The organism is Paenibacillus sp. TCA20 (assembly GCF_000732325.1).
Lineage (GTDB): Bacteria > Bacillota > Bacilli > Paenibacillales > Paenibacillaceae > Paenibacillus > Paenibacillus urinalis.
Map to the genome: position 1 here is coordinate 115,344 of NZ_BBIW01000011.1, position 57,671 is coordinate 173,014.

The 57,671-nt window shown below is 46.5% G+C and carries 54 protein-coding genes (2 of these 54 cut by a window edge); 9 read left to right on the plus strand and 45 right to left on the minus strand.

Annotated elements, in window-relative coordinates; translation table 11 throughout:
* The 8 genes from ptsG to TCA2_RS19455 form a co-directional block, all read right to left on the minus strand.
* Positions 1–128 carry the 5' portion of a glucose-specific PTS transporter subunit IIBC gene (gene ptsG, locus TCA2_RS19420; RefSeq protein ID WP_047913274.1) on the minus strand. Its footprint begins 1,924 nt before the window's first position, so only the first 128 of its 2,052 coding nucleotides appear in the window; the start codon lies at positions 126–128; the stop codon falls past the left edge of the window.
* Positions 129–455: 327 nt separating this feature from the next.
* Entirely contained in the window at positions 456–1,352 is an 897-nt protein-coding gene (gene glcT / locus TCA2_RS19425; RefSeq protein ID WP_047913275.1) for a glucose PTS transporter transcription antiterminator GlcT, read from the minus strand.
* A 76-nt stretch (positions 1,353–1,428) separates the two neighbouring features.
* Positions 1,429–2,958 carry a flotillin family protein gene (locus TCA2_RS19430; RefSeq protein WP_047913350.1) on the minus strand — a complete coding sequence of 510 codons (1,530 nt, stop codon included), beginning with the start codon at positions 2,956–2,958 and terminating at the stop codon, positions 1,429–1,431.
* Between the two features lie 45 nt (positions 2,959–3,003).
* Entirely contained in the window at positions 3,004–3,525 is a 522-nt protein-coding gene (locus TCA2_RS19435) for an NfeD family protein (RefSeq protein WP_047913276.1), read from the minus strand.
* A gap of 679 nt (positions 3,526–4,204) precedes the next feature.
* The gene (locus tag TCA2_RS19440; RefSeq protein ID WP_047913277.1) at positions 4,205–5,368 is read right to left on the minus strand and encodes an iron-containing alcohol dehydrogenase; all 1,164 of its coding nucleotides are present in this window, start codon (positions 5,366–5,368) and stop codon (positions 4,205–4,207) included.
* Between the two features lie 166 nt (positions 5,369–5,534).
* Positions 5,535–7,139 carry a UDP-glucose--hexose-1-phosphate uridylyltransferase gene (locus TCA2_RS19445; protein ID WP_047913351.1) on the minus strand — a complete coding sequence of 535 codons (1,605 nt, stop codon included), beginning with the start codon at positions 7,137–7,139 and terminating at the stop codon, positions 5,535–5,537.
* Between the two features lie 13 nt (positions 7,140–7,152).
* A complete protein-coding gene (gene galE / locus TCA2_RS19450) occupies positions 7,153–8,154 on the minus strand; it encodes a UDP-glucose 4-epimerase GalE (protein WP_047913278.1) in 1,002 nt (333 codons plus the stop codon).
* A gap of 4 nt (positions 8,155–8,158) precedes the next feature.
* The gene (locus TCA2_RS19455; RefSeq protein ID WP_047913279.1) at positions 8,159–9,337 is read right to left on the minus strand and encodes a galactokinase; all 1,179 of its coding nucleotides are present in this window, start codon (positions 9,335–9,337) and stop codon (positions 8,159–8,161) included.
* 253 nt (positions 9,338–9,590) lie between these two features.
* Between TCA2_RS19455 and TCA2_RS19460 the strand changes: the two genes are divergently transcribed.
* Positions 9,591–10,460, plus strand: a complete 870-nt coding sequence (locus TCA2_RS19460) for an AraC family transcriptional regulator (protein WP_047913280.1) — start codon at positions 9,591–9,593, stop codon at positions 10,458–10,460.
* Between the two features lie 129 nt (positions 10,461–10,589).
* Here TCA2_RS19460 and mgrA read toward each other — a convergent pair whose 3' ends face one another.
* From mgrA to TCA2_RS19485, 5 genes are all read right to left on the minus strand, one after another.
* The gene (gene mgrA, locus TCA2_RS19465; RefSeq protein ID WP_047913281.1) at positions 10,590–11,588 is read right to left on the minus strand and encodes an L-glyceraldehyde 3-phosphate reductase; all 999 of its coding nucleotides are present in this window, start codon (positions 11,586–11,588) and stop codon (positions 10,590–10,592) included.
* 181 nt (positions 11,589–11,769) lie between these two features.
* Complete coding sequence (locus TCA2_RS19470; protein ID WP_047913282.1) at positions 11,770–12,510, minus strand: NAD-dependent protein deacylase; 741 nt, start codon at positions 12,508–12,510, stop codon at positions 11,770–11,772.
* Positions 12,503–13,288: an HAD family hydrolase gene (locus tag TCA2_RS19475; RefSeq protein ID WP_238546456.1), complete on the minus strand. Its 786-nt coding sequence runs from the start codon at positions 13,286–13,288 to the stop codon at positions 12,503–12,505. Before TCA2_RS19475 ends, TCA2_RS19470 begins: the two co-directional genes overlap by 8 nt.
* A gap of 65 nt (positions 13,289–13,353) precedes the next feature.
* Positions 13,354–14,022: a bifunctional 2-keto-4-hydroxyglutarate aldolase/2-keto-3-deoxy-6-phosphogluconate aldolase gene (locus TCA2_RS19480; RefSeq protein ID WP_047913283.1), complete on the minus strand. Its 669-nt coding sequence runs from the start codon at positions 14,020–14,022 to the stop codon at positions 13,354–13,356.
* 54 nt (positions 14,023–14,076) lie between these two features.
* Positions 14,077–15,045, minus strand: a complete 969-nt coding sequence (locus tag TCA2_RS19485) for a sugar kinase (protein WP_047913284.1) — start codon at positions 15,043–15,045, stop codon at positions 14,077–14,079.
* A 278-nt stretch (positions 15,046–15,323) separates the two neighbouring features.
* On the opposite strand from TCA2_RS19485, the gene TCA2_RS19490 reads away from it, so the two are divergent.
* Entirely contained in the window at positions 15,324–15,578 is a 255-nt protein-coding gene (locus TCA2_RS19490) for a KGG domain-containing protein (RefSeq protein WP_047913285.1), read from the plus strand.
* A gap of 199 nt (positions 15,579–15,777) precedes the next feature.
* Entirely contained in the window at positions 15,778–17,466 is a 1,689-nt protein-coding gene (ilvD, locus tag TCA2_RS19495) for a dihydroxy-acid dehydratase (protein WP_047913286.1), read from the plus strand.
* 81 nt (positions 17,467–17,547) lie between these two features.
* On the opposite strand, the gene TCA2_RS19500 is transcribed toward ilvD, so the two are convergent.
* Positions 17,548–18,987 (minus strand): polysaccharide deacetylase family protein, encoded by a 1,440-nt coding sequence (locus TCA2_RS19500; protein WP_047913287.1) that lies wholly within the window; start codon positions 18,985–18,987, stop codon positions 17,548–17,550.
* Between the two features lie 186 nt (positions 18,988–19,173).
* Here TCA2_RS19500 and ytvI point away from each other — a divergent pair, with 186 nt between their 5' ends.
* The gene (gene ytvI / locus TCA2_RS19505) at positions 19,174–20,301 is read left to right on the plus strand and encodes a sporulation integral membrane protein YtvI (protein WP_047913288.1); all 1,128 of its coding nucleotides are present in this window, start codon (positions 19,174–19,176) and stop codon (positions 20,299–20,301) included.
* An 89-nt stretch (positions 20,302–20,390) separates the two neighbouring features.
* Here the strand turns inward: ytvI and TCA2_RS19510 are convergent, their stop codons facing one another.
* From TCA2_RS19510 to cymR, 15 genes are all read right to left on the minus strand, one after another.
* Positions 20,391–22,208, minus strand: coding sequence for a penicillin-binding protein 2 (locus TCA2_RS19510; RefSeq protein ID WP_047913289.1), 1,818 nt, complete (start codon positions 22,206–22,208; stop codon positions 20,391–20,393).
* A gap of 187 nt (positions 22,209–22,395) precedes the next feature.
* The gene (locus TCA2_RS19515) at positions 22,396–24,537 is read right to left on the minus strand and encodes a methyl-accepting chemotaxis protein (protein ID WP_047913290.1); all 2,142 of its coding nucleotides are present in this window, start codon (positions 24,535–24,537) and stop codon (positions 22,396–22,398) included.
* A 186-nt stretch (positions 24,538–24,723) separates the two neighbouring features.
* Complete coding sequence (locus TCA2_RS19520; RefSeq protein ID WP_047913291.1) at positions 24,724–26,052, minus strand: U32 family peptidase; 1,329 nt, start codon at positions 26,050–26,052, stop codon at positions 24,724–24,726.
* A 21-nt stretch (positions 26,053–26,073) separates the two neighbouring features.
* A complete protein-coding gene (locus tag TCA2_RS19525; RefSeq protein ID WP_047913292.1) occupies positions 26,074–27,003 on the minus strand; it encodes a peptidase U32 family protein in 930 nt (309 codons plus the stop codon).
* 13 nt (positions 27,004–27,016) lie between these two features.
* Positions 27,017–28,069 carry an endolytic transglycosylase MltG gene (gene mltG, locus TCA2_RS19530; protein ID WP_274520942.1) on the minus strand — a complete coding sequence of 351 codons (1,053 nt, stop codon included), beginning with the start codon at positions 28,067–28,069 and terminating at the stop codon, positions 27,017–27,019.
* A gap of 122 nt (positions 28,070–28,191) precedes the next feature.
* On the minus strand, positions 28,192–28,506 hold the full coding sequence (locus TCA2_RS19535) for a DUF1292 domain-containing protein (protein WP_047913293.1): 315 nt from the start codon (positions 28,504–28,506) through the stop codon (positions 28,192–28,194).
* Positions 28,507–28,815: a DUF1292 domain-containing protein gene (locus TCA2_RS19540; RefSeq protein WP_047913294.1), complete on the minus strand. Its 309-nt coding sequence runs from the start codon at positions 28,813–28,815 to the stop codon at positions 28,507–28,509.
* A 15-nt stretch (positions 28,816–28,830) separates the two neighbouring features.
* Entirely contained in the window at positions 28,831–29,247 is a 417-nt protein-coding gene (gene ruvX, locus TCA2_RS19545; protein WP_047913295.1) for a Holliday junction resolvase RuvX, read from the minus strand.
* Between the two features lie 15 nt (positions 29,248–29,262).
* Positions 29,263–29,523 (minus strand): IreB family regulatory phosphoprotein, encoded by a 261-nt coding sequence (locus TCA2_RS19550; protein WP_047913296.1) that lies wholly within the window; start codon positions 29,521–29,523, stop codon positions 29,263–29,265.
* Positions 29,524–29,668: 145 nt separating this feature from the next.
* Positions 29,669–32,290, minus strand: coding sequence for an alanine--tRNA ligase (alaS, locus tag TCA2_RS19555; protein WP_047913297.1), 2,622 nt, complete (start codon positions 32,288–32,290; stop codon positions 29,669–29,671).
* 629 nt (positions 32,291–32,919) lie between these two features.
* Entirely contained in the window at positions 32,920–33,990 is a 1,071-nt protein-coding gene (locus TCA2_RS19560) for an AI-2E family transporter (RefSeq protein WP_047913298.1), read from the minus strand.
* A 256-nt stretch (positions 33,991–34,246) separates the two neighbouring features.
* Positions 34,247–34,456, minus strand: coding sequence for a hypothetical protein (locus TCA2_RS19565; RefSeq protein ID WP_047913299.1), 210 nt, complete (start codon positions 34,454–34,456; stop codon positions 34,247–34,249).
* Positions 34,457–34,547: 91 nt separating this feature from the next.
* The gene (locus TCA2_RS19570; protein WP_047913300.1) at positions 34,548–35,054 is read right to left on the minus strand and encodes a PRC-barrel domain-containing protein; all 507 of its coding nucleotides are present in this window, start codon (positions 35,052–35,054) and stop codon (positions 34,548–34,550) included.
* 122 nt (positions 35,055–35,176) lie between these two features.
* The gene (locus TCA2_RS19575) at positions 35,177–36,325 is read right to left on the minus strand and encodes a cysteine desulfurase family protein (RefSeq protein WP_047913301.1); all 1,149 of its coding nucleotides are present in this window, start codon (positions 36,323–36,325) and stop codon (positions 35,177–35,179) included.
* 16 nt (positions 36,326–36,341) lie between these two features.
* Positions 36,342–36,761 carry a cysteine metabolism transcriptional regulator CymR gene (gene cymR / locus TCA2_RS19580; protein WP_047913302.1) on the minus strand — a complete coding sequence of 140 codons (420 nt, stop codon included), beginning with the start codon at positions 36,759–36,761 and terminating at the stop codon, positions 36,342–36,344.
* A gap of 333 nt (positions 36,762–37,094) precedes the next feature.
* On the opposite strand from cymR, the gene mnmA reads away from it, so the two are divergent.
* Entirely contained in the window at positions 37,095–38,231 is a 1,137-nt protein-coding gene (gene mnmA, locus TCA2_RS19585; protein WP_047913303.1) for a tRNA 2-thiouridine(34) synthase MnmA, read from the plus strand.
* A 98-nt stretch (positions 38,232–38,329) separates the two neighbouring features.
* On the opposite strand, the gene crcB (TCA2_RS19590) is transcribed toward mnmA, so the two are convergent.
* The 4 genes from crcB (TCA2_RS19590) to TCA2_RS19605 are packed head-to-tail and all read right to left on the minus strand — an operon-like array spanning position 38,330 to position 40,645.
* Positions 38,330–38,710 (minus strand): fluoride efflux transporter CrcB, encoded by a 381-nt coding sequence (gene crcB, locus TCA2_RS19590; RefSeq protein ID WP_047913304.1) that lies wholly within the window; start codon positions 38,708–38,710, stop codon positions 38,330–38,332.
* On the minus strand, positions 38,707–39,111 hold the full coding sequence (gene crcB, locus TCA2_RS19595) for a fluoride efflux transporter CrcB (RefSeq protein WP_047913305.1): 405 nt from the start codon (positions 39,109–39,111) through the stop codon (positions 38,707–38,709). The genes crcB (TCA2_RS19590) and crcB (TCA2_RS19595) overlap by 4 nt, the downstream gene beginning before the upstream one ends.
* Positions 39,108–40,427: a replication-associated recombination protein A gene (locus TCA2_RS19600; RefSeq protein WP_047913306.1), complete on the minus strand. Its 1,320-nt coding sequence runs from the start codon at positions 40,425–40,427 to the stop codon at positions 39,108–39,110. The genes crcB (TCA2_RS19595) and TCA2_RS19600 overlap by 4 nt, the downstream gene beginning before the upstream one ends.
* Before the next feature lie 32 nt (positions 40,428–40,459).
* The gene (locus TCA2_RS19605; protein ID WP_047913307.1) at positions 40,460–40,645 is read right to left on the minus strand and encodes a hypothetical protein; all 186 of its coding nucleotides are present in this window, start codon (positions 40,643–40,645) and stop codon (positions 40,460–40,462) included.
* Between the two features lie 143 nt (positions 40,646–40,788).
* On the opposite strand from TCA2_RS19605, the gene TCA2_RS19610 reads away from it, so the two are divergent.
* The 3 genes from TCA2_RS19610 to TCA2_RS19620 are packed head-to-tail and all read left to right on the plus strand — an operon-like array spanning position 40,789 to position 42,192.
* Complete coding sequence (locus TCA2_RS19610) at positions 40,789–41,280, plus strand: hypothetical protein (RefSeq protein WP_047913308.1); 492 nt, start codon at positions 40,789–40,791, stop codon at positions 41,278–41,280.
* The gene (locus TCA2_RS19615; protein ID WP_047913309.1) at positions 41,264–41,722 is read left to right on the plus strand and encodes a hypothetical protein; all 459 of its coding nucleotides are present in this window, start codon (positions 41,264–41,266) and stop codon (positions 41,720–41,722) included. The genes TCA2_RS19610 and TCA2_RS19615 overlap by 17 nt, the downstream gene beginning before the upstream one ends.
* A gap of 32 nt (positions 41,723–41,754) precedes the next feature.
* Positions 41,755–42,192, plus strand: a complete 438-nt coding sequence (locus TCA2_RS19620; RefSeq protein WP_047913310.1) for a hypothetical protein — start codon at positions 41,755–41,757, stop codon at positions 42,190–42,192.
* Positions 42,193–42,248: 56 nt separating this feature from the next.
* On the opposite strand, the gene TCA2_RS19625 is transcribed toward TCA2_RS19620, so the two are convergent.
* From TCA2_RS19625 to TCA2_RS19670, 10 genes are all read right to left on the minus strand, one after another.
* The gene (locus tag TCA2_RS19625) at positions 42,249–44,414 is read right to left on the minus strand and encodes a 3'-5' exonuclease (protein ID WP_047913311.1); all 2,166 of its coding nucleotides are present in this window, start codon (positions 44,412–44,414) and stop codon (positions 42,249–42,251) included.
* Positions 44,415–44,557: 143 nt separating this feature from the next.
* Entirely contained in the window at positions 44,558–45,859 is a 1,302-nt protein-coding gene (locus TCA2_RS19630; RefSeq protein ID WP_047913312.1) for an NCS2 family permease, read from the minus strand.
* 182 nt (positions 45,860–46,041) lie between these two features.
* Positions 46,042–46,788, minus strand: coding sequence for a ThiF family adenylyltransferase (locus TCA2_RS19635; protein WP_047913313.1), 747 nt, complete (start codon positions 46,786–46,788; stop codon positions 46,042–46,044).
* Positions 46,789–46,810: 22 nt separating this feature from the next.
* Positions 46,811–48,589 carry an aspartate--tRNA ligase gene (aspS, locus tag TCA2_RS19640; protein ID WP_047913314.1) on the minus strand — a complete coding sequence of 593 codons (1,779 nt, stop codon included), beginning with the start codon at positions 48,587–48,589 and terminating at the stop codon, positions 46,811–46,813.
* A gap of 494 nt (positions 48,590–49,083) precedes the next feature.
* Positions 49,084–50,328: a histidine--tRNA ligase gene (gene hisS / locus TCA2_RS19650; protein WP_047913316.1), complete on the minus strand. Its 1,245-nt coding sequence runs from the start codon at positions 50,326–50,328 to the stop codon at positions 49,084–49,086.
* Positions 50,329–51,068: 740 nt separating this feature from the next.
* On the minus strand, positions 51,069–51,506 hold the full coding sequence (locus tag TCA2_RS19655) for a hypothetical protein (RefSeq protein WP_047913317.1): 438 nt from the start codon (positions 51,504–51,506) through the stop codon (positions 51,069–51,071).
* A 70-nt stretch (positions 51,507–51,576) separates the two neighbouring features.
* Positions 51,577–52,083: a type 1 glutamine amidotransferase domain-containing protein gene (locus TCA2_RS19660; RefSeq protein ID WP_047913318.1), complete on the minus strand. Its 507-nt coding sequence runs from the start codon at positions 52,081–52,083 to the stop codon at positions 51,577–51,579.
* A gap of 167 nt (positions 52,084–52,250) precedes the next feature.
* Positions 52,251–52,418 carry a hypothetical protein gene (locus TCA2_RS27325; protein ID WP_179085549.1) on the minus strand — a complete coding sequence of 56 codons (168 nt, stop codon included), beginning with the start codon at positions 52,416–52,418 and terminating at the stop codon, positions 52,251–52,253.
* A gap of 92 nt (positions 52,419–52,510) precedes the next feature.
* Complete coding sequence (gene dtd, locus TCA2_RS19665) at positions 52,511–52,954, minus strand: D-aminoacyl-tRNA deacylase (RefSeq protein WP_047913319.1); 444 nt, start codon at positions 52,952–52,954, stop codon at positions 52,511–52,513.
* 15 nt (positions 52,955–52,969) lie between these two features.
* Positions 52,970–55,147: a bifunctional (p)ppGpp synthetase/guanosine-3',5'-bis(diphosphate) 3'-pyrophosphohydrolase gene (locus TCA2_RS19670; protein WP_047913320.1), complete on the minus strand. Its 2,178-nt coding sequence runs from the start codon at positions 55,145–55,147 to the stop codon at positions 52,970–52,972.
* A gap of 320 nt (positions 55,148–55,467) precedes the next feature.
* Here TCA2_RS19670 and uraA point away from each other — a divergent pair, with 320 nt between their 5' ends.
* On the plus strand, positions 55,468–56,754 hold the full coding sequence (uraA, locus tag TCA2_RS19675) for a uracil permease (RefSeq protein WP_047913321.1): 1,287 nt from the start codon (positions 55,468–55,470) through the stop codon (positions 56,752–56,754).
* A 112-nt stretch (positions 56,755–56,866) separates the two neighbouring features.
* On the opposite strand, the gene TCA2_RS19680 is transcribed toward uraA, so the two are convergent.
* Both TCA2_RS19680 and recJ read right to left on the minus strand, forming a co-directional pair.
* A complete protein-coding gene (locus TCA2_RS19680; protein WP_047913322.1) occupies positions 56,867–57,379 on the minus strand; it encodes an adenine phosphoribosyltransferase in 513 nt (170 codons plus the stop codon).
* A gap of 29 nt (positions 57,380–57,408) precedes the next feature.
* Positions 57,409–57,671 carry the final stretch of a single-stranded-DNA-specific exonuclease RecJ gene (gene recJ / locus TCA2_RS19685; protein WP_047913323.1) on the minus strand. The gene runs 2,143 nt beyond the window's last position, so the window shows 263 of its 2,406 coding nt (coding positions 2,144–2,406); its start codon lies beyond the right edge, outside the window; it ends in the stop codon at positions 57,409–57,411.

Genomic DNA, 57,671 nt, shown 5'->3' on the forward strand with positions numbered 1-57,671 from the left:
TGCAGGAAGTCCGGGTTGACCAGAAGGTTCCCGATCCCGAGCAGAAGTCCTGCCGCCGGCAAGATCGCAACCGGAAGCATGACTGCTTTACCGACACGCTGCAACACGCCGAAAAGCTTTTTGAACATGTGTTTCACTCCTTCAAGGATATATGTGTTAGTTGATTTCGAGGAACGCAAAAAAGGCATGAGCGTATAGAGCATGTGTACAACAACCTGTGGGTTATAATGCCCAATAGTGGTCATTGCCAATCATACTTTAATCAACTCATGCCTGATCGAATCAGTAACACGTCAAAAATATTAAGCTGTTAATTGCTACGGTCAACATCATAGCACCAGAAAAAAAAGATTGCAAGCCTTTTCAATCAAAAAATTATTTTAATTTTGAAATAATTTAATAACCACAAGATGTAGATGCAAACTACAATAAGACTCAACATATTGAATAGAAATTTATTCGTTACGCTCCTTTTTTTGGGAAAGACGCTGTAAATGCATCGTCAAATAACTCACCTCGGCGGAGTACACAGGAAGATTAATTCTTCTCTCCATAATCTTCGTCAGCTTCCAAGCAAGCGAATACATCTCCGGATATTCTTGATTAAGCAGTGAATCCAATTTGTAAATCTCGGCTACTTCTTCACCGCGTCGAACCCTTTCGATTGCAAATCTAAGATGGGTCACAAGCCTGGAATAATCCAGAGAATCACGAGGGATACGGTAATCGAGCTGCTCCTCAACCAGAGCCACCAGGTCTGCTATGAGCTTGGAATGCTCTTGCACCTGTGAAATATTCTGATTCGTCATGGCACTATAAATGTGAAGGGCTACAAATCCAATCTCTTCTTTGCCAAGATCCACTCCCAGACGCTTCTCGATCAGCTCGATGGCATACTCCGCAAATTCATACTCCATGGGATACATATCTTTTGTCTCGTACAAAAAAGGATTATGCAATACGATGCCTTGCTCTTTGCGCTTCATAGCAAAGGCAATATGATCGGTCAAGGCAATATGAATATGCTCGTTGAGAGGAACGTTGCTCTTGCTCGTTATATTTAAAATAATATCGTTAATCGTTTCTATTAACTTCTCACTAACACGAGGAACCAGCTGCTTGTATTGCTCCTGCTCCTCCTGCCTAGTTAATATAAACATTTTTTCTACTGCCTGCAGAGGAATTTGATCACCTGATTTGCGATTGAATCCAATCCCTTTGCTGATGATGACTACTTCTTCGTGTTCAGGGTGGGTCGCGATAATCACATTGTTATTCAACACTTTAGCTACCTTCAGGTTCACTTTTGCACCTCTTTTAGCCCCATAATTCGTAATTTTGGCGTGTCGCATCTAAATAAGATACACCACGCTTAAGTTAACAAATTATGAGGCTAAGGTCAATATTTAACCGTTGGAAGTACTAGGCCTAGATAGTTTCTTTGGTAGCAACCACTTCAGCTGGAATCTTCAAATGGTCTATTGCTGCTGGCTCCGAAGGAGCGGTTGGAATTGCCTCTTTGGTAAATCCTTGGATGAGCTGCTCAACATCGATACCTGACACGCTCTTCAGCATTTCAGGAGCTGTTGACATGAGCTCGGTCACGTAATTGCTGACTCTTGCAGCCCCTTCTCCTTTGCCTGTATCAACAACGGTAAGCTTGTCGATGGAGGAGATTGGCTGTGCGATACGCTCAGCAAGCTCAGGCAGCATTTTTACAATGATATCGAGCACAGCCGCTTCGCCGAACTTCTGGAAAGCCTCTGCCAGTTTTTCCTTCGCTTCCGCTTCGGCAAAACCCTTCAGACGGATCACCTCTGCATCTGCTGTACCTTTTGCACGCTCGGCATCCGCGACAGCCTGACCCTCAAGACGCTTCTGCTCAGCTGTAGCCTTTGCTTGTGTTTCAATGGAGTATTGCACAGCATCTGCTTCGCGCATTCTTTTGGCCTTGTCGGCTTCTGCCGCCTGCTCTACCGCATAACGATCTGCCTCGGCCTTCTTCTTCACTTCTGCATCATATTGCTTCTCACGCACCGTAATTTCCTTTTCCTGAAGATCAATTTCACGCTCTTTACGTACGAGCTCTACCTTCATTTGCTCCTCGACCATCGTCTGTCTCGCACGGGCTTCTTGAATGTGGTAAGCCTGATCCGCTTCTGCTTTTGCCGTATCTTGATCTTTCTTAAAGGACGCGACCTTCAACTCTTTTTCTTTGGCTGCTTCTGCGATATTTGTATCCCGGAGTAGTTCCGCTTTCTGCCCTTGTTCTTCTGCATTCGCTTTTTGGATTCTCGCATCTCGTACGGCTTCCGCCTCCGCAATCTCTGCATCCCGTTTCACCATGGCAATTCGGGGCTTACCGAGCGCATCAAGATATCCGTGCTTGTCGCGAACATCTTTAATTGTAAAAGATACGATGGTCAAGCCCATCTTCTTCAAATCTCTTGCCGCCACGCCCTGAACCTCTTGAGCAAATCGATCCCGGTTACGGTACACTTCTTCTACCGTCATTGAGCCGAGAATCGCACGCAGATGACCTTCGAGCACTTCCTGAGCTTCGCTTTTCAAAGCTTCAATTGGTTTACCAATAAATTGTTCTGCCGCTGTAGCCACATCTTCAATCGAACTGCCGACCTTGATGATGGCTACTCCATCTGCAATAACCGGTACTCCCTGCTCGGTATATACTTCAGGTGTTGTTACATCGAGCTTATGGGATAATAGTGATATGAACTCCGACTGCTGGAATACCGGCCATATAAAAGTACCTCCGCCGCGAACAATCTTTATTTCCCGTCCTGATTCATCACTAGATATATTCTTCCTTCCAAGAAAGGAGCCGGTAACAATCATTGCTTCGTCTGGACCTACGGTCTTGTATCTCGCCCAGAAGGCGATACCGAGGATTAAAATTACAATCACTACAATTGCGGGAATAAGTAAAGATTCTTGCATGAAATCTGGCATTCTCATCTCTCCTCTAAGTTTAATATATCTTTGCTACAAACTGTCTAACTCCGCTACACGCAGTACGCCATCCGCAACCTCCACAACTACGACCCTGGTACCTGCCGTAATCGGTTTGGCTTCAAAGCTGGAAGCGGTATGAAGGGTATTTCCACTTACGAGCTTAATCATCACTTCACCATAACCCTTCTCTGGAACGGGAACAGTGATCTCGCCAATCTTTCCAGCAAGCTCTCGCATGGAAAAACCGGTCGACACTTCGCTGTTTCGTGCAGGCCTTATGTAAGCAAAAAACACAGTCAACGCCCCAAGTACGCCGAACAACAGGGATAGCAGCACATGACCGGCTGTGTCTAGCTCGGTATACTTCATCAGCAGAATACCCGCTCCCCCAAAGGTGGTGATCGCACTCGCGATGACTGTGGAATTCAAAAATTCAACACCTGCCAGCTCAAATGAACCTTCCAGCAAACCATCAAACAAATCTCCGAATAAGACGCTAACAAGTGCAAATATTGCGCCCCCGATCAGGCAAGCCCAGTATAACGTCTCCATATTTCACCTCCCTCAGATCTTGGATGCACATGTCAATATATACGTATGGATTAGGTAAATGTTTCAAAATTATGAAGAGGGAGCTAATTGAGGCAGGGATAAGGAAAGTGGGCATAGGTTTAATTGCTGCGGTTGACGGATTGTTCTTCAGATCGCAAATTGCCTTTGAATTCTCTCGATCTTATCAAACATTCAACGGTTAGAAGTCCAAAGACAAAAAGCGAACGCTTCGCTTCTTCTGTAACAATTCCGTCCTCCTTCACTTGCCCATACTCTCTTCAAATATCTCGACCCAGCTCAATTACCTCCCTGGAGGGGAGGGTAAAGCGGCAGGAGTGGCATGGGATCAATAGCTGCGGTTGACGGATTGTTTCTCAGATCGCAAATTGCCTTTGGATTTTCTTGATCTTATCAAACATTCAACGGTTAGAAATCCAAAGACAAAAAGCGAACGCTTCGCTTCTTCTGTAACAATTCCATCCTCCTTCGCTTGCCCATGCTCTCTCGAAATATCTAGACCCGCTCAATTACCTCACTGGATGGGAGGGTAAAGCGGAAGGAGTGGGCATGGGATCAATAGCTGCGGTTGACGGATTGTTCCTCAGAACATTTTCTTATTGCATGCCAAACAGCCCTTTGCATATTAAACAAGTGCAAAGGGCTGTTTGTTATGTTTTTTTTACAAGGATGCTTTATAAATTTCTACTACATCCTCGCGCTGCAATTTATTGAAGTTACCAAACGGTCCAAAGCGCATCGCTTTATCCGCCATCACATCAATTTGACTCGCGTCAATATCATAGTCTGCCAAACGGTTTGGTGCGCCGATGCTTGTCCAGAATGAGCTCAGTGCATCGATTCCCTCGAGTGCAATCTGCTCATCGCTCTTGCCTTCCGGATTCACATCAAACACATTAATCGCAAGACGCTTAAATCGGGATACATCGACATGCAGGTTATGCTTCATCCAGTTCGGGAACAGAATCGCAAGCCCTCCGCCATGCGGAATGTCATAAACGGCAGACACGGCGTGCTCGATATTGTGCGTAGCCCAGTCGCCTGCAAGACCCATGCTCAGTATATTGTTCAGCGCCATCGTACCGCAGTACAGAATGGTTTCACGCAGCTCATAATTCTCCAGATCGTTAATCAGCTTAGGAGCTGCCTCGATCACCGTACGCAGGATCGTTTCACAGAAGCCCAATTGTACCGGAGTATTCGTATCCAGATGGAAGTAATGCTCCAATGTATGAGACATCATATCTACCATGCCATACACGGTTTGATCTTGAGGTACGGAGAAGGTATGCACCGGATCCAGAATTGAAAAGGCAGGGAATACTAGCGGACTTCCCCAGCCCAGCTTCTCCTGCGTTTCTTGATTCGTAATAACCGAGCCGCTGTTCATCTCTGAACCCGTTGCGGCCATCGTCAGTACTGTAGCCAGCGGCAATGCGGCTTCCGGCTTCGCCTTACGCTCTGCAAAGTCCCACATGCTTCCATCGTATTTAGCACCGACGGCAATCGCTTTGGCACAGTCAATTACACTACCTCCGCCAACAGCCAGAATCAGATCAATATCGTGTTCTTTGCAAAGGTCTGCTCCTGTATGTACTGTCGACAGGCGAGGATTCGGCTCAACGCCGGCCAGTTCATGAACCTCAGCTCCGATTTCAGACAACAGCTGAATGACTTGGTCATAAAGACCATTACGTTTTATACTGCCACCGCCGTAAACAAGCAGCACCTTGTTCCCGTATTTAGGGACTTCGGTTTTTAGTGCTGCAAGCTGACCTTTACCAAAGATCAGGCGTGTAGGATTATGAAATTGAAAAGCTCTCATTGTAAGATTCGCCTCCAAGCATACATTTTGATAGTGATACACTTCTTATTATAGGATCATTTGTTTCCAAAAAACAAACTTCCGCATCGTTCCTTAGGAAAAAGCAAAGCCCATCCCTAACAAGGGACAGGCTTGCATTGCAACTAAAGATGAGGCTTCTATTCCGTTATTCCGTATAACCTAGATGCTGTACAAAGCGACGGAATGCTTTTTTACCAGCTTCATCTCGTTTGTATACACCGGCGTGCTCGAGAATTTGAGCAAATTTATTGCCTGCTTCTTCCTGTACTCGGGCCACAGCCGCTTCCTTAGACAGAGCAGCACCGTACTTCTCAATCAGAGCGTGGATCCATTCTGTATGCTTGTGAAGATCAGACGCTTCATCGCCGACAGCTGATTTCAGAAGCTCATCATCACCAGTCAATATATCCGCGATAAGATCCAATTCTTCTTTTAGTCGTCCAGGCAGAATCGCGAGGCCCATGACTTCGATCAGACCGATATTTTCTTTCTTCAGATGGTGCATTTCACGATGGGGATGGAAGATTCCCTCCGGATACTCTTCACTTGTACGGTTATTGCGGAGAACGAGATCCATCTCATATCCCCCGTCTGCCGCACGCCGCACAATCGGTGTTACCGTATTGTGAGGTACCTTCTGACCATCCTGCTCCGTATGTGACAGAATATCTACCTCTGGATCACTGTACACCTTCCATGCCTCATAAATATCATTTGCCGCTTCAAGCAAGACCGCTTGATCCTGGGAAGAGAGTCTCAGCACAGACATCGGCCATTTTACAAGACTCAGTGAAACGCCTGGAGCCGCATCATTATGGAACACAGCCTCCTGCACTGCATTTTGAATCGCAAATGTATGTCTTCCACCCTGGAAATGATCATGCGTCAATATGCTTCCGCCCACGATGGGAAGATCCGCGTTAGAACCGATGAAATAATGTGGGTATTGATCCACAAATCCAAGCAGGCGGCGCAGCGTATCCTTCGTCAGCTTCATTGGTACATGGTCATGATGGAACACGATACAGTGCTCGTTATAGTAAACATAAGGAGAGTATTGGAACAGCCACTTCTCATCATTCAGCGTAAGCGGAATGGTTCTCAGGTTCTGACGAGCAGGATGATTAATCCGGCCTCTGTAGCCTACATTCTCACGGCAGAGCTGACACTTAGGATATACAGGCGGCGGAAGCAGCTTAGCCATCGCAATTTCTTTTGGACTTTTTTCCGGCTTGGACAGATTAATCGTAATCTCGATCTCTCCATATTCCGTAGGCTGCTTCCAATACACATTCTTCGAGATGCGATCCATGCGAATATAGTTGGAATCGATGGACAGTTCATAGAACCGGCTCGTTGCGGCCTCTATTCCCTTCTCTGCCTGAATCTCACGGAACTCCCGAATCACTTCAGAAGGACGAGCCATCACCAGTCCCATGATCTTCGCATCCAGCAAGTCCCTGTACGTATCCGTATTCTCCGGAATGAGTCCGATCTCATAACCGTAATCGATCAGCACATCAATCAGCGGCTGTGGTCCAGACAGCTCAGATTCATCCATCGTGCCTGCATAAGGCTCGTCAAGATCAAACAAACTCAGCAGCTGGTTACGGCTATAATCATAATCTGCATCCTCGATCAGATGACGTCTTGCTGCAAACAATACCAAACGTTCTATGGCATGAAGCGCTTCTTGTGCAGCGGATGACTGCTTATTCTGTTTCTCTCCTGCATTTGTATTCACGTTCATCTCTGCCATTTGCTTACTCCCCTTTTTGGTTAGTGCTGTACCCATCCGGATGGGATTGATGCCAGCTCCAAGCACTCGCAATGACCTTGTCCAGATCTGTATATTTTGGCTCCCAGCCAAGCACTGCCCGGGCTTTATCTGAGGAAGCAACCAGTACCGCAGGGTCACCTGCACGACGTGCTTCCATGACGACCGGAATGTCGAGGCCAGTTACTTTCTTCGCTGTTTCGATCACCTCTTTGACGCTGAACCCTTGACCGTTGCCAAGATTGAACACGTTACTCTCTTCACCCTTGCGCAGATAGTCCACAGCACGAAGGTGCGCATCGGCAAGATCGCTTACGTGGATATAGTCACGGATACAGGTTCCGTCTTCAGTAGCATAATCGTCTCCAAAAATCGCAATATGCTTGCGCTGCTTCAAGGCCGTTTGGAGCACTAGCGGAATCAGATGGCTCTCCGGCTGGTGATCTTCTCCAATCTTACCGCTGTCATGGGCACCGGCTGCATTAAAGTACCGAAGGGATACATACTTGATGCCAAGCACTTTATCAAACCAGGACATCATGCGCTCCATCATGAGCTTGGTCTCACCATATACATTGGTCGGCTCTGTGCGGTCGCTTTCCTCGATAGGTACTTTTTCAGGCTCACCGTACGTTGCAGCCGTAGAGGAGAAGACAATTCGTTTAACGTCTGCATCCTTCATCGCCTCGAGCAGAGACAATGTACCGAACACATTGTTATCATAGTATTTTCCTGGGTTTTGCATACTTTCACCGACAAGGGAATTCGCTGCAAAGTGAATGACTGCATCAATCTCGTTCTCGGAGAACAGCTTCGCCAGCACCTCCTTATCCCGAAGATCTCCCTCGTATAGCTTACCGCCAAGGAGGGCCTCCCGGTGACCTGTCTGCAAATTATCAAGCACAACCACTTCCTCACCGCGCTCAAGCAGCGCTGCAACGGTATGAGAACCGATATAACCTGCTCCACCTGTTACTAGAATCGCCATCGTATTACGCCTCCCCTTTCAATTCTTTAACGCCGTCGCCAACGCCGCATACATAGAAATCTCCAGTGAGTCCAGTCCGTTCCTTGTACGCTGCACCAACCTCCTGCACAAACCGATCCACATCGTTCTCATGCACAAGGGATACGGTACATCCACCGAAGCCTGCACCTGTCATGCGGCTGCCGAGTGTACCTGGAATTTTGCGAGCCTCTTCAACCATCACGTCGAGCTCTTCACAGCTTACTTCGTAGAGGTCACGCAAGGAATCATGAGAAGCATTCATCAGCTCCCCGAAAGCTTGGAGGTCCCCGCTGCTAAGTGCATCTACTGAGGCCAGCACACGAGCATTCTCTTCCACAACGTGCTTGGTCCGTTTCTTCAGAATGTCATCTCCCAAAGCTGACTCCAATTCACTGTATTGCGCTGGAGTAAGCTCTGCCAGATAGGACAGTGAAGGCAGCTGCTCCTTCAGAATAGCCAGGGACTGATCGCATTGCTGACGTCTCTCGTTGTAAGCTGAATCTACAAGACCGCGGCGTTTATTCGTGTTGCCAATAATCAGCTTGTAATCTCCCGTACGGAATGGCACATGCTTGTATTCAAGTGTGTCACACATCAGCAGAATGGCATGGTCTTCTGCACCGTTCGCTACCGCAAACTGGTCCATAATGCCGCTGTTCACTCCAACATACTGGTTCTCAGCGCGCTGAGAGAGCAGTGATATTTCAACTGTGTCCACCTTGCCTCCTTCAAGTGTAAGCAATGCGTATGCAGTTACTACTTCGATTGAAGCAGAAGAGGACAGCCCTGCGCCGTTCGGAATCTCGCCATGGAACATCAGGTCGTAGCCTTTTGTGATGCTCGTGCCTGCCTTAATGATCTCAACCATTACACCGATCGGATAATCGATCCACTCGCCTGATTTTTCCTTGCCGATATCCTCCACCTTGATTACCGCTTCATGCGAAAGGTTGGTGGAATAAAAATGGATCTCGTCATCCTGGCGTTCGCGAATGATCAGCGTTGTTCCGAATTCAAGTGCGGCTGGGAGAACATAGCCTCCGTTATAATCGATATGCTCACCGATCAGGTTCACACGTCCAGGAGCGTTAAACACGCGGATTTCAGCAGAATTTTCACCATATTTTTCAGTAAACTGTTGTTTGAGTTGTTGTACGTTCATTAACCTTCACCTCTTTGTAAAAGTTGTTTTAAGCTTAATCAAAGTATACATGGAAGCGTTATTAACGGTAATGTATGCATGTGTTGAATCTATGGACAAATGTGACTACGGATAACTTGAATACATGGAAAACACTGGTTTTCATTCATATGTACTCCCTGCTTTTTATGGTATACTAATGACGTGATACCTATACTTTTACGTACATTATTGCTCTGTAAGTCCGCTTGCAGAAGAAAGGAAACACCCAATAATGCAGGATTCATATTCAGTAGCTTCCAATCCCGTCGATTACGAGAATAGTCCGCTGCACGTCCTCTTCGTTGGCGAGAGCCAAACCAAACCGGGACATGCGCTGGGACCGAAAATATATGATTACTACCTTCTTCATTATGTGGAGTCAGGCAAGGGTGTTTTTCGTACAGAGAGCCGCACTTACCATTTGTCCGCAGGGCATATTTTTTTGATTCATCCTTCGGAGCTGGTTAGTTATGTATCCAACGAGGAGGAGCCCTGGCGCTATCGCTGGATGGCTTTTACGGGCAGGGAGGCCGATAAGCAGGTGAAGGACGCCGGGTTCAGTCTTGATCAGCCAGTGATTACAACCGCGCAGGACAGTAGAATGTCGTCACTCCTATCCACGATGCAGAATGCCTTTTTCGAAAAAAAAGAAAGTGCTCACCTCACCTCCATCGGCTGCTTATATCTGATCTTCGCTGAGGCCAAAGAAAGGCTTGTGCTCGAGTCTGCAGTAGCCATGACGGATTCTCAGGTAGGCCGGACGGTGAAGCAGATGATTCAATACATGTCGACTCAGTATGCCCATCCGATCTCCATCGAACAAATGAGTGCAAGCTTGGGTTATAATCGCGCTTATTTGTCCCGTATTTTCAAAAAAGAAATCGGACTCTCGCCAGTCACGTATTTGCTGAAGCTGAGGATTGATAAGTCCAGACAGCTGCTTAGAGAACGGCCTGAGCTGTCCATAGAACAGATATCTGCCTCTGTCGGGCTGCCGGATGCACTGTATTTCTCGAGACAATTCAAACGGTTCTATAGACACTCACCCAGCGCATATCGCAAACAGATGCAGGAGCAGTCCAATGGAACCTCTCCAGACTGAAGTCATGCGCATACTTGAGCATATTCTACTTACTAAATAGTAAAAAGCCTGCCTATGAATTTGATCATAAGGCAGGCTTGTTCTTTTGTCACGATAGAAACAATAGAATCAGGCTCGAGTCCTATCCCCTTAGCTGTCTTTACGCAGGATCGATTCGATATCTGCTAATTCTTCGGGAGAAAAGTCCAGGTTGTTAAGAACCGCTACATTCTCTTCGATCTGGCTCGGGCGGCTTGCTCCAATCAATGCAGAAGTCACTCTTCCTTCTCTAAGCACCCATGCGAGGGCTAACTGAGCAAGACTTTGACCGCGGGAAGCAGCCACCTGGTTTAAGGCACGTACTTTACGCAGTGTTTCTGGTGTGATCTGAGTCTCATTCAAGAAGACAGAGCTGCTCTTAGCTCTGGAATCTTCAGGAACTCCATTCAGATACTTGCTCGTCAGTACCCCTTGCTCAAGCGGGCAAAAAGCGATGCTTCCCACACCATTTTCCGTCAATACGTCCTGAAGTCCGTCTTCAATCCAGCGGTCCAGCATGGAATAACGAGGTTGGTGAATAAGTAGAGGGGTGCCCAGCTTATTCAGAATATGTACAGCTTCCTTCGTTTTTTCAGCTGAATAATTCGAGATCCCGACATACAATGCCTTGCCGGAACGAACGATATGATCAAGCGCCTGCATTGTCTCTTCCAGCGGAGTGTCTGGATCAAACCGGTGAGAGTAAAAAATATCGACATAGTCCAGTCCCATACGCTTCAAGCTCTGATCCAGGCTCGAGATCAAATATTTGCGTGATCCCCATTCACCGTAAGGTCCCTGCCACATATGATAACCGGCCTTCGTCGAGATAATCAATTCATCCCGATAAGGCTTCAAATCTTGAGCGAGCACCTGTCCAAACAATTGTTCAGCAGAACCAGGTGGGGGCCCATAATTGTTAGCCAGATCAAAATGAGTGATCCCCAGATCAAATGCTCGTCTAATCATGTCTCTGCCATTCTCAAGCGAATTGATTCCGCCAAAATTATGCCATAATCCAAGGGAAATGGCCGGCAGTTTAAGTCCCGAGCGGCCTACCCGGTTATATTTCATTTCATCATAACGTCTATGATCAGCTACATATGCCATATCTCATCTTCCTCCTGTAATAAATCGATTAAAATGTATCTTCCATTTCATTTATTCATGATAGACCCAAAACTACAGCTTGACAAGAAAACGTTTACAGATAGTGTATATCATTCTTATTTCCCCGACAGCAAAAGAACCCCCTTTCGCTAATCAAGAAAGGCAGGCTCATGACAAATTGTTATAATTTTGTGTTTACTTGGTCCAGTACACGGCCAATGGGTTCGGTAATCAGCAGATCGGCCCTGCTGTCATAAGGCGTGGGTGTAGCATTTAGCAATACGGTATGTCTGCCTTGAAAATAGGTCACGAGCTGTGCAGCAGGCTGAACGGTTAACGAGGTTCCTCCGATAATCATCAGATCGGCTTCAGACAGCGCATCTACAGCATGGTAAAGTGTCGTCTGATCAAGCGACTCTCCGTACAGCACGACATCGGGCTTAATAATACCATTGCATTTATTACACTTAGGAACTAATGATTCGGATGCAAATATGGCATCAAGATCATAGAAATGGGCACAGTCCATACAGTAGTTGCGATGAACCGATCCGTGAAGCTCATGTACCTTCCCGCACCCTGCCGCCTGATGCAGACCATCAATATTCTGCGTAATGACAGCCGACAGCTTCCCTTCCTTCTCCAGACGGGCAAGCAAACGGTGCGCACCGTTAGGCTTGGCACGAGGGTGAAGCATTTTGGAACGATAAAAATCATAGAAAATGTCCGGATGCAGCATAAAAAAATCAATACTTAACAGCTCCTCAGGTGAGTAGGGAGAATGCTGTTCTGTCTGATAAATCCCGGCAGCAGATCGAAAATCTGGAATTCCACTCTCAGTGGATGTGCCTGCTCCGCCAAAAAACACGATTTTGTTACTCTCACGAATCCACGTTATCAATGGTTCAAACGCATCAGCCATTATCTTGCCCTCCCTTCAGCAGAATTTGATCATAATGGGTAATCACGGTATCGGCATGCTTCAAATAGGATGTATTTCCTGATGGGACAATGCCGATATTCAGCTGAGTACCTGCACTTCTTCCCATTTGCATATCTCCGTTACTGTCACCGATGACAGCCAGCTGCTCAGGAGAAAGTCCAAGTGCTGCACAAGCCGCATGCACACTTTCAGGATCAGGCTTGCTGCTCGTTACCCGGTCAGATCCAATTATAACATCAAAATAGTCGAGAACATCCAGCCATTCAAGATGCAATGCAGCATTTGAAGTTAAATCTGCAGTCACTACACCCAGCAAGAGCCCCTGTGTCTTGCAACGGTCCAGAAACGGAATCAGTCCGTCCAGTGGAATTGCATGTTCCTTGTTTATCGAATCGTTGGCTCTCGCGCTAATCTCACGAATACAGGTTACTGCATCATTCCAAGGCATACCGGCTGCATACAGCTGCCAGGCAAGCACTGCGGTAGACTCGCTTACCGTCGCAATTGCAAACGGTCCTTCGGCATCATAACCTGCAACCTTTCCTTGCGCATCATACCTGGTCCCCAGCACCTGCTCCCGCTGTCCAGTAAAGCTCTTACCCATTCCAGCCAACTGAGCTTCCAGTGCATCCAGCACATAATCTCCCCAAGGAGTCCACAATGCCTCTATGTCCAGAAGCGTTCCATCTTTATCGAATAAAATTCCCGAAATATCTGCTTCCTTCTGTCCGACCTTTAATAGAGCGATTTGAATCACTTCCTCTTTAAGTGACTTAAAAATTCTGACCGAGTGCTCGGTCAGAATTCATAAGGTTTTTTCTACTATTTCTCTTGAACGGCCTTTCGGTATACGTCCATATACTGCTCAGCTTTGCGACGGACATGAGTCATATCGCCGGTCTTGACGGCCTCTGCTGTCAGATCTGAACCGATTCCAACGGCGACCGCTCCTCCCTTGATCCAGTCTCCCAGATTGCTTAATGACACTCCCCCGGTTGGCATAAAATTCGCTTGCGGAAGCGGGCCCTTCATCGTTTTGATAATCGAGGGATCGTATACATTCCCTGGGAATAGCTTAACGACATCTACACCAAGTTCCAAGGCCGACTGAACCTCGGCAATCGTCATCACTCCCGGCAGGATAGGGACACGGTACAGATTACACAATTTGACGGTCTCCGGATTCAAGGCTGGGCCTACGATGAACTCGGATCCTGCCATAATCGCAGCGCGAGCAGATTGCGGCTCCAGCACCGTCCCAGCCCCAATGATGGCAAACTCCTCTTCATTTGCTGCATTCCAGGAATATTTCTGGCTCAAACGCTCAATGGCCTGCAGAGCTCCAGGTACGGTCAGTGTGATCTCAATGACTTTGATGCCCCCTGCAATTGCCTGCTCTGCCATCTGAACAACCTGATCGGCTGAATCCGCGCGCAGTACCGCGACGACACCTTGCTCAAACATCTTATGTAGCAGCTCTAATTTTTTCATTGTTCTCGATTCCCCTTCGCATGATTAATGAATGGATTAACCTAATATAATTAGTTAGCGTTCAATATGGTGGGCATTGCTCAGCTTGGCCTTAACTTCAGCCGCTGTCGGAAGCGCTTCCCAATCTCCTACAGCTTGAACCATCAGGCTTCCTGTCAGACTGCCAATACCTGCGGCCTCTACAGGATTCAAGCCTTGCAAAACACCTGATAAAAACCCTGCCCCAAAACCATCGCCTGCGCCAACGGTATCTATAACTTGATCCGCTTTGACAAAGGGAACCTCCTCTACAGATCCCCGCTGCAGTACGTAGGTCAGCTCCGGGCCACCCTTAACAATGGAGACGGCATCAAGCTGTTTTAATCGATCTAATATTTTATCCGTATTCTCTTCCTCATAGAGCATCTTCAGTTCGTCCAGCCCCGGAAGAAAATAATCGGCCTCTTGTGCAAGGGACAGCAAGACCGGTCTTGCCTCTTGAAGTGTCCACAGCTTCAGCCTCAGGTTAGGGTCAAAGCTAACAAGCACACCTGCCTGCTTGGCGATCCGAACAGCTTCAAGGACCGTCTCCCTGCTGGATTCACTGATCGCTGCAGTAATACCTGTAACATGCAAAATTTTCGCTCTTGAAATGTAGTCAATATCAAGGTCAGAAGGCGTCATCTGGCTTGCAGCAGAAAATTTACGATAATAATGTACAGAAGATTTGCCCGGCACATTTTCTCTGATCATGAGTCCTGTAGCTTCACCTTCGCTCAGCTGAGCACGGGAGACATCTACACCTTCGCCGCGAATAGCCTTATATATCATCTGGCCCAGTGCATCGTTACCCAGCCTTCCAAACCAGCCTGCACGGTGACCCAGTCTCGCCAGACCAATCGCAACATTGCTCTCAGCCCCGCCAAAGGATTTGGACAAAGTGCTCGCATACTCCAGTCCGCGTGTATCCTGTGCCGTAAACAAACCCATACTTTCACCGAACGTTATGACTTCAGGCGAAGAATATTCCGTTTGATTTCCCATACCAATTCCCTCCCTCTCTCTTGTACCCTTCTTCATTTCCATTTAGGTGCGCATACTTTCAAATTCGTTTACTTATTCCATTGTTATCATCCATGGAACCGTTGTCAATCAACAATTCATATGTTTTTCCACAGAATATAACAAGCTGTTCATCGTCATGGTTTACTTTTCCGTTGACTATCCAAAATTTTCAAGTTTTATCCGTTTCATCTATTTTTACTCGTGGTAAGTACAAGCATATCCTTAACACCATTTTAAGAAAGAGGAGTGATTCATCCATGGCACAAACGCTGAAAGGAAATCGCCCCAAGATGACCCGTGCAGAAGCTGGGCGCCTCGGAGGAGAGGCAACATCCAAAAAGTATGATCGATCCTTCTATCAAAAAATCGGACGTAAAGGCGGCGAGACCACATCAGAAAATCACAGCTCTGACTTTTATCAAGAAATCGGCAGCAAAGGCGGAAAAGCCACTGCCAGCTCTCATGATCGGAGCTTCTATCGAGAAATCGGCCGTAAGGGAGGCCTTCGTTAGGATTAAAGTCCCCCCAGAAATCACCTTAAATTTGTAGAAATATGACGTGATCTGTGATAGACTCATTTAAATTAGATTCTTACTATTAGCTCTTTAAAGCAGCACAGAAACAGTGACCGTTCATCATTTCGTGCATACTGCTTTCACATGTGCAGTTCAAATGCTAATCCATATTGATTCTTGGGGGGAAACAGACACCATGGCACCAAAAAAAATGCGTTCAGACATGATTAAAAAAGGTTTTGACAGAGCGCCGCATCGAAGCTTGCTTCGTGCAGCCGGGGTAAAAGAAGAGGATTTCGGCAAGCCATTTATCGCCGTATGTAATTCATACATCGATATTGTACCAGGTCATGTTCATCTTCAGGAATTCGGAAAAATTGTAAAAGAAGCTATTATTGAAGCTGGCGGCGTTCCATTTGAATTCAACACGATCGGTGTTGATGACGGGATCGCAATGGGACATATCGGTATGCGTTATTCACTGCCAAGCCGTGACATCATTGCCGACTCCGTTGAAACGGTCGTATCCGCTCACTGGTTTGACGGAATGGTCTGCATTCCGAACTGTGATAAGATTACGCCAGGAATGCTGATGGGTGCTCTTCGTGTAAACATTCCGACCATCTTCGTCAGCGGCGGACCGATGAAAGCGGGCCGGGACAAGAACGGACGCGCATTGTCACTTACTTCTGTATTCGAAGGTGTCGGTGCTTATCAAGCCGGCAAGATCGATGATCAGAGTCTGCTCGAGCTAGAACAATTCGGCTGTCCGACTTGCGGGTCCTGCTCCGGTATGTTCACAGCGAACTCCATGAACTGTCTTGCTGAAGCACTAGGACTTGCGCTGCCAGGGAATGGTACTATTCTGGCCGTTGCGCCTGAGCGTCGTGATTTTGTTCGCAAATCAGCCACTCAGCTGATGGAACTGATCAAGCTCGATCTGAAGCCGCGTGATATCGTAACACCAGAAGCAATTGACAATGCCTTTGCTCTGGATATGGCGATGGGCGGTTCCACCAATACTGTGCTTCACACATTGGCTCTTGCTCATGAAGCCGGCATTGAATACCCAATCGAGCGGATCAATGAAGTCGCGAACCGCGTACCGCATTTGTCCAAGCTCGCTCCTGCTTCTGACTATCATATTGAGGATGTGCAGAACGCAGGCGGTGTAAGTGCCGTACTAAACGAGCTGCTCAAGAAACCGGGCGCACTTCATGCAGAGAACATTACGGTTACTGGTAAAACGTTACGTGAGAACGTAGAGAATTCCCCAATCCTGGACGAGAATGTTATCCACAGACTGGATAATCCGCATTCCGAACGCGGTGGACTGGCCGTTCTCTTCGGTAATTTGGCTCCAGAAGGGTCCATTATCAAGGTTGGTGCCGTAGATCCATCTGTCGGCGGTTATCACAAAGGCCCTGCCATTTGCTTCAACTCTCAAGAAGAAGCTCTTGAAGGCATTGCCAACGGCAAAGTAAAAGAAGGCCATGTTGTCGTTATCCGATACGAAGGACCAAAGGGCGGACCAGGTATGCCAGAAATGCTTGCTCCAACTTCCCAAATCGTCGGTATGGGTCTTGGTGCCAAAGTCGGCTTGATCACGGACGGACGTTTCTCCGGTGCATCCAGAGGAATCAGTATCGGACATATTTCTCCGGAGGCCGCTGAAGGCGGACCGATCGCCTTTGTACACGATGGAGACCTCATTGAGCTTGATCTCAATAACCGTAAGATCGAGCTGCTTGTCAGTGAGGAAGAGATGGAGCGTCGTCGTGCCGAAGAATGGACCGAGTTTGAACCAAAAGTGAAAACAGGTTATTTGGCTCGTTACTCCAAGCTCGTTACCAACGCCAGCAACGGCGGTGTCCTGAAAATATAATACTGCACTTCTAAATAAAAGGGATCCAATGCGTGAATGGCATTGGATCCCTTATTCTTTTCCCGATAAATGAATAACCTATTATGCCACAGGCGGAGTACGCGTTAAATCCGCACTACCACCTGCTAATGAAATATCTTCTTCTTCTGAATAGCCAGTCTTAGCCAAGCTTCGTTGGTCATATACGGATTCTTTTTTAGGCTTCAATCCGTCACCGAAACGGTCAAATAAAATATCCATCGGCATTATGATCATTTTCGGAGTCATCTGCTGGCTGCCTTCTCTTAATCTGCCTTGACCTTCCGGATGTATTACACTCAGCAGTATTTTTAAATACACTGACGTTGAGGCCGCAAACAAACCGCGCGGGAGATCCAGCACCGAGAATCCAAACTGCTCGGGTCCACGATTGATCATGCTGACCCCGTATAATGCCTTCGCATTAGCCACTTCCGGATCGAGGGCTGCAATCTTGACGAGATCCGGCAGCTGCTTCTCCATCGTCCGAATCATACGGATAGCGAGATGAACAGAAGTTTTTGAAGAAGTTCCTAGCTGATACAGCTTTTTATTATCAAAATGAAGTTCTATGATGTCGTCTCCTTTTTGCAGGGAGTGACCATCTGGCAGCTCAATGGCTTTACCTTGATAAGGGCGCACTCGATAATGCAAGAATGGATCTTGAGGCGTTATCGTCTTCAGCTTGGTAATCATATGGAATATCTGCTCCCAACCGAGCCATGCCCGAACCACTAAACGTTTAAAAATTGACTGAATCTTCATAACTGCCTCCCTTCCCGGTATTGGCTGCTTAGCTGCATAATGCTGGGATATCATATCATCGATCCGTATACTTTGAATATCTCGGTGCCTTGCCTCTGACAGAACCCGATCCAGTGCAATGAGCATTTGAGCCGGTGCATGCCGATCTGCTCCTGGTGTCGTTCCACAATCATGAAGCACCATGACCTCACCGCCCCGCAGCTTCTTCAGCATCCGCTCTGTCAGTCGATCTGCTCCAACTCGTTCTCTCCAATCACCGAACATGCCCGACCATAATACTATGCGATGGTGATGCTTCTTGGAGAAATCAAATAAATTGGTAATTCCCCACGGTGGACGGTAATATAGTGCATGAGATCCAGTAATCTTATAAATGATGGAGCCGGTTCTTTCTATCTGCTGACGAACAACTTTGGGCGTCATCAGCCAATTGGTCTGATGTATATAATTGTGGATCCCAATCAGATGACCTTCAGCGTGCATTCTTCTTACCAGCTCGGGGTTGCGCTCCGCATGTTCACCCACAACGAAAAAGGTGGCCTTGGCTTTATGTTTCTTTAACAGATCAAGCAGCTGCGGCGTGTAGTCAGGATCCGGCCCATCATCGAAAGTTAATGCAAAATCCTTGAGATTCCTTCCGCGTCTGAATACTCGAAATCCGAATAAACGGCTAATTAAACTAGGTATAAATGCATAAAAAGATGTAATGTAAAAGAGCAACAGCAGCAAGTTCTGCATAACGGTATTCCTCACTTTTTTAGACTCGTAACGTGTGGTTGTAAGACGTACATTACAAAATCTTAAAAACAACACTAACTATTATTTTATCATATTGTGAATAAAATGAACCCTTGATTTTAAAATTAACGTATACTTCCTAGATAGGAGAATTACACACTTTTTAAAAGGAGTCGTTGTTATAATATGCTTCCTCTTTACAAAAAATATTGGCGAACCGCACTCGATGTCGGATTAATTGCGCTAACCGTATTTCTGATCATGTTTGTATCAAGCCAGCTGTACCAGATTGCCGCACCCGTATTTTTATCTTTTCTTGTATTTGTCATTATTGAGCCTTTGGCTAAGTTTCTACATAAAAGAGGCTTAAAGAAAGCCTTGGCGTCAGCCATTTCGGTACTTCTGTTCGTTGCTGTTCTCCTAGGCATCTTCTTCGGACTAGGCGTAATCATCGTATCGTCCATTACTCAATTCCAGGATAATATCCCGGCATATATGGCACTGATCCAGACCCAATTCACTCAGCTGCTCGAAATGTTTCAGACCCAGTGGAATGCATTGCCGGCAACCGTGACTGACCAAATTAATCAGAATTTTGAAAAAGTAACGGCAGCCCTCTCCTCCTGGGGCGCAGGCTTCCTTGGGTACATAGTCGGTATGCTGAGCTCCTTCTCCTCGTTTATCGGAAATTTTGCAGTGGCGATTATACTGGCTTTCTTCCTGAGCGTCGAGTTTGATATGTGGCGGATGATCACCAAAAGAAAAGCACCCAATACGCTTAAGCAAGCCTATCTGTTCTTGAAGAATCATGTATTCAAGGCAATTGGAGCTTATCTTAAAGCACAGCTTATACTCATCTCCATTACTTTTGTGCTTGTATTGATCGGTCTTATTATTCTTGGAACCGGAAACGCCCTTACACTTGCACTCATCGCAGCGGTACTGGATCTGCTGCCGCTGCTCGGGGTACCTGTTATATTTATTCCGTGGAGCATTTATTTGTTCATCGTGGGTGACGTCGGTACTGCAGTTGGCTTATTAGTAGTTATGGGTGTGACTATGCTCGTAAGACAACTGGCTGAGCCAAAAATATCAGGCAACTCCATCGGGGTAACGTCTGCCTATCTGATGCTGTCCTTTATGCTGATCTCGCTCTCGATCTTCGGCATTTCTGGCGTCATCCTCTCCCCAATCCTGCTCATTCTGATTAAAGAATTGTGGCAGCAGGGGTATTTGCAGCGCTGGATCCGATTGCCTGAGGACGAATTCCAATCTTCTCCTTTTGCCGTGGATGATCAGAACAACAGAAATTGATATTGAATTCAAAAAAAGGATAGCAGGCACGCAATAGCATGCCTTGTCTATCCTTTTTTCGTACGTGGAATTTATAATTCGCTCCGCTTCTAATCCGAAGTACCTGCGAGAACATCCATAACCTGCTGAAAAAGCGCTGTGGCTTTATGTTGAGAATGAACCGACTCATTTTTCACCAGAACGGCTACCGCGTACTTGGGATGATTTACGGGTCCATATCCGATAAACCACTGATTATTCTTCTCCACGCCATTGTGCAGCACCTGAGCCGTCCCGGATTTGCCGGCTAATGGCCAAATGGCCTGCTGCAAACGGATGCCTGTCCCTTCCTCGACAACCTGCTCCATATAGGATCGCAGCTGTTTAGCGGTCGAGCTGTGAATCTGAATGGAAGAAGCTGCGAGCTTCTCAGATGGGATCAAGGACTGGTCTTTAATCTCAGCAAGGAGCTTGCCATCCGCATAATGAATCTCCGATACAAGCTTGGGAGAGAGCATCTGACCTCCATGGAGTACAGTAACGATCATATTAGCCGCCTGCAGCGGGGTAATCTTCACATCTCTTTGACCAATGGCCGTCTGGATCCGGATTCCTTCATCGTTCTGCTTCAACATATCTGCCGTGTGAAAAACTTCTCCTTCGTCCTCGTGATCAAACATTCTAAAATCCTGCAGGCCCAGGTAATGCTCCCGATGATAGCCTACTTGCTGTCCAAGCCCCAGAGCATGGGCTGCTTGCAGAAGCTGGCTCGAGGTAAGCCTTGAAGCCACCTCTGCAAACGCAACGTTGCAGGACCCGGCAAAAGCTTCTTCAAATGTAATCGTACCATGCCCTTCTTTTTTCCAGCAGGCCAGACCATACTTACCATAATGACCTGAGCAATGAAATGTTTCTGTTGAGCTGACAGCCCCTTGCTCCAAAGCTGCGGCTGCTGTGACCAGCTTGAATATAGAACCGGGAACCGCCGCCATGGTAGCCTGATTGACCGAACTGCCGTCATCAAGGTGAATATCTGTTGGATTATAAAAAGGACGCGATACCATTGCCCTTACCTCGGCATGATCCGCATCCAGTACAACGACTGCTCCTTCATTCACCTTGGCCTCAGTGGTCAGCTGCTCCAGCTTCTGCTGGAGGGACAAATCTATCGTCGTTTGAATATGGAGCGGATATTTGGGATTATGCGGTGCAATAAGACGTGGACCCATGCCTTCTACCGGCTTCTTGTGACTATCTACCATATTGGAGACAATCGTTGGACCAAGCCCCTTGAGCAAAGGTTCAAGACTTCTCTCTAAACCGGCTGCACCTGTCTTTACATTAAAAGGATCCTTGACTTCAAGCTTTACAACCGGCTTCTCAGCATCAGGAATTTCGGATAGATAGCCAAGCCACTGCATTCCATTCTCCTTCAAGGCGGAATAACGATCCATATAGGGCAGAGCCTGAACATCCTCCAGCTGCAGCTGACGAATTGCCTCAATTTGTGCCTCGCTTAACACCATCGGTTCTCCTGTGGACGATTGCCAGTACTCAGGAGAATGAAGCGATCTCCATTTCTCCCACAACTCACTTGAGTCTATATTCAATATATGAGCCAATTTTCGATGCTGTTGTTCCTGTTCTGTATTTAGCTTATCTTCTAACGGAAATAAGACCGGAATCCATATCAGCTGCCCCGTAATCGGCTTGTGATTCCGATCAATAAATTGACCTCTGCCTGAATCCAGCACAATCCCCTGCTCACGCTGAAGCACGGACATTTGCAGCATCGTTCGTTCAGAATGGTCTAAGTGGTGATTCACCTGAATGAACTGAATATACGCAAGACGTATAATTATAGCTGCAAATACGATCAGCATCAGGAATAAGGCGTAAAATATTCTTTGTTTTCGAAGCAAATTCATAGCTGCCGCCTGCCTTTAATTCCTTAGTTAAGATTTGTACAAAAACCTCATTTACATGCTATTATCTCCCTTTCCGATCTGCTCAAAACCTATCTTTTTTATTAAGTTCATCTCCTCAGATATCGAAAAACCTCCGTCCTGTTGGACGGAGGAAAAATAAAATCATTCCGCTTTCAAATGATAAAGATTATATACGGAATGCTGATAATGTATCTTTTAGCTCCTCGGATACGCGTTCCATCTTGTTCGATAGCTCGACGAGCTGGTTGCCGACACTTTGCTGTTCACTGCTGAGGGATGCAACCTCCTGCGATGTAGCAGAGGACTGCTCCGCTACAGAGCTTACACTCATCATCGTTTCAGACAGTGTAACCTGGGATTGACTCAGCGCATCGATGGAAGCGGACGTTTCGGTCAGCTTGTTCACGAACATCCCCATCTGTTCTTCTACGGTTTGGAAGATCTCGCCTGTTTCCTTCACTGCTTGAATCTGTTCCTGGAAGAGCGGGTATGCCTCCGACAATGCAGCTACCGTCTCGTTCATTTCGTTCATAATCCGATCCGTCATCTCGGCAACCATGTCGATCGATTGCTTCGATTGATCTGCCAATTGCCGCACCTCTCCTGCTACTACCATGAAGCCTCTGCCTGCGGCACCTGCTCTTGCGGCCTCAATTGTTGCGTTGAGCGAGAGTATGTTCGTCTGTCTTGCAATATTATGGAGAACATCCAGAATGCCCAGAATGGATGAAGTGCTTGATTTGAGTGTATCGACTTTTGTAACCAACGCTCGAATCATCTGCTCGCTTTGTTCCGTTTTGCCTAGCAGCTCACCAAGATACTTCGTACCTTCCTGGCTCGCCCCTTCAACCAGTCTAGCGGATTGGTCAAGCTCCTCGTTGGTTCCAACCACCTTCTGCATCTGTGTTGAGATCAGCTCCGTCATCTCACTGCCTCTCTCTGCCTCGGATGCCAGGTTCGTAGCCCCACCTGCAATTTGCTCGGTTGCGATCGCTACTTCAGCTGCTGCTGCAGCCGTCTTCTGTGATGCAGAGCTAAGCTCAGATGCCGTCAGCAGCACATCCTCTGCCGTCTGATTCGTCTGATTCACGAGCTTCGTAATCTGTTCCATCATCAGATTGAAGCTCTCGGAGAGCATCCCTATCTCATCTCTGCTCTTATGTGTCGTACGCACCGTCAGATTGCCCTTCGCTCCTTCGAACATCAGATCCTTCAAATTCACCAGCGGCTTCGCAATCATGCGTACCATCCATATTCCTAGTAAAATAGCGAGCAGCAAGGAAACAATCGCAACGATAATCGTTGTAACGAGAATCGACTGTGCATCCTTAACCAGCTCAACCACCGGAATCATCCCAATAATCTTCCATCCGGATACATCAAGTGTGTTATAGACTGCCAGAACCTCTTCATTCTGACCATTGATGGTATTTCTTGCATCTGTGGCGCCTGCTTCCTCCGTAATTTCGGAATAGAAGGAGAGCTCGGTTTCTTGGCCTGCCCGGTCAGGAAGGGTAGAAGCAACCACAATGCCATTCTCAGAAATCGCTTGAGTAACTCCGTTCTCGCCCAGATTTACAGTCTTTAGTTCGTCTTCAATGGCACTTGCCTTAATTTCGATAATGATGATATAAGTACCGATACTGGCATTTACATTTTTAAGAGCTCTGGCCATTCGATATGTATGTTCCTGTCCAGATTCTGCAGCTGTAGTTGGCAGCCACATGACTCCTCCTGCTTCGAGTAGGGTGTTAAACCATTCCTCTTCACGAACACCACTCATGGTTGAAGCTGCTCCAGTGCTGATTACAGGAACCTCTTCATTCTTATGAATAATGGTCATTGAAGCTACTGTTGCATTTGTAAACTGCATATTTGTAAGCGACTCGCTTAACAGGGACGTTGCCTCAAATCTGTCAAAATCGGATATGCCCGTGCTGAGCAATGTCTCTAGATTACTTTGAATATGGGTATCGAAAAAGATCTGTGTCGATAAATCTACATAACGCTCCATAATCAGATCAAGCTTTTGACCCACTTGATGTATGGCTTCCTGGTTGGCAACTGAGGCCGTTTCTTTGATGGTCGATTTGGCCGTTTGATAAGACAGGGTGCCTAGTCCAAATACGACAAGCAGGATGGCAACCATAAAAATGAGAAATAATCGTACACCTACTGAACGCAATGGATTAAATTTTAATACTTGCTTCCAAGATAGGATTGAAGCCAGTTCAAGTTTCTTTTTATCCTTTTTTTGGATCTCCTCCTCATGTTTACGCTTTCTTTTTTTCACTGGATTCCACTTCATCTTTTGTTCACCCACCGTAAAGAATTATCATAGCTATGTAAACTTCCTAGTATTATCTATTATTTCGACAAGTTTCTTCCAAAACCTTTGCTTTTTTGAGAAATAAACTATAACTTTTTTCCTAGATTACTATTAAAAAAAAGCCCTCGTCTGCCGATATACGAGGGCTTTGGTCCTGAGTCTTATTTACTTCCTTTTGCGCATCATGTCAAAATAAGCTACAGGCTGGTCCACTTTCATCTTAATGTATTGCAGCGGATGGCGGGCTGCCTCCAGCTGATTTCCTGCTTCATCATAGATTTCGGTTACCTTCTGCTTGAAGAAGGTTCCGTTCGGACCAAAAAATTCGATCTCCGTGCCTGGCTTAAAGTAATTCCGCTGCTCAATCGTTGCCAACTGTGTCTGTGGGTCATAGTCCATGACAAGTCCGGCAAAATCATACGGAACTGCCTTTTCTTCCGGCTCATAAATATGATCCTCATGATCTGGTGTATCGTAGAAAAATCCAGTGTTCAGCGGACGATTGGCTGCCTTCTGTATTTCCTCGAGCCACTCTGGCTTCAGCACATAGTTATCCGGATCTTCCATATAAGAATCAATCGCTTGTCGATATACATTAACGACCGTCGCTACATAATGAATGGATTTCATTCGTCCTTCAATCTTGAACGAGTCAATTCCTACATCAATTAAGTCTGGAATATACTCTAGCATGCACAAATCCTTGGAGCCCATTGTAAAGGCCTGATCCTCTGAATTGTACAGCGGAATCTGATTGACGCCCAGCTCAAAATTTTGAAGCACACGGGAGCTCTGCATATCCTCTTCAGATACCCAAACCCCCTCCTCGCGTACATCTTCAAACAGATCGTATTTCCAGCGGCAGGACTGGCAGCAGCCACCGCGGTTCGAGTCGCGGTCTGTGAAATGATTGGACAGCACACAGCGGCCGGAATAGGACGAGCACATCGCGCCATGAATAAACGCCTCAATCTCGATATCCACATGGCTCTTGATCTCCTGAATTTCCTCGAAGCTTGCTTCACGTCCCAGAACGACACGCGGCAGTCCTTCCTCTTTCCAGAACTTGACCGCCTGCCAGTTTACTGTCGATTGCTGTGTACTCAGATGCACTTCCATACCTGGTGTAACACGCTGTGCGATCTCTATAATGGCCGGGTCTGCAGCGATAATAGCCGCAATGCCTGCCTCGTACAGATTCTTCAGGTAAGCTTCAATCCCATCCACATCTTCGTTATGTGCATATATGTTCGTCGCTACAAAGACTTTGGCACCATATTTCTTCGCAAACTCTACACCTTCACGCATTTCTTCAAAGCTGAAATTATCTGCGTTTGAACGAAGGCCGTATTTTTGACCGCCAATATACACCGCATCTGCACCATAATGAATAGCAAACTTCAATTTCTCCAAATTTCCTGCAGGAGCTAGAAGCTCAGGCTTAGCCAACCGGTTACGCTTACCTGAATACTTCCGTTTTGATAATGTTTCCATTCTACCTATTCGCACCTCGAATCAATAAACTTGTTCTTTGTAGAAAAATCCAAAAGAAAGCTCACGCTCTGGGTCTTGCAGCTGACGCACTTCATCCAGCCATTCTTCCTTATAGGCATACTCAGATGGATCAGCAGTATAAGCATCTATCGCTGTACGGTAAGCACGGACAACCGCCTCATTATATGCCACACTCTTCAGAATCCCTTCAATCTTGAAGGAATGAACACCCGCCGCCATCAACAGATGAAGGTCCTCCATAATGCAGATATCCTCTGAGCTCATAATATGCGTGCCATTGCGATCCTCGTAAATTGGGAATTTCTCCTCCCGGCGCTCTGCTTCAATGAGGAACAAGCCTCTTGATAAGCCGAGATCTCCCTCAACCGGACGACCTTGCTGCTGCATGTAGCTTGCTACCAATTGACGCTTAGAATGATATATGTTCGTCATCCCGTGAACTTGAACCTGAGCTTCAACCTCAAGAAGATCTATCATTTCGGTAATTTCATCCATATTCAGTTCTCTCGCGAGTACAACCCGACTAGCACCTTTACGTCCCCAATAGTTTGCGGTTCTATAGTTGGTAGAGGTCATCTCTGCATTCCAGTGCAGCTTAAGCTGTGGTGCAAATTCCCGAACAGCACTTAACACGGATGGATCATTAAATTCAATTCCCTCCACACCGGCTTCCGCCAGCGCTCGTACATACTCCGGAATTTCAGACAGCACATCATTACTCATAATGTTGTTCATGGATACATAAATTTTGGCCTCATATACCTTCGCCATCCGTACCGCTTCTGCAATCTGATCCAGCATGAAATTTCCCGCAAGGCGCATTCCAAACCGTTCTTCCCCAATAACAACAGCATCCGCCCCTGCCTTCAGCAGGCGCTCTGCTTCCTGTAAATCACTCGCTGTGACAAGCAGTTCATAAGGCCGTGTCAAAGCCATCCCTCCGTTATTCCGCACTTTCATTACTTTTCTCAATATTGTCTAAATGCTCTTCATAAGTTTCAGCAAACAAATGCTCTGAGCTTCCATCCTTCTTGGTAACGTAAAATAAATAATCAGATGGCTTCGGTGTTAGCGCCGCTTCAATCGCACTCAAGCTTGGGCTTGCAATCGGGCCGGGCGGCAGCCCTTCATTCCGATATGTGTTATATGGACTTTCCACTTCAAGGTCCTTGTACAAGAGACGCTCCTTCTGCTTATCCAGCAGATATTGAACGGTAGCATCCATTTCAAGTCTCATGTCCTGCTCAAGCCGATTATAGATGACACCCGCAACTAACGGTCTTTCATTATCGACAACTACTTCACGTTCTATGAGCGAAGCAGCGGTAAGCACCTGATGAAGATTCAGATTAAGTTCCTTGAGCTCCGCATCCAGTTCGGGAATACCATTCAGTCTATCCTGCATTTCCGTCAGCATACGACGAATAATATCTTCCGCCGTACTATCTTTCTTCATTTCATAGGTTTCAGGGAATAAATATCCCTCAAGTGCATAGCGGTAATTCTCATTGTCCGGTATAGATGCCACCAGAGGAATGTCATTAAACAGCTCCTTGTCTTGGACAAGCTGCATAAAGATCTTACCGTCTGTAACTCCTTCATCCTCCAGCTTCTGCGCGATCTGCTTTAGGGTATAGCCCTCTGGAATAGTAAAACGCAGCATTTCTTCCTTTTGTACATCTCCACTATTAAGAGCCGTAATCATTTCATCATAATTCATTCCGGGCTGAAAGGCATAAGTGCCTGCTTGAAAGTTCGCACCTTGGTCATTCAGCTTCAAGTATGCTTTGAATAATAGAGCGTTTCGAATCAGTCCCTTATCTTCGAGAAGATCGGCGATGCCTGAAGTACCTGTCCCGGGTTCAATCGTGAAGACAACAGGCTCGTCCTTTGGAGCCACAGGCTTCATGGATTGCCATACATACAGTCCTCCTCCGGCTAACACAACAATAAGCAGGATTAGCACGATGAACCGTCTGAAGTATTTTGCTTTCAAAAAAAGATTCCACCCCTTCATAACTAAAAAGAGCGGACTGCTCCGCCCTTCCCATAATTCAATCCTAATTCTATATACTATGATAACATACAAATCAGGCACCTCGGTAGAGGTGCCTCATTCTAGCCTTCGTCATCTGGTAATGACCATTCATCATAGAGCTCGGCAATGTTCTCCCACTCTTCATCATCTTCAATCGTGATCAGCTCAGGAATTCCATTCTCATTGTACATGACCCGAAGCAGCTCATAATCATCGAACTTGCTCTTCAGAGCTTGCAGTACAACGTATCCTTGACCTAACACTTCGAACTCAGCGAGAAGCTCATAGGGAACCGACTTACCGCTCTCATCTTCCAGTTCAACCTCAGATCCAAATGTTTCTCTTAAGCGAGTTGTAACGACAAGATTCGCTCTTGAAAAAGGATATTCGGTCATCTATACATTCTCCTCGTCTTCTTCTGCCGCAACAAGGGTATTGAAAGTTTCTTCAACGATGGCCCATTCCGCTTCATCCTGAATCGTGAACAGTTTAATATCATCCCCATCTTCTTCATAACGGAATGCATATACCTCGGACTCATCTTCGTCCTCTTCCGCTTCTACAGGGACAACCATCATGTATTTCGCATCTGAACCATCGACGTCAAAGGTCATGATGACTTCAAATTCCTCATCGTTGCCTTCCTCATCGGTAATATAAATAATCTCGCGATCCTCGTCCATACCCAAACGATTATCCGTCATAGCTTAACGTCCCCCTCACCTTGTACTTTTGGCATCTAAATAATTTTGCAATATTAAGCTTGCGGCCATTTTGTCCACAACCTTCTTGCGCTTCTTCCGGCTGACGTCAGCTTCAACGAGCGTTCGTTCTGCCGAAACGGTGCTCAGCCTCTCATCCCACAGGTGAACGGGCAAGTCCAACATCTCCCGCAGCTTCTGTGCAAATTCCATGCAAAGCTCGCCGCGAGGACCTACGGTGCCGTTCATGTTCTTGGGTAAACCAACGACGATCTCACTGACTTCATTCTCTCGAACGAGCTCATGAATTCGTCCAAATTCATCCCCATCCCGGCGCCGTTCTATTACTTCCAATCCCTGGGCAGTCCAGCCAAAGGCGTCACTGATCGCGACACCAATTCTGCGGTCGCCATAATCCAAACCCAAAATCTTCATTCATTTCTCCTATTCTTACCGGTGATTGGCCAGATAAGAACGTACCAGTTCTTCAATCAGTTCGTCGCGTTCTTTTTTGCGGACTAGACTTCTGGCATTGTTGTGACGAGGAATGTAGGCAGGATCCCCGGAGATCAAATAACCTACGATTTGGTTAATCGGATTATATTCTTTCTCCAGTAATGAATCATATACCTTTAGAAGAATCTCTTGTGCAGAGGCTTCTTCCACATCACCCTTGACGTTGAATTTAACTGTCTTATCCATGGAGTCCACTTATGACACCTCGCTCCTGCATAAGGCAAGAGAGTAAACTCTTGCCATGCCGAATTGATTTCTTCTATATCATAACATATTTTGGCGCTTTGCAAATATATCAAAGAAAGTGAGTGTTTTAACTTTTTGCGGGAAGCCCCGATCGTTATCCTGCTACGAGCTGTTCCGCTACGCGGAGCGCTTCATCCAGTTTCGAAGCATCCTTGCCGCCGGCTTGGGCCATATCAGGGCGACCGCCTCCGCCTCCGCCGCATACACTTGCTACTTCTTTAACAATTTTACCCGCATGCAGGCCTTTTTTCACATGCTCCTGCGGTACGACAACGACAAAATTCACTTTATCCTCGTTTGCCGCTCCGAGCACAAGCACAGTGTCCGGCAATTTCACCTTGAGCTCATCTGCCAGTGTACGAAGTGCTTCCATTCCGGATACTTCCACTCGGGTTGCAAGCAGCTTGGTATCCCCATGCTGAACTACTTTATCCGTAAGCTGACCTGCTTCAATCGAGCTGAGCTTGCCTTGAAGAGATTCATTCTCACGTGTCAGCTCCTTCAGTTGCAGATGAAGCGAGTCAATACGCTTAGGAACATCGTTAAGATTGGATTTGAGCAATGCAGCGGATTGTTTCAGCAGATCCAGCTGTCCTTCCAGGTATTCATATGCGCCGCGTCCTGTAAGTGCTTCAATCCGTCTCACACCAGAGCCAATGCCGCTTTCGCTTACCAATTTGAAGAGACCAATCTCAGAAGTGTTATTGACATGACAGCCCCCGCACAGCTCGAGACTGTAGCTGCCCACTTGAACGACACGCACGATGTCTCCGTATTTCTCGCCAAACAATGCCATTGCACCCATAGCTTTTGCTTCATCAATAGATTTATATTCAATTACGACATCTAGTTGATTCCAGATCTGCTCATTTACTTTACGTTCAATGTCGAGCAGCTCTTCCGGCGTAATGCTTCCGAAATGGGAGAAGTCAAAGCGCAGTCGTGAAGGTTCGACCAAAGAACCTGCTTGATTAACATGCTCACCAAGCACTTCTTTTAGTGCCTTGTGAAGCAGGTGAGTTGCGGTATGGTTCTTCACAATCGCATCCCTGCTCGTCTTATCGACTTCGGCTTTGATCTTATCCCCTACGCGAAGCTCACCAGCTTCAACGTTTACGATATGAACATGCTGTCCAAGCGGTGCTTTCAGCAAGCCCTCTACTTTAGCCACAGCAGCTGCTCCGCGAAGAAGACCCTTGTCACTGACCTGGCCGCCGCTTTCCGCATAGAATGGGGTGATGTCAAGTACGACTTGGCACGTATCGCCTTCTCCTACTGCATCTACACTCACATCATTGTGAATAAGAGCAACCACCGTTGATTCTGTCACGAGGTCATTATATCCAACAAATTCACTTTTAACCGTCAGATCGGCAATCGCGCCGCCTTGAACCTTCATACTCTCATTCTCATGACGTGCAGAACGAGCACGATCCCGCTGCTCTTGCATTGCTGTATCAAAGCCTTCACGGTCTACAGTCAGGCCATGCTCTGCTGCATAATCCTCTGTGAGGTCAAATGGGAAGCCATAGGTGTCGTACAGTTTGAACGCATCTTGTCCGCTGATAACAGAGCGTCCTTCTGATTTAGCCTGTCCACTGATATCTGCCAGAATGGCAAGACCATCACTCAGTGTTTCATGGAAACGCTCTTCCTCTGTCTTCACCACTTTAGCGATGAATTCTTGCTTGTCGATGACCTCTGGATAGTATACACCCATAACGTCTGCTACTTGCTGTGTCAATTCATACATAAAAGGACGATCCAGACCAAGAACTTTGCCGTAACGCACTGCACGGCGCAGCAAACGGCGGATAACGTAACCACGACCTTCATTCGAAGGCAGCACCCCATCACCAACGGCAAACGCAACGGTACGGATATGGTCAGCAATGACTTTAAGCGCGACATCAATCTCTACGCTGTCATTGTATTTCACTCCGGCAATTTCTGCTGTCCGCTGAATCATTGGCTGGAACAGATCTGTGTCAAAGTTCGAATCTACATCCTGCAAAATCGAAGTCAAACGCTCCAGACCTGCACCTGTATCAATATTTTTGTTCGGAAGCGGTGTATAGCTGCCGTCTTTGTTATGGTTGAACTGGGAGAATACCAGGTTCCATACTTCCAGGTAACGCTCGTTCTCTCCGCCTGGGTACAGTTCTGGATCATTCTCGTCATTGCCGTAAGCTTCGCCGCGATCATAGAAAATTTCAGTACAAGGACCGCATGGACCTTCCCCGATGTCCCAGAAGTTATCTTCGAGCTTGATAATACGTTCAGCCGGCAGGCCGATTTTTTCATTCCACAGCTTATAAGCCTCTTCATCCTCCGGGTAAACGGTCACGGACAGGCGTTCGGGATCAAAGCCGATCCATTTCTTGTCAGTCAAGAACTCCCATGCCCAAGTAACAGCCTCTTCCTTGAAATAATCGCCGATGGAGAAGTTGCCGAGCATTTCGAAAAAGGTATGGTGTCTGCGCGTTTTGCCGACATTCTCGATATCGTTGGTACGGATACATTTCTGAGAATTGGCAAGACGCGGGTTCTCGGGTTTCACACGTCCGTCAAAGTACTGCTTAAGAGGCGCCATCCCTGCGTTAATCCATAGTAGAGATGGGTCGTTATGCGGTACAAGCGATGCGCTTGGTTCGATTTTATGTCCTTTGGATGCAAAAAACTCGATCCATTTGGAACGGATTTCACTAGCCTTCATAGTTCATAACCTCCAGTTTTTAAATGTATATCGATTAGCCTTCGCGCCTCTTGAGATACTCCGCTCCATGGTCAGATTGTTCTCCGATCGTCGTTGTTTCTGAATTTGATCAGAATAATTACCAGTGGTAAAAATTCAGAAACAAATACGAGCGCTTCGCTTCTATGAACAATTCTGCCCACTCCGCTTTGGACGTGTCCCACTGAAAAGGAAGAAGGCTAAAAAATAAATTGAAAAAAGGTTACTCCCGGTACGGGAGAAGTATCCGCAGAGAACAAAAAAACGCCCCTGATGAGATCAGGGACGAGTTATTCGCGGTACCACCCTGGTTATCGCTGCTGCTCATCATACGAATGAGAATACAAACGATCGCCTTGTAGAACCTGATAACGGTAGGTCAACCGGCGGCTTTAACCGCTCTCCGAAATTAGCTTTCCGCCGCTTCATTCCAGGACTCTTACACCCAACAGCTCATCGTTAACAGGAGCTGAAGGAGTCCATTCTCTGAGGGAACACCCTGACGTACTTGATTTCATCATTGAATTTACGATATAAACATACATAATTTATTATATCGTTCCAGAAAGTTCATGTCAACGCGGCCTTTGGGGAAAGGAAGAGCTGCACTTTTATTCAATTGTCTTCCGCTTGATATAGTATATAAAGAAATGCTGGAAGATCACCTTAAGCGCGGCAAATACAGGCACAGCTAGGACTAGACCGATCACTCCTGCCAGTTCTCCCCCGACAAGCAGCGCAAATATAATCGTCAGCGGATGCAGATGAAGCGTTCTGCCAACCACTTGTGGGGACACCACATTGCTCTCTAGAATTTGACACAGGGTGTTCACGATGACGACAAACAGCACCATTTTAAAGGAAATTGTAGATGCCATGACTACAGCCGGAGCAGCACCTAGAAAAGGACCCAGGTATGGGACAATATTAAACACACATACAACGCTCGCCAGAAGCAAGGCATACGGCATGCCAATGATCATATATCCAATGTAAGCAAATATACCGACAACGATGCATACGATAAACTGACCTCTTATATAATTACCGAGCGCCGTATCTATATCTTTTAAGAGCATGACAATGGATTTTCGCTGCGAACGCGGAAGATAGGAGACGACTGCTTTTTCCATGACATTAAAGTCCTTGAGCATGTAAAAAATCAGAAATGGAACGATAAATATATTGAAAATCGTATTGATCGTCGAGCCGATGTTATCCATAAAAGCCGAGATCCCTGTGGCCAAACGATTCTCCATTTGATACAGCCAACCATTAATACCGGATCGTATCCCCGGAGGCATGAAACCATTGTTCATATTATTCATTAAACTTTGGGCATGCATATTGAGCTCAGGCAAGTGTTCATTCAGTTGCTCAAGCTGTTCAACAAACATCGGAATGACATTCATCAGAATCACGACAAAACAGGTGATAAAAACAGCGTATATGAGCAGCACCGCTATGCTTCTAGGCACTTTACGGCCTCCGAGCATACTAACGACAGGGTTTAGCACATAGGATACGATTAAGGCAACAATGAACGGCGCGAGTATAGCTTTGAAAAAATCGTATATATCAAGGAGCATTGGCCGAAGCAGCCAAATAAAATATAAAATGATAAGGGCAAGTAATATGAGCAATCCGTATCGAAACAGCTTGCTGTTTTTTAAGTGCTCCACATCTGTCTCCTCCTCGGACGGGCTTATCCATGTAAGTATATGTAGGACCCTCACAATTTAATCCTGTACTCGTCCAAGAGACTTAAAAGGCACAACAAAAAAACGCTAACAGTATTTCCACTGGCTGAAATACGTTTAGCGTTTCATTTTTTCTAAATTTATCCCCTTCACATGAACCGACAGCTATGTATCCTTCTTCTAGAAGTCATGACTAGCGCGTGTTAGACCGTGCATAGAGGAAGTTGTTGGTAATAAGCTATTGTGATATTTGTATGCCAGGATAATCCTGTGCCATCTCATCACCAAAGAATAGATCATCAAGCGAGCTCAGCGTTCCATCCTCTTCTACTTGATACACTGACATCTTATCTCCGTTCACTGTCAGCTCAATAAAGCATCCCCAGCAATAAAATTGGTGTGAACCAATCTTTCCTATATCTTTGGAACTACAATTTGGACATTTCATTAACTTCACCTATCCGTTAGCAGAATATTAAACACTTAATACTGTCATAGCTTGAACTTAAGATCATATACTTGGTTACATATCCGCTCTCTTAATTCATTCTATACAGATGCTGCTCACTTGCAGTAGGAACGATAATGGCATGCTCGCCAAGCGTTATCTCTTCTACAAGAGGCAGCCATTTCCGGCCTTCCATCAAGTCAGTGACGAACCCGTCACTAATTTCGAGACTTATTATATGATTTCCCAATTCCTGGTCAAAATAAACATCGGTCACATGCCCGAGCATCAAGCCTTCCCTTGTAAGCACCGGCATATCTCTTAATTTATGATGACCTTTGGCGTAGCTATATTGTATGTCGTCAGCTTCCGTATGCCGGATCGCCTGTTGATTACGAATCATTACTGCATCCTCGCCATAAGCGACGATGTCTCCCCATTCAATCGTTTTGACCTTGCCCGAAAAAAGGGCTCTACCGTCTAACTCGATTCCACAAATCTTCCAGTCCTCTGTAAGCAAAAAATCAACAATCTTGCCGATTTGTCTGCCGACCGTTATATCATAAACGGCTAGACCTATCATCTCTTGAAGTTTCATGTCTGCTTGGGGGTATCCCTTCATCTCCTTGAATTAGAATATGAGCAGCACGAGGTGCCGCTATATTCGGCCGATGACAACAGGACGCAAATTCCCTCCTTTGTCCGTATATATAGAAACCCTTAAGCTCTACTACGCAGCCGCTTAATAATGGTTCCAACTTTTTGAGCGGTATATACCAAATCTTTTTTAGTATTACCCAGCCCAAAACTGAATCGAATCGCAGAATCCATAATTTCTTCAGGTAATTGCATCGCCTCAAGTACATGAGACCGCGAGAGCGAGCCTGAGGTACATGCTGAGCCGCTTGCACAAGCTATACCTTCTACATCAAGATTCATGAGCATCGTCTCCGTTTTGACAGAAGGGAAGCTTACGTTAACGATGTGAGGAAGAACCTGTTCAGGATGACCATTCAACACGAATTCTCCTTCGCCGACTTCCTTGCTGAGCTCTTCAAGAAACACGCTTCGCAGTTCAAGATCGTGTGCGGTTCTATCTTCCATATGAGAAGCTGCCAGCTCCACTGCTGTGGCAAAACCAACAATCCCTGCCATATTCTCTGTACCCGCACGGCGTTTACGCTCCTGAAGTCCCCCGAACGCGATCGGATTCAGCTTCACCTCACGGCGCAAATACAGCGCACCGACACCTTGAGGTCCGTTAATTTTGTGGGCAGAGAAGCTCATCATATCCACAGGCAACGCATGCAGATTTATAGGAACAGAGCCGAGAGCCTGTACTGCATCGACATGAAATAACACACCATGCTCCCGTGCGATGCTTCCAATCTCTTCGATCGGCTGAATGGTCCCAACTTCGTTGTTGGCATACATCACGCTGATCAGAATCGTATCTGGTCTTATGGCCGATATCACATCATCCGTGCTGACAAGTCCATAGGAATCAACCGGAAGATAAGTAACCTCATAGCCCTCTTGTTCCAGCTGTTCAAAAGAATGAAGCACTGCGTGATGCTCAATGGAAGTGGTAATGATATGCTTTCCATTATTTTCATGGGCGGACAAGGCACCAAAAATAGCCAGGTTGTCACTCTCTGTCCCCCCTGACGTAAATATAAGCTCATCCGGAAAAGAGCCCAAAAAAGCCGCAATCTTATCCCGGGCACTGCTAACGGTACGCTTCGCGGCACGCCCGAAGGCATGCACGCTTGATGCGTTACCGAATTGACCAGTCATCACCTTAAGCATTGCTTCTGCAACTTCAGGATGCACAGGAGTGGATGCGGCATGATCCAAGTAGATATTCATTTGAGTTTCACCCCGCTTAAATATAGAACATGTAGCTGTCTGATTCGGTATCCTCTTTATAGGAGATCAGATCTTGAAGTGTTGTAGAATCCAGCACCTCTGCAATACTGTTGCGGATGCGCATCCACAAGTCACGTTTGGCCGGATCATCTTCTTCTGTAAAATCAACCGGAGAAATTGGTCCTTCCAGCACCCGAATAACATCTCCTGCTGTGATCGTAATGGGCTCGCGTGCCAAAATATATCCGCCATATGCTCCGCGGATACTCTTAACAAGACCTGCATTGCGAAGAGGTGCGATGAGCTGCTCCAGATAATGCTCTGACAGCTGATTCTTCTCTGCAATGCTCTTAAGTGAAGTCGGGCCCTCGCCAAATCGCCCGGACAGTTCCATCATAATTGTTAATCCGTAACGGCCTTTAGTAGATATCTTCAAGTGTGTACACCTCATTGTTTAGTAATATTCTAAGGAACCAGTCCTATTTTGTAATTATGAGCTCGTTCGCCTCATTTAGAAGTTTTATATCGTAATTAAATTCGGGCTTATGATCAGCATTGCCATATTTCACAGTATTCCGATCATAACCATTAAACAATGGTAACATAAACAGGACGTTTATGGGGAAAAAACAGTGACGATAATATTAAGAATTAGATGAAGCTTCTGACGATTCAGTTGCTCTATATCGTAATTGTTCGATTTACGTCGTAAGTTAGGGTATAGTGTGTTAAAATAAAACGCGTATTACAATTTTAGATAGAGATGGTGATGACGATGTCTAACGATAATCAAAACACCCGCGTCATCGTCGGCATGTCGGGAGGCGTTGATTCCTCCGTCACAGCACTGCTGCTCAAACAGCAGGGTTACGACGTCATCGGTATTTTCATGAAAAACTGGGACGACACCGATGAATTCGGTCATTGTACGGCAGAAGATGATGCGGAAGATGTCCGCCGCGTCTGTGAACAGCTGGACATTCCTTACTATACAGTCAACTTCGAGAAGGAATACTTTGATAAAGTATTTTCATATTTCCTAGATGAATATAAGTCCGGACGGACTCCTAATCCGGATGTCATGTGTAACCGTGAGATCAAATTCGGCGAATTTCTGAACAAGGCGCTCGACCTTGGGGCCGACTATGTTGCTACAGGACATTATGCACGTCTGATTCAAGAGGACGGAACATACAAGCTGCTTCGGGGTGTAGATAATAACAAGGATCAAACTTATTTCCTTAATGCACTGAATCAGGAGCAGCTGTCTAGAGCCATGTTCCCGATCGGTCATCTACCGAAGCCTGAGGTCCGCCGCATTGCGGAAGAAGCCGGTCTCTACACGGCCAAGAAGAAAGACAGCACGGGTGTATGCTTCATCGGTGAACGCAATTTCAAAGAATTCCTCTCTGGCTATCTGCCTGCCAAATCCGGCGATATGGTCGATATCGAGAGCGGAGAAATAAAGGGCCGTCACGATGGGCTCATGTATTATACGCTCGGTCAGCGTCAAGGTCTTGGCATCGGCGGCTCCGGCAATGGACAGCCTTGGTTTGTAGCAGATAAGGATTTAGAGAAAAACATTCTCTATGTTGTCCAAGGTGACAAGCATCCGAGCATGTACTCTACCGGACTTATTGCTACAGGAGTAAACTGGATCGCGGGTAATGATCACGTACCAAATGCTCCTTATCACTGTACTGCCAAGTTTAGATATCGCCAGCCTGATCAAGGCGTGACTCTGACCTGGCGTGAAGACGGCACGGTACATGTCAAGTTTGATCAAGAGCAAAAAGCAATTACGCCAGGACAAGCTGTCGTATTTTATGACGGTGATGTATGTCTCGGCGGCGGTACAATTGATATCGTTGAGAAGGTTGCTGCAGCTGCAGGTTCACCTGCCTAAGCGTGATCCCCAGATAAGCAGATGAGTAAAGCCATTCCTCATGTATTTCATGAAGAATGGCTTTTTTCCTGCTTTTTTTATAGGAATTATTAAAATTTTTAATTAACGATGAATGAAGTTAACCACATACCTGCGAATGCAGCAGCTATTCCCACGATTACAGAACTCATGACGTATAATGCTGCCTGTATACTTTTATCCGCTCTTATAAGCTGCATCGTCTCATACCCGAAGGTAGAAAATGTCGTATATGCTCCGCAAAATCCAATGCCGAGCACTGCCCACCCTAACGATGGCAATATGCCTTCCACGGTGAGCACATACAGGATCCCAAGCAGCAAGGATCCGCTGATATTAATCAACCAGGTCCCCCAAGGAAACGATGATCCTGCAGCGGCTGCCTTACGAGTGATGATTTTTCCAAGCGCATACCTGAGCATCGCGCCTGCCATGCCCCCTACTCCAGCAGCCCAGATCATATTGTGTTCTCCTTCCGTGTTGCCTTGCCTAACATCCATTTGCCCAATCGCAATCCTAACTCACTCATGATGATTCCGATCGCTACACTCAGAACCACATACAATAATCCAAGGAACAGCTCACTCATGCCAGCTAATCGGACAACATCCACCGTGAAGGTAGAGAACGTAGTAAAAGCACCGGTAAATCCGGTGCCAATACATAACCTCAGTTCGGGCCCCATACTCCATTTACCTGGAGTAACTGTGAAAAACCAGCCCAGAAAGAAGCAGCCTGCCATGTTAATCAGCCATATAGCCAGAGGAAATAAACCTTCTTCCGGTTGGATCAAATCTTGTACCCCATACCGGGCTGCCGTTCCCACAAATCCGCCGATTCCGATGTAAATAAGCTCCTTCATCCTCTTTGATTCCGGATTCTTCTCCGCTCCTGATTCAGCTTGATTTTGGATTCATTGCCTTGCTCCGTTGCCTCGTAGAAGATTTCATCCTGAATCTCCTTCGGCAAGTATTGCTGCTCTACATAATGCCCCGGATAATTGTGCGGATATTTGTAACCCACATGTCCAAGCTGAACAGAGCCTTTGTAGTGTCCGTCTCTTAGATGGAGAGGCACTTCCGCCGATTTTAATTCATCCATCGTAGCCATTGCTTTCGCTATAGCAGTGTACACTCGGTTGGACTTTGGACTCTCGACCGCGAACAGGATGGCCTGCGCAATGTTCAGCTTGGCCTCCGGCCAGCCGTTGTTGCGGTAAGCCTCAAGGGCAGATACAGCCTGTACCATCGCCTGTGGATTGGCAAGACCAATATCTTCGCTCGCCGCGGCAATGAGCCTGCGTATGAACGTCATTGGATCCATCCCCAGCTTCTCCACCGCATACAAGAACCAGAAAAGTGCTGCGTCACTGGAGCCCCGAATGCTTTTGTGAAAAGCGGACAGTACATCGTACTGTGTTGACTCATCCGCTTTGACGATGGGACGGCGAATCGATTCCTCGGCTACCGCAAGTGTAATATGAATGGTACCGTCTGACTCAGGCGGCGTCGTCAGCGCTGCCAGCTCCAATGCATTCAGCGCCCTTCTAATGTCTCCATTTGCCATGGAAGCGATATGAAGAAGGGCATCCTCATCCGCTTCCAGTTTCATATACCCGAGTCCTTTCTCTGAATCATGAAGAGCACGCCGCATGGCGAGGAGTGAATGCTCCTTGGTCAGTGATTCGAGCTGGAACAAGGTTGAACGGCTGAGCAAAGCTCCATTCACATAATGAAAGGGATTCTCTGTCGTTGCGCCGATGAAGATAATGGTTCCCTTCTCCACCGCGGGCAGCAAAGCATCCTGTCTAGAGCTGTTGAAACGGTGTACCTCATCCAGGAAGAGAATCGTCTTTGTGCCGTACATGGACTTATTATTTTGGGCCTGCTCGATGACCTCCCTCACGTCTTTGACGGAGGCATCGACTGCATTCAGCCGGACAAATTCCCCTTGGGTATGGTGAGAAATAATATGTGCGAGTGTCGTTTTGCCGCAGCCCGGAGGGCCGTACAGCAGGATGGATGAGACCTGATCTGCCTCAATCGCCCGTCTGAGCAGCTTCCCGGGTCCGACAATATGCTCCTGACCTATATATTCATCCAGGCTCTGCGGACGCATGCGATCAGCAAGCAGCCGTGCCTTCGGCTCCGCATCCTGGCTGTATGAGAATAAATCCATCATTTCACTTCCCTTAAGTTGTGCTTACCCTATCATAACACATGTCCTTCCTGTTCCTGATTTAGGAGTGACACGCTAGTAATTTTAATCTTAGGTCCGTACTGTTTGCGGATGACTTTTCTCGCTTCGATGGCGGTTCTGGCTTTGACAATGATTTCCTTGAACTCACTTTCTTCCGTATCAATGACAATCACGTATCTTCTCGCTCCGCATTTCATAACTACCACCTCCATGAAGCTTTAAACTTCTCTTTTTCAAAAATTCGATTTATTCAATCCTAAATCCTTTATCGGAATTCATTATGGTAAAATCTAACTATACGGTTGTTCAATACGTTCTCTCTAAATAGGGAGGTATGCACATGCTTAAACGAACGTCCGCGGCCAGTCTGCTTACGCTCACTCTGGTTATTTTCGGCGGAAGATTCTTCTTCACTTATAAACTGGACGGTCATATTTTGTATGCAGAGTATGCCATATGTCTGTTAGTCACTATCGGTGTGCTTCTGTATGGTCTTATCACGGAGCAGCGCAATTTGAAGAACAGAACTTATTCGAAGATGGAAATGGTGAAATGGTCTCGTGGTCACAAGGTCATCATTCTATGTTCAATCGTCATTATATTGCTGGGCAGCCATTTAATTTATTTGCAATTTCATCCTCCTGTGCCGACGACTGGACCTGTTGGAGATCTGCTGAATTCAAAACCAGATTGGTTTGATATAATGGTTCGTTTCTATATCATTACGGCTGCCGTCTTTACTGCTCTTCGTTCAACTCTTGTTATTCGTTCCTTCTCTCGTGCATTGGAGAATCAAAATGAGATTATTAAGGAGGATGCTGACCATCTCTAAGAAAAACTTGGCTTTAATTATTAGTATCTTCTGCTTTGCTGCTGGACTGTTCAGTGTAACATTTTTGCAATCGGACGGTCCCTTATGGGATTTTCCAATTATTTTAATCGCGTTAGCCAGCTGTAGTTCATTCCTATGCTATTCCATTCTGGAGTTTCGTGAGCTGTTGAACGAGAGAGATGAGGACAAAATCAAAAAATTTAAATCCGGCACTTATTATACTTTAATTGTATCCATCGTCTGGCTCCTGCTGTATATACCCAGGCTTCAGGATGATCTTACTCGAGAAGTGTTTGATGGAAGAGTAATGCCCATTGATTGGGACTCGGCACAGTTATATCTTCTGGGTATTATCTTTTTCTCATTGTTCCTGATACGCTCGATCGCAGGACTACAGCTTCTGAAGAAGCTCAAGCAGAAGGATATCTCGAACATAGAGTAAATCCCTAATTGAAATAGAAGAAGGAGAGCTGCATGTCTAAGAAAACGATAAGCATGGTTCTTTATATTGTAGGAATTGGTATATTCCTCATCCGTACGTTCGTTCACGAGGCTGACCGTCTGTTAAGTCTTGATTTCGTACTTCTCACTTTATTTACTGCAGGTGCAGGGATCTATATGATATGGCAAGAGAAGCATGAGCTGCTGGGCAGTGTGACGGATGAAAAGCTGCTCAAAATGCGAAAGCAATATCTTTTCGGCTTGTTCGGTATCGGTTTTGTTATACTTCTACAAGTCGATATGCTGTTCAATGAGCTGAATCCCAGACCTAAAATAAACGGCATACCAAGACCTGTCGATTGGTCCTCTGTTCAGATCAAAGTCTTTACCACCATCTTATTTACTGTAATATGGGCTCGATATATTCTCGGGTATTTCACCCTCCGAAACAAAAAAGCCGAGAACACATAAGCCGCATCCATATCATGGGTGCGACTTACGGTTCTCAACCTAATTAACTGCCAGCCTTACTCCGGCCAGCCATCAACAACAACCTCATCGTTATCCTGCTCCACGTAGTGAGGCCGGTCCTCACCATTCATGAGCCACAATTCATGCAGCGCACGCGTACAGCCGACATATAAGAGCTTGGCGTCCCATGCACTGCTGCCATAATGAGCTTGGTCCGCGTCAGCAACAATGACAGCATCGAATTCCAGTCCCTTGGACAGATACACCGGAAGCACTGAATAACCGCCCTCATATTGCTTCTTGCCGTCATCGATCAGATTAACCTCCAGTCCTTCTGACCGAAGCCGCTCATGCAGGGCTTTAGCTTCCCGCAGAGAGCGTGTCAGGATGGATACCGTCCGGTAGTCCTTGCCAATGAGCGTCTCCATTGCTTTTTTCAAGGAAGCTTCTCTTCCCTCTTGTCCGTAATCAATGAGCCGAACACCGTCTCCACTCCGGAACACGGGTACAGCGGTGATGCCGCTTTGAACTCCTTTTTCCAGAATCGTATTAGCAAACTCAATGACTTCCATCGTAGATCGATAGCTTCGGGTCAGCGCAAAATAATCATTATACTCCGGTGCAAAAAGTGAGCTCATTTCCTCCCACTGATGCACGCCTCGATAGGCATGAATGCCCTGGGACAAATCGCCGAGGATCGTAAAGGAGTGCCCTTTGACGAACAGATCCAGAAGTGCGATGTGAAATGGAGAGAAATCCTGCGCCTCGTCAATGACCACATGATCAAAGCGCTGATTACCATCCACCTCATGCACCAGTACATGCAAATAAACGAGCGCCGGAAGGTCCTCTTCGCGAATGACATTGTTCTTCAAATCAAGTGCTGTCGACTTTAACACAGACTTTGGAATCTGGCTGACGGCTTCCTCCGGCATGGGGCTTGCACCTTTGGCTGCTTTGAAGATCTGCTTGTAGAGTGTAAGCGGCTCGTATTTCGGCCATTTGTTGCCATACGCCTTCTCGCGTGTTGAGGCTTTCTTCTTCCACTCTTTTTGTACAGCTGCCGAAGGCGCCTTTTTGAGCTCCATTTCGATCCAGCGATGTACCCGGGCCATAACTCGTTCTTTGCGCTTCGCGAGAGGGTAAGGTTTATACTCTTCCTCAAACCACTTCACAATCTCTGCTTTCGGAAGCACAGCGCCGTCCCACGGTGAGAAGTCCATGTCCGGTACCGAGCTGATCTCCATCCTCTTAATGCAGTCACGGAGAATTTCCATAAATGCGATAGATCCCTTAAACCGTCCCGGCACTTCCTCCGTAATCTCCGGCAGCTCTCCTTCACCCTCGAACCAATAAGACAGCGTCTCTGCAGGATCAGCCAATCTCAGCTCCAGGTCCAGCAAATTCATCGCCCAATCCGAGAAGGTGCTCTGCTGAATATCACCCACACCGAGCTCAGGCAGAACGTTTGAAATGTAATCCAGGAACATATTATTGGGGGCAAAAATAATCATCTTCTCTGCCGATACCTGCTCCTTGTACTGATACAGCAAAAATGCTAAACGATGCAGCGCAACGGTTGTTTTACCACTACCTGCAACCCCCTGAATAATGAGCGCTGTGTTCCGGGCGGCCCGGATAATCCGGTCCTGCTCGGCCTGAATTGTTGATACAATATCTCGCAGCTTATTGTCCTTATTCTCCCCAAGTCGATAGACGAGGAACTCATCAGATACGGCAGGCTGGTCACTATCCCGATTATAGGTGTCGGCCACACGCTCAAGAATCTGCTGGCGAATCACAATATTCCGCTTCAAATAAACGAGACCTTCAATGATGCCTTCCGGCGATTCATATTCTGCGGGTCCATCTCCGCCGGTAAAAGAATAAAAGAGACTCGCCACTGGCGCCCGCCAATCAATGACCAGCGGCTGATCTGTGTATTCTTCACGATCTACGCCGACTTTGCCAATGTATAACGGTTTTGAACTGCCAGTGCCGAGCTCTTCAAAATCAAGACGTCCGAAATAGGGCTCCTTTACGCTCTTAGAAAGTCTTTGTCTGCGTTCCTCTCGTCCCGCCTCCAGTACCTGCTCCGTAAAGTCATGCCCGGTATATACCGGAACCGACTGAAGCTTCGCAAGCTGCTGATCGACTTCCTTCATCGTATCTTTAAGCCTCTGCTCCTCTTCTTGATAGGCACTTTGAATCGTGTCATCCATAGTTCAGTTACCTCCTAAGAATTATTTTGCAGCTCGGACGTGTCCGTACAGCAAAAGGAGTACTAATATACCACAAAAAATAAAGAAAAGCCATTCATTTCCGGAGAGGCCTAGACTTCGTCATGGTGTGGTATAAGCCTCTTTTACAACAAGGCATACACTACAAAATTGAGCAGGAAGAGTACGGCTATGAAATACATAACCTTAGGCACTTCCCTTCCTTGTCCGGCCGCCAGCTTAGCTACGGGATACGCGATGAATCCAAATGCCATTCCATCTACAATGCTATAGGTGAAGGGAATCATCACCATAATCAGAAATGCAGGAAAGGCTTCGGTATAATCCGAGAATTTGATATCCTTAACGCTTTGTACCATCAGACCTCCGATAATGATCAGAATGGGTGCAATTGCACTGTCCGGTATGAGCGTTAATAATGGGATGAACAAAAATGTAGCTCCAAACAATACCGCTGTCGTGAGCGGCGTAAGCCCGGTTCGTCCTCCCGCAGCAATTCCTGCCGTTGTCTCGGCTGCTGCGACTACAGGACTTGTACCGAAAATTCCTGCAAACACATTCGTAATGGAAAGTGCCCGAAGGCTTCCTTTAAATGTCTCCGGACGCTGAGTAATGTTCGTATGCGAGGCAATGAGTCCAATATTTTCAAATACAACAATAAGCAGCAGCAAGAAGACCGCAATCCAGAAGGATAGATTCACCAGCCCTGTAAAAGACAGCTCTCCAAACAATTGTCCATACTCTCGTATGGGCTCGGATGCGGACATCATTTGAGATGGGGCTTCTGCAGCACCAAGTACATAGGCCAATATCGTACCTGCGACCATGCTAATAAGAAGACCGCCCTGCACATTTCTCACGAACAACACAAAAGCTAACAGTAAGGTAAGACAAGCGGTCAGCACACCAGGATCATCAAAATGGCCGATCGTTACAAAGGTCGTTTGATGCGCGACAACGATCCCGCTTTTTTGAAGACCGATAAAGGTCAGGAACAAGCCGATCCCCACCGTGATGCCATGCTGTAGATTATGAGGGATCGCTTCACTTATCACTTTATACAGGTTCGTAAAGGCGACAACCGCAAACAGAATGCCCGTAATCGTGACCACCGCTAATGCTTCCTGCCAAGTCAATTTCATCGAATGCACCAGTGTATAAGCAAAAAATGCGTTAATTCCCATTCCCGGAACTACGATAATCGGTGATTTGCCGATAAACGCCATGAATAGACAGCCGGCAATCGAAGTTAACAAGGTTCCCACCATCGCTGCCTGCAGCGGCATACCTGCATCCGCCAGAATAGACGCATTGACCATTACAATATAAACAACAGAGAAGTAGGAGATAATTCCTGCTCCAAGCTCTTTCTTGAGCACATCTCCTTGTCTCATTCCAACCCATCGGAACAGACTTTTTTGTTTCATATACGCTAATCCTTTCTCTCACTTCATTACAGTTATCAGATATTCATACAAATGCTCAGATACTCAAATACTCCATACAAAGAAAAAAAGCGTGAATACCATACGCTGGTATCCACGCGGGAACAAGTTTATCTTGTTCAGTTTGTGCTCATTTTAAACCTGAAAGCATCGGCTTAAGCTTCTTATTTCTCGGCAAGCAAATCCTTGATGGCTTCACTGACCATGATAAGTCCTGCAACAGGAGGCACAAAAGCATTACTTGCAGGTGGCTGTTTTGCTTTTCGGATCTCAGGTGCATTTTCCGGAACAATCTTATCCGTTACATCCTGACGCGGCTTCATCGGCTGCTCTGTAGAGAAGACGACTTTTACACCTTTTTTAATCCCGTGCTCCTTGCGCAGTTTGTTACGAATGACACGAGCCATCGGATCCATGGAGGTCTTGGAAATGTCGGCAACCTGAAACTTGGAAGGATCCATTTTGTTGGCGGCTCCCATGCTGGAGATCATCGGAATTCCTCTCTCCATACACTCCTTGATTAAGTGGATCTTGTAAATAATTGTATCGGAGGCATCCAGTACATAATCCAGCTCGTATTTAAACAATTCCTCGTAAGTTTCTTCCGTATAGAACATGTTAAGCGCAATAGCATCGATCTCCGGATTAATCAGCTTCACCCGATCTACCATCAGATCTGCTTTCTTCTGACCAATCGTCGTCGTTAGGGCATGGATCTGACGATTGATATTCGTAATGTCGACGACATCCTTATCAATCATAATAATCCGTCCTACCCCGGTACGAGCCAGAGCTTCCACGGCCATTGAGCCGACGCCCCCGATGCCGAGAACAGCAACAGTGCTGTTCTTCAGCTTCTCCAGGCCTTCCGGTCCAATCGCAAGTTCCGTTCTTGAAAATTGATGTAGCATGGTGACAATTCGTCCCCCTTACTTAGTTCTTTTCCGCTTTGGGCTTGCGAGAAACGCGGATATGAAGCTGTTCCAGCTGCTTCGTATCTACTTCCGACGGCGCGTTCATGAGCAAGTCTGTAGAGCTTGCTGTTTTCGGGAATGCAATCGTTTCACGGAGGTTGTTACGTCCTGCAAGCAGCATAACCAAACGGTCGAAACCGAACGCGATACCGCCATGTGGAGGCGTGCCGTATTCAAATGCATCCAGCAAGAAACCAAATTTATCGTAAGCTTCTTCCGTGGACAGACCAAGCGCACCGAACATTTTCTCTTGTACATCCCGTTTAAAGATACGCATAGAGCCGCCGCCTACTTCATAACCGTTCAGTACCAAGTCATAAGCCTGAGCACGAATCTGACCCGGATCGGTATCGAACAAGTGCAGATCCTCTTCCTTCGGACGCGTGAACGGATGATGCTCTGCCACATAACGTTTCTCGTCTTCATCGTATCCCAGGAGTGGGAAATCCACTACCCAAGCAAATTTAAACTTATTGTCGTCGATCAAACCAAGCTGACGGCCGATTTTCAAACGCAGTGCGCCCAACACATCTGCTACTACTTTTTTATTGTCAGCTGAGAACAGAAGCAAGTCTCCGTCCTCTGCACCTGTACGTTCCTTGATCGCTTCGATTTCTTCAGGTGACATGAATTTCACGATAGGCCCCTTGAATTCGCCTTCCTTCACTTGGATCCAAGCCAGACCCTTCGCCCCATAACGTGCTGCATAAGGTCCCAGATCGTCAATCTCTTTACGAGTCCACGTTCCACAGCCTTTGGCGTTCAGGCATTTAACCTCTCCGCCTTTTTCGATAACCGAAGCAAACACTTTTACTCCGCTCGTGGCTACAATATCGTTCAGCTCGACAAGCTCCATGCCGAAGCGCAGATCTGGTTTGTCAGAACCATATTTACCCATGGCATCTGCATAAGTAATACGCTGGAACGGAGTTTCGATCTCGACTCCTTTGGTTTCGCGGAACAATTTAACCATAAGCTCTTCCATCATTGGCAGCAGCTCATCCTGCTGGAGGAAGGAAGTTTCAATGTCGACCTGCGTAAATTCCGGCTGACGGTCTGCACGAAGATCCTCATCACGGAAACAGCGGGCGATTTGATAGTAACGCTCAAGACCACCTACCATCAGAAGCTGCTTGTAAACTTGCGGTGATTGTGGCAAAGCGAAAAATTCGCCTTCATGCACACGGCTTGGCACCAGGTAATCCCGTGCACCTTCCGGTGTGCTCTTTGTCAGAATTGGTGTTTCTACTTCAATAAACTCTTTCTCATCCAGGTAATCACGGAATACCTTGGCTGCTTTGGAACGCAGACGAAGCGTTTCCTGCATTTCCGGACGACGCAGGTCCATATAGCGATATTTCAAACGAAGGGATTCATCCACTTCAATTCCGTCTTCGATAAAGAACGGAGGTGTTTTGGATGCATTCAGCACTTCAATCTCTGTAATCTGTACTTCAATCAAGCCTGTTGGCAGGTTCGGGTTAACCGTCTCTTCATCACGCTTTACTACCGTTCCTGTCACTGCCAGAACGTATTCACTGCGGACACGGTCAGCAATTTTGAGCGCCTCGCCGGAGTAATCCGGGTTAAATACGATCTGTACGATACCGCTGCGGTCACGCAGATCAATAAAGAGCACGCCCCCGAGGTCACGGCGAGTCTGTACCCAACCGTTCAGTGTAACTGTTTGACCGATGTGCTCGGTCGTGAGTGTTCCGCATTGATGACTTCTTTGCATCTTCATTCTCCTTTTTGATCAAAAATTATATAAAATGTTTAGGAAACTTATTAAAGTCACCCTCCTAAATCCTCCCTGACAGGGAGGACCCCAGATGGCGCCTGCCCTCTGGACACCCGGAAGCTGCAGCAGATGCAACAGTTGGTGGAAGGTGAAAAAACTTACGTTGGTGGTGGGAGCGCTACCGTCCTAACCTTTGCAGCGAAGCTGCAAAGGTTAGGACCCCGCTTCCCCAAGAGCATGAAAACCCTTGTAGCCTTCGGCGTAACTTGCATTGCTTCGCTTCATGCAAGGTCAAAGGCAGGTAAACCCTTTAGCCTTCGGCGTGTCTTACATTGCTTTGCTTCATGCAAGATGAAAGCCGGGTAAACCCCTGTAGCCTTCGGCGTGGCTTGCATCGCTGCGCTTCATGCAAGGCAAGGGCGTGAAAACCCTGGTAGCCTTCGGCGTATCTTGCATTGCTTCGCTTCATGCAAGCATGGAGCGCTGCTGCACTATTGCAGCGCGGAGACCAGGTCGGCGAGCTTCACAACACGCTGCTCGCCGTCTTGCATTGACTTGAGCGTGATTTCTCCCCGCTCAAGCTCATCCTCGCCAAGAATCGCGGTATACCGCGCCTTCAGGCGATCGGCAGACTTCATTTGGGCCTTCATCTTCCGGCCCAAATAATCGCGCTCTCCGCTGTATCCAGCTTGGCGCAGTTTAAACAGCTGCGCTGTCACCTCGGCTTCAGCAGCTTCGCCAAGGGCAACGAAATAAACATCCAGCGGCTTCACCGCATCAAGCTCCACTCCCTGCTTATCCAGAATCAGCAGGATACGCTCAAGACCGATACCAAAACCGATACCCGGCTGATCCGGGCCGCCAATACCAGCTACAAGACCGTTATATCGACCGCCGCCGCCAATAGTGTCAATAGCGCCGATACCTTCGGCTTTTAGCTCAAACGCAGTCATCGTGTAATAATCAAGTCCCCTTACAAGACGGTGATTCAACGTATAAGGAATTTCCATGCTGTCCAAATAGGCTTGTACCTTCTTGAAGTGGTTCGTTTCTTCCTCACTCAGGCTGTCCAGAATAGAAGGCGCATCTGTAAATTTATCCTGATCCACTTTGCAGTCGAGCACACGCAGCGGGTTCCGATCCATCCGGGATTGACAATCCTTACACAGTGATTCTCTCATCGGATTCAGGAAGGCCAGCAGGGTCTCACGATATGCTGCCCGGCTCTCCGCATTACCCACCGAGTTCAGCTCCACGTTAACGCCCTGGAGTCCCAGCTCCCGGCAAAATTGATATCCGAGCGCAATAACCTCTGCGTCAATCGCAGGGTCTACCGAACCAAACGCCTCCACTCCAAACTGGTGAAATTGACGCTGGCGTCCAGCCTGCGGCCGTTCATATCTGAACATCGGGCCTGTGTAATATAGCTTCGTCACATCTGGCTCTCCGTACAGCTTGTTCTCCACGTAGGAGCGCACAACTCCTGCTGTTCCTTCCGGCCGAAGCGTCATGCTTCGATCGCCCTTATCTTTGAACGTGTACATTTCTTTCTCTACAATATCCGTTGTTTCTCCTACACCCCGTTCAAACAGGTTCGTCTGCTCGAATATCGGTGTGCGAATCTCTCGGTAGTTAAACCGCCCGCACAGCTCTCTTGCCTTACTCTCAACATATTGCCACTTCTCTACCACACCTGGCAGCAAATCCTGTGTCCCTGTCGGTTTTTGAAAAGCCATCTTACATCCCTCCATCACTATCCAAGTCATCATACTTGTATCTAAATTTTCTTGAAAACGAATCAATTTCATAATACTTTTGATTCAAACATAATTTAAAAACAAAAAAATCTCCCGCCCTGTTTCATACATGAAACAGGGACGAGAGATTGCGATAAGCACATCTACCGTGGTACCACCCACATTCCGAACAAAGATTACAGCTCATTCTTCGTTCGCTTAAGGCGTGTAACGCTCGCCAGCGCGATACGGCTAATCACCAGATTGCTTTCGCCGTCCGTTCTCGAGGAAGTCATTCGTCCGGTCATCATGAGAATCCTTCCAGCCTAAGGGATTCATCTCTAAGCATGTGGGGCACGGAGTACTTGGTCCTGTCATCAAATCAACTTATATATCCTTATATTATTGTTCGATTGTAATGAACCCATACGTTAAAGTCAAGCATTTTCTAAAAGAAATTAACATGCGAGGTAAACTAATTCCAGAAAATAGACAGAAAAAAAACCTACAAAAACGGTTTGTAGGTTCAAAGTATATATTAAAAAAGGGGGTCATGCTGTTATTATAAACAGCATATATTAATAATTGATGTTGTTAATATTACGAGTGTATTACAATTTTGAAAGCGCTTTAACTCGCTTGGTCTAAAATGTCTCATTCCATAAACCGTTACACAACGATCCTGCGGATTCCGCATCAATCCTTCTGTAAAAGCTTGCTCTTGCATATATCATTAAAGATTACTCATCTATTTCCACATATCCGCCTTTAGAGCGAATTTTGTTTACGACTTCCTCGTATTCTTCATCCTTTACCTTCACAGATAATACATAATGGAGGTTGTCATAGTCGTCAGTAAATACATCCTCCGCATTCAGCAGCCCGCCTTCCCGATTTCCATTGCGATCTGCCGCTGTTGGTTCATCCGGATTACGATCTGACACAACGGGAACTATACCCTCCGTTTGTGTTCCAGCTGCTGTGCCTACAGCACCGGTTGTATTAACCCCCCCTACGTTGTTATAGGGAACAAGAGGAACGAGAATTCGATTTGATCTCCCTATGGAAGAATCCAGTTCACCTACCTCCAATTGCTCTGTAGCAAACGCATGTAGGGAGATTCTGGCACCTTCTGCATCATCCTCAGTTCTGAAATACGCTTGTATTCTCTTCGACATGACAAACCCTCCTTATTAAAATAGTTAGTTCATTGTGTTCTGAAGCACGACATTGAAAGTCGGCTCCATTTTATATCGCTTTTAGTATTTCTCGAACAAATGCTGGTTCATCCTCAGGTGTACGGGATGTAATGAAATTACCATCTACAACGGCTTCCTCATCGCGGAATTCAGCACCCGCATTAATCATATCGTCTTTGAGCGGTGGATAAGAAGTAACGGTACGTCCCTTCAACAGATCCGCGCTTGCCAATATTTGCGGGCCATGGCATATCGCTGCGATTGGCTTCTTCGCCTGATTGACTTCGGTAACGAAGGTCAGAATTTGATCATTCAAACGAAGATTTTCTGGTGAAGATCCACCCGGAATGACGACGGCGTCATAATCAGCTGCACTGACCTCCGTAATGGCTTTTTCAATTGTGTACTCTTCTTTTCCTTGTTTCCCTTTCACGGTAGCTCCTGCTTCAAGGCCGATAATCACGGCTTCATGTCCTGCTTTTTTTACCTCATCGTAGGGAACTTTCATTTCCGAGTCTTCGAATTGGTCTGCTAACAAAAATGCTACTTTACTCATTGATTATCGTCTCCTTTCAAGGCAATAGCGCCTCGAGTATTCATTACCCTGAATGACCTGTTTTATAACATCCACCGCAAAAATCTCTATATCCATAAAAATTCAATTTATAAGTCATCAAATGAAAAAAACTATCTCCTTGAGAGAAGTTCTCCAAGAAAATAGCTCTAAGATCGCGGCAACCGGATTCTGACCGGCTTATCTGTTGATGTTGTTTCATACAACGAGATTGTTTTGGTTGCTGCTACATTGGCCAAATGCATGGCTTCGGGTACACTTCCCGGCAGAAGCAGCATAGACACATTCATGTTCATTTGCTTTAGAGATTGTCGCATACCAAAAAGACACCGTCCTCACTAGGCTTATTCATTACCTAGTATGTCCCGGTGTCTATGGAATTAATCTGATGTAAACCTACGAAGTCGAGTTAGACCTTGCTCTCCAAGATCAGCGTCACAGGGCCGTCATTATTCAGCGCAACATCCATCATCGCTCCAAATTTCCCTGTCTCAACGATAAGCCCCTTACTTCTAAGCTGCTCATTAAAATACGCATACAGCGGCTCTGCCACATCAGGCCTTGCCGCAGCCATGAAGTTCGGTCTTTTTCCTTTACGTGTATCTCCATACAGCGTAAATTGCGACACGGATAGGATGGCACCGCCGACATCCATAATGCTATTGTTCATTTTTCCGGCTTCGTCCTCAAACACACGCAAACCGGCGATCTTTTCGGCCAAATAGTCAGCATCCTTCAGTGTATCCTCATGCGTTATACCAACAAGCAGCATAAATCCTCTATTTATCTGACCGACAACCTCTTGATCTACAGTTACTTTCGCTTCGCTTACGCGCTGCAATACCACTCTCATGTTGATCTGTACTCCTTATTGCATAATCCGATGTACAGAATATACATCTTTAACTCGCTTAATTCGCTCTACAACCGATTGCAGATGATCCGTATTCCGAATCAGAATGGTCATATGAACCTGAGCAAGCTTATTCTTATCTGTGCGCCCCGTAACAGCAGATATATTCGTCTTACTTTCGGACACGGCCTGAAGTACTTCATTAAGTAGCCCATTCCGATCATGTCCAGTAATCTCAATATCGACGCTGTAGCTCGCCGTTTCATTCTCGTTCTCCCACTCTACTTCGATCACACGTGCCGCTTCTTCCCCTTCGAGGTCTAATGACGGAAGATTCGGGCAATCGGTACGATGGACAGAAACCCCGCGCCCGCGCGTAACATACCCTACAATTTCGTCACCTGGCACCGGATTGCAGCAGCGTGCAAATCGCACAAGCAGATTATCAATGCCCTTGACTTTAACTCCGTTGGTATGCTGAGCTTTTCGCTCAGGAGCGGCCTTGATTTCCTTGCGTTCTGTCGTAAGCTCAAGCAGGCTTGCTTCCTCCTGCTCTTTCCGGAGCTTCTCTGTCAGACGTGTCACGATTTGGGATGCAGTAATACCGCTGAAGCCAATCGCAGACAGCATATCGTCAATATCGTTAAACGCGAAACGTTTGCAGACCTCCTGCAATTTGTCATCCGTAAGCCATTGAGAAGGCTCGAGGCCAATCCGTTTCAGCTCACGTTCAAGGCTATCTCGACCTTTTTCGACATTTTCTTCGCGTTTTTCTTTCTTATACCACTGTTTAATCTTACTGCGTGCATGAGAAGATTGCGCAATCTTCAGCCAATCACGGCTAGGACCATACGAATGCTTGGAAGTCAAAATTTCAACTATATCGCCGGTCTTGAGCTGATAGTCCAGTGGTACAATTCGTCCATTAACTTTAGCTCCAATCGTACGGTTACCTACTTCTGTATGAATCCGGTAAGCAAAATCAAGAGGCACTGAGCCTGCAGGAAGCTCAATGACTTCACCTTTTGGAGTAAACACAAATACAAGATCCGAGAAAAAGTCCATCTTCAAGGATTCTACAAACTCTGAAGCATCCTTCGCTTCATTTTGCAGCTCAAGAATCTCTCTGAAGAACGTAATGCTGTCCTCTAAATTATTGCCTCCGCCTTCCTTATATGCCCAGTGGGCAGCAATACCGAACTCTGCTGTGCGGTGCATATCCCAAGTACGAATCTGAACCTCGGTCGGCTCTCCCTTTGGACCTACTACGGTCGTATGCAGAGACTGATACATATTGGCTTTGGGCATCGCAATATAATCTTTGAATCTTCCAGGCATCGGCTTCCATAAGGTATGGATAATTCCGAGGGTAGCATAGCAATCTTTAATATTATCAACAATAATTCGAATAGCGAGCAGATCGTAAATTTCGTTAAACTGCTTATTCTTGCTCGTCATCTTCTTATACACACTGTATATATGTTTAGGGCGTCCGGACAGATCGGCCTGAATTCCCATCTCACCCAGCTTGTCGGATATCCGATCAATGACATTATCAATATATTGCTCGCGTTCTGCACGCTTCTTGTGCATCAGGTTAGCAATACGATAGTACTGCTGCGGGTTCAAATAACGGAGTGCAATATCCTCCATCTCCCACTTAATCGCCGAGATCCCGAGCCGGTTGGCAATCGGACAGAAGATCTCCAAGGTTTCATACGAAATACGGCGTTGACTTTCTTCGGACTGAAATTTCAACGTACGCATATTGTGGAGACGGTCCGCCAGTTTAATGACAATGACCCTGATATCCTGAGCCATCGCAATAAACATCTTTCGGTAGTTCTCGTTCTGCTGCTCCTCTTTTGAACGGAATTTAATACGCTCCAGCTTCGTCAGACCATCCACCAGCATGGCGCATGTATCTCCGAACTTCTCTTTGATCTCGTCCAGTGATACCGTAGTGTCCTCAACGACATCATGAAGCAGGGCAGCAATAATTGATATGCTGTCCATCTGCATGTTCACCACGATATCTGCAACAGCCAGCGGGTGCAATATATACGGTTCGCCCGATTTGCGCGTCTGTCCGTGATGAGCTTTCCCAGCAAAGTCATAGGCTTCACGGATCCGGGTTAATTCGGGTTCTTTGATATAGGCTCCAGCCTTTTCCAGTAATTGCTCTATGCCCATCTAATCTTGTCCGATTCCTTTCTATAATAAAATGGAACCCGCCGATCTTACATCTACACAGGTTCCCCGAAAAAGTGATTTTATAATATTATGACGCTTACCTGCTTCTACGTCAACCGTCGTCATGAGATGACAAGTTATGCTTTTTCACCAACTATAATATATAGGCATCTAGTTCCCCTATGAAAGCGTGTCAAATCGCAGAACTGAAATGAAAAGAAATTCATTGAAAAATGTCGGAAAACTGTATAATCTATTAAGGATTGCAGAAGGCTACATCTAACGATCATGCACGATTTTATTTTGAGGAGTGAACAATTTTGCAGCGTGAAATCGGAGTTAATGAGAAGCTCCCTGTAGGACCAGGTCTACTATTAAGTATTCAGCATTTGTTTGCCATGTTCGGCAGCACTGTACTGGTACCTAACATCTTTGGTGTCGACCCTGGGATGATCCTATTAATGAATGGTATAGGGACCCTTCTCTACATCTTTATATGTAAAGGAAAAATACCGGCCTACCTTGGCTCCAGCTTTGCTTTTCTTGCACCTGTTACTATGGTATTGGAAAAACAAGGAGATAGCGGATATTCCATGGCCCTCAGCGCGTTTATTGTCACGGGTATTATCTTCTGTCTTGTTGCTTTGATTATTAAATATACCGGCACAAAATGGCTGGACGTGCTCTTTCCCCCGGCAGTGATGGGGGCTGTTGTGGCTCTAATCGGACTGGAACTCGTTCCAGTCGCAGCAGGAATGGCAGGACTTGTTGGCACGGAAGAGGGTTGGTCGCCGGATGCAACCACAATCACACTATCCATGGTCACTCTTGGTGTAACCGTGCTGGGCTCCATTCTATTTCGTGGATTTGCGAAGATCATTCATATTCTGATCGGTATTGTGGCAGGTTATCTGCTTGCGTTCTTTATGGGAGTAGTCGATACAGCCAGCTTCTCAAGTGCAAGCCTGTTTAAAACGCCAGAAATAACGACTCCTACTTGGGATATGGGGGTAATCTTTACGATTGTACCGGTAGCCTTGGTCGTTATCGTTGAGCATATCGGTCACCTGCTCGTTACAGGCAGCATCGTAGGCAAGGATCTGTCCAAAGATCCTGGGCTTCATCGTTCCCTGCTGGGTAACGGCATCTCAACAGTGATATCTGGATTCGTTGGCTCTACACCCAACACAACTTATGGGGAAAATATCGGTGTCATGGCTTTAACTCGCGTTTACTCGATATTCGTTATCGGAGGGGCTGCGATTATCGCCATTATACTTTCGTTCTCAGGAACGTTTACCGCTATTGTCGCCAACATTCCGACCGCTGTAATGGGAGGCGTATCCCTTCTCTTGTTTGGGATCATTGCCGCATCCGGCTTCCGAATCTTTGTCGAGCAAAAAGTTAATTTCTCCAAAACCAAAAACATGCTGCTGACTACACTTGTATTCGTTACAGGGCTCAGCGGAGCTACCCTTGAGATCGGAACCGTACAGTTAAAAGGTATGGCACTTGCCACGATTGTTGGTATGATTGCTGCGCTGCTGTTTTATCTCTTCGAAAAACTGGGCTGGATGAATGAACGTGAGGATGAGTCCGCTCACTAAGATATACACAACACACACATACGAACGAAAAAAGGTGATCAGCTATAGCTGATCACCTTTTTTTCAATCATCTGACGTTTATTCGTCAAAATATTTCCCGGGAAACGGGAGATTAGTATTTCATAAGTGAATACACATTTACATCTGTAAGTTTATCTCTACCCTTGAGTTCTTCAAGCTCGATCAGGAATGCAGCGCCAACTACGTTTCCACCCAACTGACGAACTAGATTTACGGAAGTCGCAATGGTACCGCCTGTTGCGAGCAAATCATCAGCAATCAGCACATTTTGACCTTTTTCAATGGCGTCTGTATGCATTGCTAATTGATCCTTACCGTATTCGAGATCATATCCGATTTCAATCGTTTCCCCTGGTAGTTTACCGCTCTTGCGAATAGGTGCAAAACCAACACCCAGCGCATAAGCAAGCGGCGCTCCAACCACAAAGCCGCGTGCTTCAGGGCCCGCAATCACGTCAATTTTCAAATCAGATACAAGCTGCTTGATTTCATCTACCGCTTTGCGGTACACTTCGCCGTCCTTCAGCAGTGTTGTAATGTCCTTGAAGCTGATTCCGGGCTGCGGAAAATCAGGAATAACCCGAATGTAATCTTTAAAATCCAAAATAATCTCCTCCTAAAATAAATGAATGCTTAGGATGCACCTTTCATGTGAGTCATCATCCATTGCATCAGTTGGGGCGCTGCCAAATCGAACATCGCATGTTCCATATCAACGAGCTGTTCAATAGCCTGGTAGTTTCGGGAATCCATCAAATTTTGCTTGGAAGGATTCCTCACGAATGTTATTGTACCAGAATTTCGTTCAATGAATGACAGCTCCTCAAACACATCCATCACTTTGGAGATCATCCTTACAGAATATCCGCACTGACGACTGAGTGCCTCCATCATTC

Coding starts and splice junctions, on each gene's coding strand:
- glcT (WP_047913275.1), bottom strand. CDS start 1,352: ATGCGACACGCCAAAATTACGAATTATGGGGCTAAAAGAGGTGCAAAA.
- TCA2_RS19430 (WP_047913350.1), bottom strand. CDS start 2,958: ATGCAAGAATCTTTACTTATTCCCGCAATTGTAGTGATTGTAATTTTA.
- TCA2_RS19435 (WP_047913276.1), bottom strand. CDS start 3,525: ATGGAGACGTTATACTGGGCTTGCCTGATCGGGGGCGCAATATTTGCA.
- TCA2_RS19440 (WP_047913277.1), bottom strand. CDS start 5,368: ATGAGAGCTTTTCAATTTCATAATCCTACACGCCTGATCTTTGGTAAA.
- TCA2_RS19445 (WP_047913351.1), bottom strand. CDS start 7,139: ATGAACGTGAATACAAATGCAGGAGAGAAACAGAATAAGCAGTCATCC.
- galE (WP_047913278.1), bottom strand. CDS start 8,154: ATGGCGATTCTAGTAACAGGTGGAGCAGGTTATATCGGTTCTCATACC.
- TCA2_RS19455 (WP_047913279.1), bottom strand. CDS start 9,337: ATGAACGTACAACAACTCAAACAACAGTTTACTGAAAAATATGGTGAA.
- TCA2_RS19460 (WP_047913280.1), top strand. CDS start 9,591: ATGCAGGATTCATATTCAGTAGCTTCCAATCCCGTCGATTACGAGAAT.
- mgrA (WP_047913281.1), bottom strand. CDS start 11,588: ATGGCATATGTAGCTGATCATAGACGTTATGATGAAATGAAATATAAC.
- TCA2_RS19470 (WP_047913282.1), bottom strand. CDS start 12,510: ATGGCTGATGCGTTTGAACCATTGATAACGTGGATTCGTGAGAGTAAC.
- TCA2_RS19480 (WP_047913283.1), bottom strand. CDS start 14,022: ATGAAAAAATTAGAGCTGCTACATAAGATGTTTGAGCAAGGTGTCGTC.
- TCA2_RS19485 (WP_047913284.1), bottom strand. CDS start 15,045: ATGGGAAATCAAACGGAATATTCTTCGCCTGAAGTCATAACGTTCGGT.
- TCA2_RS19490 (WP_047913285.1), top strand. CDS start 15,324: ATGGCACAAACGCTGAAAGGAAATCGCCCCAAGATGACCCGTGCAGAA.
- ilvD (WP_047913286.1), top strand. CDS start 15,778: ATGGCACCAAAAAAAATGCGTTCAGACATGATTAAAAAAGGTTTTGAC.
- TCA2_RS19500 (WP_047913287.1), bottom strand. CDS start 18,987: ATGCAGAACTTGCTGCTGTTGCTCTTTTACATTACATCTTTTTATGCA.
- ytvI (WP_047913288.1), top strand. CDS start 19,174: ATGCTTCCTCTTTACAAAAAATATTGGCGAACCGCACTCGATGTCGGA.
- TCA2_RS19510 (WP_047913289.1), bottom strand. CDS start 22,208: ATGAATTTGCTTCGAAAACAAAGAATATTTTACGCCTTATTCCTGATG.
- TCA2_RS19515 (WP_047913290.1), bottom strand. CDS start 24,537: ATGAAGTGGAATCCAGTGAAAAAAAGAAAGCGTAAACATGAGGAGGAG.
- TCA2_RS19520 (WP_047913291.1), bottom strand. CDS start 26,052: ATGGAAACATTATCAAAACGGAAGTATTCAGGTAAGCGTAACCGGTTG.
- TCA2_RS19535 (WP_047913293.1), bottom strand. CDS start 28,506: ATGACCGAATATCCTTTTTCAAGAGCGAATCTTGTCGTTACAACTCGC.
- TCA2_RS19540 (WP_047913294.1), bottom strand. CDS start 28,815: ATGACGGATAATCGTTTGGGTATGGACGAGGATCGCGAGATTATTTAT.
- ruvX (WP_047913295.1), bottom strand. CDS start 29,247: ATGAAGATTTTGGGTTTGGATTATGGCGACCGCAGAATTGGTGTCGCG.
- alaS (WP_047913297.1), bottom strand. CDS start 32,290: ATGAAGGCTAGTGAAATCCGTTCCAAATGGATCGAGTTTTTTGCATCC.
- TCA2_RS19565 (WP_047913299.1), bottom strand. CDS start 34,456: ATGAAATGTCCAAATTGTAGTTCCAAAGATATAGGAAAGATTGGTTCA.
- TCA2_RS19570 (WP_047913300.1), bottom strand. CDS start 35,054: ATGAAACTTCAAGAGATGATAGGTCTAGCCGTTTATGATATAACGGTC.
- TCA2_RS19575 (WP_047913301.1), bottom strand. CDS start 36,325: ATGAATATCTACTTGGATCATGCCGCATCCACTCCTGTGCATCCTGAA.
- mnmA (WP_047913303.1), top strand. CDS start 37,095: ATGACGATGTCTAACGATAATCAAAACACCCGCGTCATCGTCGGCATG.
- crcB (WP_047913304.1), bottom strand. CDS start 38,710: ATGATCTGGGCTGCTGGAGTAGGGGGCATGGCAGGCGCGATGCTCAGG.
- crcB (WP_047913305.1), bottom strand. CDS start 39,111: ATGAAGGAGCTTATTTACATCGGAATCGGCGGATTTGTGGGAACGGCA.
- TCA2_RS19600 (WP_047913306.1), bottom strand. CDS start 40,427: ATGGATTTATTCTCATACAGCCAGGATGCGGAGCCGAAGGCACGGCTG.
- TCA2_RS19605 (WP_047913307.1), bottom strand. CDS start 40,645: ATGAAATGCGGAGCGAGAAGATACGTGATTGTCATTGATACGGAAGAA.
- TCA2_RS19610 (WP_047913308.1), top strand. CDS start 40,789: ATGCTTAAACGAACGTCCGCGGCCAGTCTGCTTACGCTCACTCTGGTT.
- TCA2_RS19615 (WP_047913309.1), top strand. CDS start 41,264: ATGCTGACCATCTCTAAGAAAAACTTGGCTTTAATTATTAGTATCTTC.
- TCA2_RS19620 (WP_047913310.1), top strand. CDS start 41,755: ATGTCTAAGAAAACGATAAGCATGGTTCTTTATATTGTAGGAATTGGT.
- TCA2_RS19625 (WP_047913311.1), bottom strand. CDS start 44,414: ATGGATGACACGATTCAAAGTGCCTATCAAGAAGAGGAGCAGAGGCTT.
- TCA2_RS19630 (WP_047913312.1), bottom strand. CDS start 45,859: ATGAAACAAAAAAGTCTGTTCCGATGGGTTGGAATGAGACAAGGAGAT.
- TCA2_RS19635 (WP_047913313.1), bottom strand. CDS start 46,788: ATGCTACATCAATTTTCAAGAACGGAACTTGCGATTGGACCGGAAGGC.
- aspS (WP_047913314.1), bottom strand. CDS start 48,589: ATGCAAAGAAGTCATCAATGCGGAACACTCACGACCGAGCACATCGGT.
- hisS (WP_047913316.1), bottom strand. CDS start 50,328: ATGGCTTTTCAAAAACCGACAGGGACACAGGATTTGCTGCCAGGTGTG.
- TCA2_RS19655 (WP_047913317.1), bottom strand. CDS start 51,506: ATGTCGAAGAGAATACAAGCGTATTTCAGAACTGAGGATGATGCAGAA.
- TCA2_RS19660 (WP_047913318.1), bottom strand. CDS start 52,083: ATGAGTAAAGTAGCATTTTTGTTAGCAGACCAATTCGAAGACTCGGAA.
- TCA2_RS27325 (WP_179085549.1), bottom strand. CDS start 52,418: ATGCGACAATCTCTAAAGCAAATGAACATGAATGTGTCTATGCTGCTT.
- dtd (WP_047913319.1), bottom strand. CDS start 52,954: ATGAGAGTGGTATTGCAGCGCGTAAGCGAAGCGAAAGTAACTGTAGAT.
- TCA2_RS19670 (WP_047913320.1), bottom strand. CDS start 55,147: ATGGGCATAGAGCAATTACTGGAAAAGGCTGGAGCCTATATCAAAGAA.